The organism is Cupriavidus numazuensis, assembly GCF_905397435.1.
GTDB lineage: Bacteria > Pseudomonadota > Gammaproteobacteria > Burkholderiales > Burkholderiaceae > Cupriavidus > Cupriavidus numazuensis.
The window spans coordinates 1-57,671 of sequence record NZ_CAJPVI010000021.1; the positions used below are offsets into that span (position 1 = coordinate 1).

The window sequence follows — 57,671 nt, forward strand, 5'->3', positions numbered from 1 at the left end:
AATTCGCCCCTTTGGGGCAACCAAAACGCGTTTTTGGTTACTTTTGTCGCTCGGACAAAAGTGACTCGCCGGCTACGCCGGCGAAACAGCCGCGCCTGCCAAGAGCGATAACCCAGCCCGAACAACAAGCCCCCGCCGGCTACGCCGGCGAAACAGCAACGCATGCCAAGAGCGATAACCCCCGCAATTCAGCGATGACCCTAAAAAAAGCGCCCGACGCCGCCACAGCGGAGTCGGGCTTCCGGATCGTGGATGTCTTCCGGACAAGGGGGGAATGTTGCTACTGGCCATCGCGCCTGCCCGCGCACGGCCGCAGCGTGCTACTCCCGGTGATTGCGAGTGGCGAGCAACAGCCCGATCAGCGCACCGATCGCGGCAGCGAGTCCCACTGCCTTGAGCGGGGATTCGGCCACGCGCTGCTGGGCGTGCACGACGGCACCGTCCATGCGCTCGCGCACCTGGGTTACGCCCTCACCGGCCTGCGCCCTCAGGCGCTCCGTCATTTCACTGGCCCGCGCGCGCAAGCGGCGGCCGGCGTTCAGGCTTTGCTCCGATCCTTCGCTCGCCAGCACTTCGATGGTGTGCTGAAGCTGCGAGATCAGCGACTTCACCTCGTCCGAGATGGGCCCTGCCGCGTCGCGCGTATCGCGTGCGGCGTGCCGGATCCGGCGAATGGTGCTGTCGGCGCTATCGGCGAGGTGGGTGATTTCCTTCCGGACTTTCGGATTCTGCGTCAGCATGGGCTCTCCTCAGGACGTGGGGGCACAGGTCAGGGCGGCGTCACCGTCTGCGGACCAGACCCATCACGGCGGTAACCAGAGCCACGATCAGGAAGATGAAGAACAGGATCTTGGCGATCTCGACGGCGCCGGCAGCAATACCGCCAAAGCCGAAGACCGCGGCGATCAGCGCGATAACGAAAAAGACGAGTGCATATTGCAGCATGACTGGACTCCCGATGGGGGCGAAGCCTGCCCGCCTGGCGGACCGGATCGCCGGTTAGGGCTTGCGCGGTGACGAACAAGCTCATAGCCTCATCGTAGGAAGCCCGCCCCGGCGCAGACACCGACAGCGGGCCGATTCCGCTGTCAGCCAAGTCCTACAGTGCCGGCCCGGAGCGCCGCGTGCAGCGTCGAATCGGGCATGCCGAAAGTGGCCGCGGCCACCTTAAATGGTTGACCTCGCCGTGAGGATGTGATCCCATGGCCGCACCCCGGCGGCAAGCGCCCCACCGAGGAATTGCCTCATGTTCAAGCAGTCTTTCCTTCCGCATACCCTGCTGCTCGCTGGCGGCATCCTGCTGACCCTGGCCGTGCTGGTCGCTTCCGAGACCGGCAACGTGCGCCTGCGCGAGAGCTACAACGAAGTCATCCGCTCGCAGCGCGTGCAGACGCAACTGGCCGCGCTCAACGGCGAACTGGTCAATGCCGAAGCTGGCCAGCGCGGCTTCCTGCTGACCGGCAAGGACAGCTACCTGGATCCCTATTACGAGGCCCTGCCGCGCATCAACGAGCTGATGGCGCACATCCGCGCCGACTACGCGACCGATCCCGAAGCGCTGCAGATGTTCGGCGAGACCTCCAAGCAGATCAGCAGCAAGCTCAACGAGATGGCGCTGACGCTGCTGTACGGCAAGCGCGACCTGGCGGTGGCGCTGGACCTGGTACGCACCGACTACGGCAAGCAGACCATGGACAACGCGCGCCGCGGCCTGGACCGGCTGCAGGCGCGCGAAGCCGATACCGTCGCGCACCGGCTGGAGGGCGCCGAGCGCGACGTGCAGCTTTCGCGCTATGGCATCGCCTTGCTGACCGCCATCAACATCGTGCTGCTGATCGCCGTCGGACTCGGCCATGCCAAGCGCCTGACCATGTCGGAGGGGGCGCGCGCGCAAGCCGAGGAGGAAGGCCTGCGGCTCGATCGCAAGGTGCGCGCGCGCACACGCCAGCTATCGGCGCTCGCGGGCCACCTGCAGCGTGTGACGGAGGACGAGAAGACCCGGCTCGCGCGCGAACTGCACGACGAACTCGGCGCGATCCTGACGGCCATCAAGCTGGACTTGCACTGGGTGCGCCGGCGCGTACAGGAAAGCCAGCCCGAAGCCGCCGACAAGCTGTCGCGCGTGATGCTGCACGTGGATCAGGGCATCCAGATCAAGCGCCGCCTGATCGAGGATTTGCGGCCGACCGTACTGCTCAACCTCGGCCTGCGTGCCGCCCTGCTCCAGCTGGTCGAGGACGTCGCCGCGCGCAATCACTGGGAATCCGAAATCAGCGTGCCGGAAGAACTGCCACGCCTGCGCGACGACGCGGCGATCGCGCTCTACCGCATCGCGCAGGAATCGCTCACCAATGCCAGCAAATATTCGCAGGCCACGCATATCCGGCTGTCGGTCGGCTACACCGACGAACAGCTGACGCTGACCGTTCACGACGACGGCAAGGGCCTGCCGCCCGATTTCGATGCCGGCAGCACCGCGGGACACCATGGCCTGCTCGGCATGGAGCAACGCGTGACAGCGCTGGGCGGCAGCATGGACATCGTGTCGTCGCCCAATACCGGCGTAAGCATCTGTGTAGAAGTACCGCTCACCGCATCGGTGCTGGCCCCGGCGGAAGAACCGATCGGCGAGACGCAGCCGGAATAGCGGGAAATACGGAATAGCGGGAAATACGGCAAGTACGGGAAATGCGGGGAGTCTGGAGAGGCAGACGCGCCTCAGGCACCTGCGGCCGCGCGCTCCTCGATTACGCGGAACACCTGCTCGAGCTCCAGCGACTTGTCGAAGAAGTAATCCGCCCCGGCTTCGGCGCACTGGTTCCGGTACACGGACACCTGCGCGTGGTTCGTATAGACGATGCGCAGGCCGGGAAGATGTTCGCGCTGCATGACGCGCAGCACGTTGATGCCGTTGCCCTGCCGTAGCTGCAGGTCGACGATGACCACGTCATACGGCTTGTCGCCGGCGATCATGCGCACCGCCATGGCCTCGGTATCGGCCCAGTCGACGCTTTGCACATACGGAAAGTCGTTCAGGTATTCGAGGAGCATGCCCCGCAGGACTGCCGAATCCTCGATCAGCAGTACGCGCAGTGCCCGGTATGGGGAGTTCGAAGCCTGCTCCGACATTCTTCAAAAACGTTCAGTGGGACGGTTCACCCGGCGCGTGATGCAGCGTTCGCGCCGGGATCTCCTGGCCGTCATTCGACCAGGCCGTTCTTGATGGCGTAGTAGGTCAGGTCCGCGTTGGTTTTCATGCCCATTTTCTCCAGGATGCGCGATCGGTAAGTGCTGACGGTCTTCACGCTCAGGAAGAGTTCGTCCGCGATGACCGATACCGACTGGCCGCGTGACAGCTTGCAGAAGATCTGGAACTCGCGCTCGGACAGCATCTGGTGCACCGGCTGTTCGGTCGGCTTGTCGAGGCCGCCGATCAGCAGGTCCGCCACAGCCGCGCTGACATAGCGGCGGCCCTGGGCCACGGTGCGAATGGCCTTGACCAGGTCATCCGGCGCGCTTTCCTTGGTGAGGTAACCCGAAGCGCCCGCGCGGATCAGGTTGATCGCGTACTGGTCTTCGGGATAGGTCGACAGGATCAGCACAGGCAGGTCAGGCTTGCGCTGGCGGATCAGTTTGAGCACATCGATGCCGTTGCGCTCGGGCATCGAGATGTCGAGCACCAGCACGTCGAATTCGCCGTCGCGCAATTTCGCCATGACTTCGTCGCCGCTGCCGGCCTCGCCGGTGACCTGGATATCGGGTTCGTCAGCAAGAAACTGGCGCAGCCCTGCGCGAACAATCTCGTGATCATCGGCGATCAGGACGCGGATCATCATGGGCTCCACTGGTGGGGCTTTCGCCTAATAAATTCGGGTGCAGGCGGAACCGCTTGCCGTGTAAGCATTGTAGTGCCGCCAGGCGCCGCGGACTGTCGGTGTCAGGCTGACATGGAGTGCGTTACCGCAGTGCCGCAGAAAGGGACGGGGAATCAGGGATCGGAAAAGCGGCACAGGCACCGCTCCGCCTGCACACATGCGCAATCGGCCGCACAAAAGCAAAGCGGGACGGCTGGAGGTCCGTCCCGCTTTGCTGGGGTGCTGCGGTGCACTGCGGTGCATGAAACCGCTTGGGGCCAGTCCGGGCCCGAGGCGGCTGAGGCCGGCCGCGCCGGCCCCGGCTTACTGGACCTTGGCGCCCGCGTCGGCGCCCGCGCTTGCGCCCAGGGTCGCGTCAGTCTTGTCCTTCTTGTGCGACTTTGCGCTGTGCTTGCTCTTGGCCTTTCCGGCGTCGGCCTTCGCAGGCTCTGCCGGGGTGGCAGGAGTGGCCGGCGTTGCCGCCGCGCTCTTGTCCAGCGAAGTCGATGCGCCTACGCCCGCGCTGGTGCCCCCGACCGGAGCCGGCGCATTCACGGCGGCGCCGACATCGGCCTTGACACCCGCGTTGCCGGCGGTAGTGCCCGTACCTTGCGCCATGGCCAGCGACGAAGCAGCAGCGATCGACAGGGCGGACAGGGAGATCAGCAGTTTCTTCATGGAAAGGCTCCTTTCAGGGTGATCCGCTGCGAAATATTCGCTGCGGCATCCACGCTGTTGTTCACGTGAACTTGGAGCCAGTCTAGGGGTGCGACCGCTTCCGGTCTGTGAGCGATTGCAATGCAGTGTAAGGAGTTGTGAAGCGGCGCGAACGCCGCTCAGGGCACGGAGATGCTGCGATGCAAGGCGAATTTCCCTGCCGCATCAAGGACCTGCGCCAGAGCAGGCGCCGCGCGATAGCGGCGCCCCGGCGACGCATGCGGTTACAGGTTGGGGGCCAGCGCCCGCGCCACGGCGTTGCGGTCTTCATGGCGGCGCGCCGCCATGTCGTCAACCTGGTCCTGGCCGATCTTGCCGATCGTGAAGTAGGTCGAGTCCGGATGCGACAGGTAGAAGCCGCTCACCGACGCGGCCGGCGTCATCGCCAGCGCTTCGGTAATGCCCATGCCGATGTCGGCGCAGTCGAGGAACTCGAACATCGGACCCTTGACGGTGTGCTCGGGGCACGCCGGATAGCCCGGAGCCGGGCGGATGCCGCGGTACTTTTCGGCGATCAGCTCGTCGTTGCTCAGGTGCTCGGCGGCGTCGTAGCCCCACAGGTCGGTCCGCACGCGATGATGCAGGCATTCGGCGAAGGCCTCGGCGAAGCGGTCCGCCAGCGCCTTCAGCATGATCGCGCTGTAGTCGTCGTGATCGGCCTCGAACTGCGCTTCCTTCTTGTCCACGCCGATACCGGCCGTGACCGCGAACAGGCCGATGTAGTCGGCCACGCCCGACGACTTCGGCGCGATGAAGTCCGACAGGCAGCGGTTCGGGCGACGCACGCCGTCGACCACCGGGCGTTCGCTCTGCTGGCGCACGTTGTGCCAGGTCAGCGCGACCTTGCTGCGCGTCTCGTCGGTGTAGATCTCGATGTCGTCATCGTTGACCGTATTGGCCGGCAGCAGCGCCATCACCCCGTTTGCGGTCAGCCAGCGGCCCTGGATCAGCCGCGACAGCATGGCCTTGCCATCGGAGAACACGCGGCGCGCGGACTCGCCGACGATCTCGTCGTTGAGGATGTCCGGGAATTTGCCGGCCAGGTCCCACGTCTGGAAGAACGGGCCCCAGTCGATGTAGTTGGCCAGTTCCGCGAGGTCATAGTTGCGGAACACGCGCCGGCCGATGAACTTCGGCTTCGGCGGCACGTAGCCGCTCCAGTCGATCGGCGTCTTGTTGGCGCGCGCCTCGGCCAGCGTCACCATTGGCGTGGCCTTCTTGCCCGCGTGCTGGACCCGGATGCGCTCGTAGTCGGTCTTCAGGTCATCCAGGTACTTCGCGGCGCCTTCGTCCGACAACAGGCTCGACGCCACGCTGACCGAGCGCGAAGCGTCAGGCACGTACACCACCGGGCCTTCGTAGTTCGGCGCGATCTTCACCGCCGTATGCACGCGCGAGGTGGTCGCGCCGCCGATCAGCAGCGGAATCTTCTTCACGCGGAAGTAGTCGTCGCGCTGCATCTCGGAGGCCACGTAGGCCATTTCCTCGAGTGACGGCGTGATCAGACCCGACAGGCCGACCATATCCGCGCCCTCGACCTTGGCCTTGGCCAGGATCTCGTTGCACGGGACCATCACGCCCATGTTGACGACTTCGAAGTTGTTGCACTGGAGCACCACCGACACGATGTTCTTGCCGATGTCGTGCACGTCGCCCTTCACCGTGGCGATCACGATCTTGCCGCGCGAACGCACATCGCCGCCGGCCTCGGCCAGCAGGCGCTTCTCTTCCTCGATGAACGGCAGCAGGTGTGCCACCGCCTGCTTCATCACGCGCGCGCTCTTGACCACCTGCGGCAGGAACATCTTGCCGGCGCCGAACAGGTCACCGACGACGTTCATGCCGTCCATCAGCGGGCCTTCGATCACCTCGATCGGACGGCCGCCGCGCGCGGCGATCTGCTGGCGGGCTTCTTCCGTGTCTTCGACGATGAAGTTGGTGATGCCGTGCACCAGCGCATGCGCCAGGCGCTCGCCCACCGTCACCGGCGCCTCCGGCGTGCCACGCCAGGCCAGGTTCTCTTCCTTCTTCGCGCCGCCGCCCTTGAACTTGTCGGCGATCTCCAGCAGGCGATCGGTGGCGTCGTCGCGGCGGTTCAGCACCACGTCTTCCACGCGCTCGCGCAGTTCGGGATCAAGCTGGTCGTACACGCCGAGCTGGCCCGCGTTGACGATGCCCATGTCCATGCCCGCCTCGATGGCGTGGAACAGGAACACGGTGTGGATCGCCTCGCGCACCAGGTCATTGCCGCGGAACGAGAACGACACGTTCGACACGCCGCCGCTCACCTTCGCATACGGCAGGTTCTGCTTGATCCAGCGCGTGGCTTCGATGAAGTCCACCGCATAGTTGTTGTGTTCCTCGATGCCCGTCGCCACCGCGAAGATGTTCGGGTCGAAGATGATGTCCTCGGGCGGGAAGCCGACTTCATTCACGAGGAAGTCATAGCTGCGCTTGCAGATCTCGGTCTTGCGCGCGAAGGTATCGGCCTGGCCCTTTTCGTCGAACGCCATCACCACGCTGGCGGCGCCGTAGCGGCGGATCAGCTCGGCGTGGTGGCGGAACTGTTCCTCGCCTTCCTTCAGCGAGATCGAGTTCACCACTGGCTTGCCCTGCACGCACTGCAGGCCGGCCTCGATCACTTCCCATTTCGAGGAGTCGATCATGATCGGCACGCGCGCGATGTCCGGCTCGGAGGCAATCAGATTCAGGAAGCGGACCATTGCCGCTTTCGAATCGAGCATTGCCTCGTCCATGTTGATGTCGATGATCTGCGCGCCGTTCTCGACCTGCTGGCGCGCGACCGCCAGTGCTTCATCGAACTGGCCGTTCAGGATCATGCGGGCGAAGGCCTTCGAGCCCGTGACGTTGGTGCGTTCGCCGACGTTGACGAACAGCGTGTTGTCGTCGATCGTGAACGGCTCCAGGCCGGACAGGCGCATCGGGCGCGGGGGCAGTTGGTTCGTGCTCATGTGTTCTTGTCTCGCTGGCTCAGGCGGCTTCGCTGTACTGGCCCGGCCACGTGCGCGGGTTCCGCTTCGCCATGCGCTCGGCGATGGCGGCAATGTGTTCAGGCGTGGTGCCGCAGCAGCCGCCCACCAGGTTCACCAGCCCGGAGGCGGCAAATTCATCGACCAGCGACGAAGTGACTTCCGGCGTCTCGTCGAAGCCGGTTTCGCTCATCGGGTTCGGCAGGCCCGCGTTCGGGTAGCACGAAATCGCCACGTCGCAGACCTTCGCCAGTTCGGCGATGTACGGACGCATCAGCGTCGCGCCCAGCGCGCAGTTCAGGCCGAACGTGACGGGCTTCACATGGCGCAGGCTGTTCCAGAAGGCTTCGACGGTCTGGCCCGACAGAATGCGGCCCGAGGCATCGGTCACGGTGCCGGAGATCATCACGGGCAGGCGCTCGCCGGTGTCCTCGAACAGCTGGTCGATCGCGAACAGGCAAGCCTTGGCGTTCAGCGTATCGAAGATCGTCTCCACGAGGAACACATCGGCGCCGCCATCGAGCAAACCCTTGCCTTGCTCGTAGTAGGACTCGCGCAGTTCTTCGAACGTGATATTGCGCGCGCCCGGATCGTTCACGTCGGGCGAGATGCTGGCGGTCTTCGGCGTCGGGCCGAACGCGCCGGCAACGAAGCGCGGCTTGTCGGGCGTGCTGTACTTGTCGCAAGCCGCGCGCGCGAGCTTCGCGGCTTCGACATTCATCTCGTACGCGAGCTCGGCCATCTTGTAGTCCTCCTGCGCCACACTCGTGGCACCGAAGGTATTGGTCTCGATGATGTCCGCGCCGGCGGCGAGGTACTGCTCGTGAATTTCGCTGATGACCTGCGGGCGCGTCAGCAGCAGCAATTCGTTGTTGCCCTTCACGTCCACCTTGTGTTCCGCGAACCGCTCGCCGCGATAGTCGGCCTCGGTCAGTTTGTAGCGCTGGATCATGGTGCCCATGGCGCCGTCCAGGATCAGGATGCGCTCGCGCAGCAGCCGGGGCAGATTGGCAGCCCGTGTATAGGGACGCACGGAGGGTTGTTCAGGGGCACTCATGGCGGGGACTGTTAGAAGGCGGGACGGATCGTCAAGACGACGATTTTATCAGGTGCATCAAGGCCTTGCGGGCATGGCAGGTTGCCTGTGCGGGGGCTGCGGGCCTACACTGAGAGACGTAACGATCACCAATTGCCGGCGGTTGCGCTGGCTATCCCCGCACTGCCATGGAACACCTCAGCCCCGCCGACGCCCAGGCCCTGTTGCAGCAATCGCCTGATGCCCTGTTCATCGACTGCCGCAGCGAGATGGAATACCTGTTCGTCGGGCATCCCAAAGGGGCCCATAACGTGCCTTGGAACGACGGGCCGGACTGGGAAGTGAATCCGCATTTCGTCCAGGTCGTGAAGAAGCTTGCAGGGCAGGCGTCGGCGCGGCCGGTGCTGTTGATTTGCCGCAGCGGCAATCGCTCGACCGCCGCGGCGCGTGCGCTGGAAGGGGCTGGGTTTTCGAATGTTTATAACGTTCTGCATGGATTTGAAGGGGATCTCGATGCCGAGCGACACCGGAATACGGTGAATGGGTGGAGGTTTGAGGGGTTGGAGTGGGAGCAGTATTGAGTTTGAGGGGGTTGGGCTTTCGTTCTTGGCAGGCGCCGCTGTTTCGCCGGCGTAGCCGGCGGGGGGTTTTGTGGTTGGGGCCGGGTTATCGCTCTTGGCAGGCGCTGCTGTTTCGCCGGCGTAGCCGGCGAGTCACTTTTGTCCGAGCGACAAAAGTAACCAAAAACGCGTTTTGGTTGCCCCAAAGGGGCGAATTTTTATCGTAGTGTGCTGAGGGTGTTGTACGGGTATGGGCTTCAGAGTGAATTACGCTGCCTGCCGCGTGGGGCACCACCGTGGCCAGAATTACAGCGCTGATTGAACGAGCCCTGCAAGCGTCTGTGGCCCCTGCTGCGAGCGATATCGTGTGATCGCCTTCGGCTGCGCTGCGCGCAGAGCCCTAGTCTGAGCACGCAGGCCCAGGGCAAACCAGGCCCGGGTGAAGATGCCGCGCTTGCATGCGCGCAGAGATAGGAAATTGGGACTCGGGCGCCGGCGACGCTGATGAGCTTGCACCCAGACGACGACGTGCGCGCAGCGCAGCCGAAGGCGTCCCACCACTGACCTGGTTGGAACGCTGTACCCGAGTCCGTCTTGGGGATCGTCCAAAAGTCGTGCCGCGTGAGGCACAGGTTCTGACTCACATGGCGTAGCAGGGTCGAACGGCCGACCACCATCGCAGGCGTCCAAAGCCGTTTGAACCGCTGCCGCCGTAGAATTGATGGCCAGCGGCAACGACGCGCTTTTTGGTTACTTTTTGTCGCTCGGACAAAAAGTGACTCGCCGGCTACGCCGGCGAAACAGCCGCGCCCGCCAAGCACCCCCAACTCTTCAAACCCAAAAGCAAAACGCCCGCTAACTAGCGGGCGTCCAAATCACATCCCAAAACCTTAATGCATCACCAACGGATGCGTCATCACCGTATCGAACTTCCCAAGAAAGTCATCAACCTCCTCGACTGACGGCTCGCTTTCAATCAATCTCTGGACGTCGGCGCGGAAATTCTCGGCCAGCTTCCCGCCAAGAAAAATCTCCCGCTTCATATTCTTGTCGACGATTTCATAACCACCGAATTCGAGAGGCGCTTGCTCGACATCTGCGCCAAACTCAACGATGCAGTAGTTGTCGCTGTTGTAGATCATTTGCATGGCACACCTCCTTGCGTCATGGTTGGGGCGGCCGGCCTTTTTCATTGTTGCCGTTGAGCGGGGCGCGGCGTCGTTACCTCCAAGCTAGGGGCGGCCACGGCAATTTCAAGTTTTGCGTGCGGGCCGCCGTACGGATACAGCGTTTTCTGCCTTTATAAGTTGGGCAACGGCAACACCAACAAGTTTCTTGAGGTTTGGACACCAGTGTGTTGTGCCTTACGGAACGTCGCACTGGCCGCCGCAAGCAGCGTGGCCGAGAAAGGTATCCAGCACGGCATGGAAGCGATCCGCCTGTTCGACCGCCACCAGATGCGCCGCCGGCAATACTTCCAGCCGCGAACCGGGAATCGCCGAGGCGATGGACTGCGCCATGGCGACTGTCGCACCCTGGTCGTGTTCGCCCGCCACGACGAGCGTCGGACAATGGATGCGCCCCAGGGCACTTGCCATGTCGAACGCCATGATGGCCTGCCCTACGCCGACATAGCCGCGTACCGGCGTGGCCAGCAGCATCGCGCGGATGCGCGCGACTTCGTCGGGATGCGCGTTGCGGAAGGGCTCGGTCAGCCAGCGTTCCAGCGTGGCATCCGCAAGGCCCGACATACCATGCGCCTCGACTTGGCCGATGCGGTTGTGCCACATCGGATGCGCTTCGAGTGGCGTGTGGCTGATCGTGGCCGCGAGTGTCAGCGATAGCAGCCGTTCGGCATGGCGTATGCCCAGCGTCTCGCCGATCATGCCGCCCACCGAGATGCCGCAGAAATGGGCCTGCGGTATCTGCAGTGCGTCCATGATGGCGGCTACATCGTCGGCCAGCCGCATCATCGTGTAGGGCCCGACCGGGGCATCGCTGTTGCCATGGCCGCGCATATCCGGGCGCACGACGCGATAGCGTGAGGAAAGATGGCGCGCCGTGGCGTCCCACAGTGTGTGGTTGGCGCCGAGCGCGTGCGCAAGGATCACCCACGGGCCGTCGGTGCCATCCACGCGAACGTGCAGGTCGGCGCCATCGGCGTGGATGCGATGCGTCTCTCCGGATGTGTTGGCTGCGGTGCTGGCGGTCATGGCGGAGCTCCTTGAATGGCTGACGGTTCGGCGCGGGGTGGCGCCGCGCGCCCTACTGGCCTTCGGTGCTGCGATAGACGAGGTCGATCTGCGTGCCATCCGGCTCGGTCTGGCGCAGACGCACCGGCATCCAGCCGAGCGACTGCGCGAGCCAGATCTCGACGCGGCGCTTGTCGCCCGCGTGCCGCTGCAGCCGCACGAAGTGCTTGGCGCGCACCATGCCGCGGCCGGTATCGATCTCTTCCTCTCCAACATACTGCACTTGCATCGGTTGCATGTCCCGCGTGTCGGCGACCTGGAACGTTTCAGTGACGCCAGGCGCCGCATAGCGCTGCGGATTGCCGCGGACGCGACCCACCAGTTGCAGGAACACGCTGAACCGGTCCTGCGCGCCCGGCGACAACGGCGACTGCGTGCCCGGCGCGAACGCGACCGTGCCGGCGGCCTGGTCGAAGCGTGCGGCTTCGGATTTGCCGCGCCGGTTTTCCTCGTAGCGCTCGGGCACGAGGCCCGTCTCGGTCATGACACCGCTGCTCTGGAAGGCGAAGCGGAACCACAGCACGCGCGTCTCGACCGCCAGGCGATAGTGCTTGCCGTCCTGCTCCCAGCGGATCAGACCGTCCGGGTTCTGCACGCCGTTGACGAAGCTCGCGTAGTGCATGGTGGCCGAAGGCGGCGCCACGTATTTTTCGCCTTCCTGTGCGGGCGGACCGGCCGGTCCCGCCGGAGCCGGTGCCGGCCCAGCGGCCGCGCCGGCGCCGCTGCCGCCGGGACCGGTGACGGTTTCGGTGGTGCCGCCTTCGGACGTCGCCACAGGCGGCGCAGGCGGCTCGGGCGGTGTTTCCGCGGCCTTGGGGGCGGGCTGAGGCGCGGCAGGACGCGGCTTTGGCGTGGGATGAGGCACCGCGGGCGGCGGGCGCGCCGGCCGCGGCGGCGGTAACAGCACCGCTTCGAGCGCTGGCGTTTCACTGACATCGAGCGGGATCAGCGGACCGGGCATGCGCAGGAAGCCGATCACGGCCAGCATGTGCACGAGCAGCACCAGCAGGATGACGATGATCCAGCGCCGCCGCCGCCATACGCGCGGATCGGCGCCGGTTCTGGCGCGGGAATCAGAGGTGGCCGGTCCGTCCGGCCGTTTGGGCGGCGCCAAGATAGCCGAGTTCCGATGAAAGCTGTTGGGCAATCTCTCGCACGCGGCGATCGACCGTACCATTCCATTCTGCATCGAATATGCTTTGCGCGCCGAGCACGATCAACCCCATCGCCAGATGGCCGTTGGCATCGAACACCGGCATCGAGAACGCATTGATGCCCGGCAGCACGCCGCCGCGCGTGCGCGCCGCGCCGTGGGTCCGCACGTCGTCGCAGATGGCATCGTATTCGGACAGGCTGGCCGGGATATCCGGCACCTCGTCCTGCCCGCGCGCGGCCAGCTCGCGCTCGATCAGCGGCAGCGTCTGCTTGCGCGACAGGTACGCGCCGTACAGGCGGCCGGTGGCGGAGTTGAGCATCGGCATCACGTCGCCCAGCCGCAGGCTGACCGTAACCGGGTGGCTCGATTCCTCCCAGTGCACGATGGTCGGCCCGTGGTTGCCCCACACCGCGATGCCCGCGGTCAGGTCGATCTCGTCACGCAACTGCGACAGGATCGGCCGCGCCTTCTTGACCGGATCGAGCCGGTTCAGGCCGGCGAGCCCGAGCTGCAGCGCGAACGGCCCCAGGTCATAGCGCCCGCTTACCGGATCCTGCGCAACCGCGCCCAGGCGCAGGAAGCTGACCAGGTAGCGATGGGCCTTGGCCGGGTTCATCTCGGCCGCGGCGGCAAGGTCGCGCAGCATCATCGCGCGCGGCGAGGCCGCCAGCGCCTGCAGCAGCTTGAACCCTACCTCGATGGACTGGATACCGGAGCGCAGCTTGGCGTCGTCTTCGTCAAGTTCGGTCATGCGCAGCGAGCATTGGGGCTGTGAATGAAAAAAAATCGGGGGATACAGCAGAATTGTGGGGTATTCGGCGCCGGCAGCACAGGGGATCCGGCAAAAACCTTACGTAAATTTACTATAGCGAAATCGATTTACCAATTTTTAAACGGTGAGTAGACTTTGCCGACAGACCCGGGGCGCCAACTGGTCAGCATGGACCGCGGCGCCGCATGACAAGGCCGGGCTGCGAATACCAGACGGAGACAACCGATGATGCCCTTCCGCCCCGCGCGCGCCACGCTGCGCGCCGCCTCACGTTCCCTGGCCGTCCTTGCCGCTACCGCCACGCTGGCCGTGGGCGCCGCCGCACCTGCGCGCGCGGCTGACGCGTGGCCGTCGCAGCCGATCCGCTGGGTGGTGCCCTATCCGGCAGGCGGCGGTACCGATGTGGTCGCGCGTACGCTGGGCCAGGCGATTACCCCTGCGCTCGGCAAGCAGGTGGTGATCGACAACCGCCCGGGGGCGGCGACCATCGTCGGCGCCGACGCGGTCGCGCACGCCAAGCCCGACGGCTACACCGTGCTGACCGCCGACACGGCCACGCTGGCCGCCAATCCGTCGCTGTACAAGAAGCTGCCGTACAACGCCGACAAGGATTTCGTTCATGTCGGCATGATCGCGCGGTTTCCGCTGGTGCTGGTGGCCACGCCGAACTTCCCCGCGAAAACGCTCAAGGAAGTCATCGAGTACGCACAGAAGAACCCCGGCAAGGTCAACTTTGCGTCGCCGGGCCCGGGCAGCCCTCACCACTTGGCCATGGAACTGTTCATGGACCAGACCCACATCAAGATGACGCACGTGCCCTACAAGGGCGCCGCGCCGGCCGTGCAGGACCTGCTCGCCGGCCAGGTCGACCTGATGTTCGTGGACCTGGCATCGGGCCAGCAGAACGTGACCGCCGGCAAGCTGCGCGCGCTCGGCGTGGCAACGCCTAAGCGCCTGGCCATGCTGCCGAATGTGCCGACCGTCGCCGAGGGTGGCGTCGCGGGCTTCGAGGCTTTCGCGTGGCAAGGCGTGGTGGCGCCGGCCGGCACGCCGAAGCCGATCGTAACGCGGCTCAACGCCGAACTCGTCAAGGCCCTCAAGAGCCCGGACGTGCAGAAGCGCATGGAAGGCGTCGGCGTGGAGCCGGTGTCGAGCACGCCTGAGGAGTTCGCGCAGTACGCGCATGCTGAAGCCGAGCGCTGGGGCAAGCTCATCAAGGCGAAAGGCATCACGGTAGACTAACGGCCGCCACGTGTGGCGCGCCGGGCAGTCCGGCACCGCACGCATCGACCTGATCAAGCCTTTACCCATTATGAAACTCGCCACCCTCAAGGATGGCTCGCGCGACGGCCAGCTGGTGGTCGTCTCGCGCGACCTGAAGACCGCCCATTACGCCGCCGAGATCGCCGGCAGGCTGCAGACCGTGCTGGACGACTGGGCCTTCTATGCGCCCCAGCTCCAGGACCTGTATGACGCCCTCAACGCCGGCCGCGCGCGGCACCCGTTCGCGTTCGATCCGAAACACTGCATGGCGCCGCTGCCGCGCGCGTACCAGTGGGCTGACGGCTCGGCCTACGTCAACCACGTCGAGCTCGTGCGCAAGGCGCGCGGGGCCGAGATGCCGCCCGAATTCTGGACCGACCCGCTGATGTACCAGGGCGGCTCCGACGATTTCCTCGGACCCTACGACGACATCGTGTGCGCGAGCGAAACCTTCGGCATCGACTTCGAGGCCGAGGTCGCCGTCATTACCGGCGACGTGAAGATGGGCGCCACGCCCGAGCACGCCGCCGATGGCATCCGGCTGGTGATGCTGGCCAACGACGTGTCGCTGCGCAACCTGATTCCGGCCGAACTCGGCAAGGGCTTCGGCTTCTTCCAGAGCAAGCCGGCCACGGCGTTCTCGCCGGTCGCCGTCACGCCCGACGAACTCGGCGACGCCTGGCGCGAGCGCAAGGTGCACCTGCCGATGACCGTGCACTGGAACAGCAAGAAAGTGGGCCAGCCCGATTGCGGCACCGACATGGTGTTCGACTTCGGCCAGCTCATCGCGCATATCTGCAAGACGCGCAATGTGCGCGCGGGCAGCATCGTCGGCTCGGGCACGATCTCCAATGTCGACCGCAAGAAGGGCTACGCCTGCATCGCCGAGAAGCGCATGATCGAGACCATCGAAGACGGCAAGCCGTCGACCGAGTTCATGAAGTTCGGCGATGCGGTGAAGATCGAGATGTTCGACGCGCAGGGCCACTCGGTGTTCGGCGCGATCGACCAACTCGTCGCGCAACCCTGACACAAGCGCGGGCCGGACAGGGCCGTGCCGGATGTGCATATAATTTACCGACCGGCCGGCTGGTGAAAGGATCCATGCACCCGGCACGGCCCTTTTTCCATTCCACAGGCCTGCCATGACCACACCGACTCCTGCCCCCACGCCACTGTCTTCCCGCTACGAACGCTATCGCGCACTCACGCTGCGCCAGCATGGTCCGATCCTGGAAATCGTCATGGGCGCGGCGCAGTCCGCCAACCAGAAGCTGGCTACCGCGGATGCCAATATGCACCGCGAGCTCGCCGAAATCTGGCGCGATGTATCGGCCGACCCCGATGTACGCGTGGCGCTGATCCGTGGCGAGGGCAAGGGTTTCTCGGCCGGCGGCGACCTGTCGCTCGTGGAAGACATGGCCAATGATTTCGAGACGCGCACGCGCGTCTGGCACGAAGCGAGGGACCTCGTCTACAACGTGATCAACTGCGACAAGCCGGTGGTCTCGGCCATGCACGGCCCTGCTGTCGGCGCGGGCCTCGTGGCCGGGCTGCTTGCCGATATCTCGATCGCGGCGAAGACTGCGCGCATCGTCGACGGGCACACGCGCCTGGGCGTGGCTGCGGGCGACCATGCGGCGATCGTGTGGCCCCTGCTGTGCGGAATGGCCAAGGCCAAGTACTATCTGATGCTGTGCGAGTCGGTCAGCGGCGAGGAAGCCGAGCGGATCGGCCTGGTCTCGCTGGCGGTGGAAGAGGACGAACTGGTCGGGCGCGCGTTCGAGGTAGCCAACCGGCTGGCGGCTGGTTCGCAGACGGCGATCCGCTGGACCAAGTACGCCCTCAACAACTGGCTGCGCATGGCCGGTCCGGCTTTCGATTCCTCGCTGGCGCTCGAATTCATGGGCTTTGCCGGCCCCGACGTGCACGAAGGCATGGCGAGCCTGCGACAGAAGCGGCCGCCTCAGTTCAAGTAATCCAACCAGATCGGACGGAGACAGACCGCGGCGCCCCTGCTTGCCCGGCTGGCTCCACCACGGAGCGCGCGACATGTTCGGACAGATTCCCGATTTCACCAACGGCTTCGAGCTCATGAGCAAGCTGTGGGGCACCGGCGCGGGCTTGCCCGGCAGCCTGATGCCCGGCCTGCAGGCGGCCATGACGCCGCCCATGAACCTGGAAGACCTCGACAAGCGCATCCATGACCTGAAGGCGGTGGAAGGCTGGCTGCAACTGAACACCAATCTGCTGCATACCACCATCCAGGGCCTGGAGGTACAGCGCGCCACGCTGGTCGCGCTGCAGACCTTCGGCAATGCGCTCTCGCCCGAAGCCATGCAAAGCGCCATGGAAAACGTGGCCCGCACCGCCAACGCGCCGAGCGCCTCGCCGCCGCCGCCACGCCCTGCCGCCGACGAGAAGCCGGCACAACAGGCCGCGCCCGCGGAAGACGCGCCGGCACCTGGTGCGCAGGCGGAAGCTGCCGGCCAGGCCGCGGAGTCCGCCTTGCCGCCCAATGCGTCGCTATGGTGGGACATGCTGCAGCAACAGTTCAACCAGATCGCGAGCGGCGCCGCGGCGGCCAGCATGGCACCGTTCAGCATGGGCGGCTTTGGTGCCGCCAAGCCAAACGCATCTGCCGCGGCAGCAAAGCCCGCGGCCAAGACGGCCACCTCCGGCAAGACCGCGGGCGAGCCAGCGCGCAAAAACGGCGCCGCCGCCAAGGGTGCCACGAAGTCCGCGCCCAAGAGCACTGCCGCCCGCAAGAAGCCGGCGGACACCGCCAAGGCAGCCAAGTCCAACGGCGCTTCCGGCACTCCGGACGGCGGCGAGGAATAAGTCCACCTGCATCGCGTCGCTCGCCCCCTGGCAAACCGCATGCACAGAGACAGTTTTCCCGGCCACGAAACTGCGCAGGTCCATGCGCGCCACGGCAGCGTGACGCGCAACGCCACCGCGCTGATCATGATGGGCGGTGGCGCGCGTGCGGCCTACCAGGCCGGCGTGCTGAGCGGCGTGGCGCGCATTGCGGCACAGCACGGGCGCAGCCATGAGCCGATCCCGTTCGGCATCATCGCCGGTACGTCGGCGGGTGCGATCAATGGCGCGGGACTGGCTATCCAGGCGGCGAACTTCCAGGCCGCCGCCGACAGCCTGTCCGCACTCTGGCATGGCATCCACACCGACGACGTCTACCGCACCGATGTGCTGCGCGCGGGCGTGTCAGGAGCGCGCTGGCTGTCGGCGCTGGCGTTCGGCTGGGTCACCCACCGGCGCGCGCCGCGCGCGCTGCTCGACAACGCACCGCTGGGCAGCATGCTGGGCGAGTTGTTCGAAGGCCATCGCATACAGGCGAGCCTCGATGCCGGCGTGCTGCAGGCCTTCGCGGTCACGGCGCTGTCGTACAGCACCGGCCGGCATGTGACGTTCTACCAGTCGCACCGGCGCATCCATCCATGGCATCGCAGCCAGCGCATCGCCGTACCCGCGCAGATCACGGTGGACCACCTGCTGGCCTCGGCCTCCATCCCGTTCCTGTTCCCGGCCATGGCGCTGGAACTCGACGGCCACCACGAGTGGTTCGGCGACGGCACCATGCGCCAGATGTCGCCGCTGTCGCCGGCGATCCACCTCGGGGCTTCGCGCATCCTGGCCATCGGCTCGGCGTCGCGGCAGCGCCCGGGCTGGTTCGACACCGTGCCCGCCGGCGGCTATCCGTCGCTGGCACAGGTGGGCGGACAGGCGCTGGCCAGTATCTTCCTGGACGGGCTTTACGCCGACCTCGAGCGCCTGTTGCATATCAACCGGCTGCTCGCGCGCATGCCGGAACTGGCGGGCGACGCCGAAGGCTGGCGGCCCGTGCAGGTCATGACGATTTCGCCGAGCGAGCCGATCGAGGCCATTGCCGCCGATCACCTGCAGCAATTACCGCGCACCGTGCGCGCGCTGCTGGCCCCGCTGGGCGGCACAGAGGCACGCGGCGCCGCTTTCGCGAGCTACCTGCTGTTCGAGCCCGAGTTCACGCAGTCCCTGATTGCGCTGGGTGAACGCGATGCCGCCGCGCAGGCCGACGAGCTCGCGGCCTTTCTCTACGGCATCATTCCCGGCACTTCCACGCCCCGCGATCCGGGTCACGGACCCGCCGCGATTACCACGGAGGCCCCGGTTCTGTAATCCGGCGAAGAGCTGCCAAGCGCCGCTGCTGACACATTGTTGTATGTCACCGCCGTTAATCGCCCAAAAATGACTTGGAATCCGCTCGAACCGTAGCGATAGTCGTTGCATTTGCGGCGATCCGCCCTAAAAAAGGGAATAGAGAATAATTCGCATCTGGTAGAATCCGCCCGTAATTTCAAAGGCTTACCATGCTCTACCCCGAACTGTTCAAATCGTTGGAAGCGGTCCGCTGGCACATGGACAAGGACATCCCCTGGGACACCTTCGACGCCAGCCTGCTCACGGACGACCAGGCCAAGACCATCCGCATGAACGCCATCACGGAATGGTCGGCCCTGCCGGCAACGGAGATGTTCCTGCGCGACAACCGCCACGACTCCGACTTTTCGGCCTTCATGAGCATCTGGTTCTTTGAAGAGCAGAAGCATTCGCTGGTGCTGATGGAGTACCTGCGCCGCTTCCGCCCGGACCTGGTGCCGACCGAGGAAGAACTGCACGCCGTGCGCTTCGAGTTCGACCCCGCTCCGCCACTGGAAACGCTGATGCTGCACTTCTGCGGCGAAATCCGCCTGAACCACTGGTACCGCCGTGCCGCCGAATGGCACTCGGAACCGGTCATCAAGCATATCTACCGCACGCTGTCGCAGGACGAAGCCCGCCATGGTGGCGCCTACCTGCGCTACATGAAGAAGTATCTGGCGCAGTTCGGCGACAACGCGCGCTCCGCGTTTGCCAAGATCGGCGTGCTGATGGCGTCGGCGCGCCGCACCGAGAAGCCGCTGCACCCGACCAATCTGCACGTGAACAAGGCGCTCTTCCCGAACGACACCGTGCAGTCGCGCCTGCCGGATCCGGACTGGCTCGAGAAGTGGCTGGACGAACAGATCCGCTTCGACGAAGGCTGGGAAAAGAAGGTCATCGAACGGATCCTGCACAATATGTCGCTGCTGTTCGAACGCACCTTCGAGACGGTTCAGGACCTGAACCGCTACCGCAAGGAACTGAATGCGCGCCTGCAAGCGGGCGGCGAGCAGCCGGCATAAACGGCGAGACCTTCCTGGCTGGCCCGAAAAGCCCCATCGAATCGATGGGGCTTTTTCATTGGTGCTCGCCATTTTCGCGGACCATGCGCGCGCACAGCTTAATCTGTCAGGAAAACCCGCTGACACAATTTTCGTGTAGCCGCGCCGCGCGCCGGCAGTAATACCTGCCCGCAATCCCCCGCCCCTGGCCCGCGAGCGCAGGATGCTACAGCGAATACCGGTTGGAACGGTAGTAACGGGTTACTACAGATGCCTCGATCTGCCGGCTCATGATCTCCGCATCGCCGCCTGCAGCATGGGAAAGCGGCATTCCAACGAAACTTTTGAAATCACAAAAAAGAAAAACTAAATCACCTCCATTCTTCGATGTGGTAATTGGCACCGATTATTAATGTTCGTCCTTGCAAACATTAGATGATTTAATCTAGTCATTTTGTAAGGCTTTGAAATATACGATAAGATAATCACGCCTCCCGTCCTGGCGAGGCACTTACCGCAGTGCTCATACCCCGAAAGGGTGAGTCACCCCTGTTTGTCGAAGGGATCCCAATTCGCATATCGGTGCTTCCGCAAAGTATGGAAGCCGCCAGATATGGCCCGCTTCAGGCCGGGCGGCAATTTAATTCGGGCACGCGGCCACAAAATCGTTGGGGGGTTCGATATTGCGTCACATTGATTTCAAGGCGCTCGACGTTTTTCTCCACGTCATGCGCCATGGCAGCATCGGCAACGCCGCTACGGCGCTCGGCATGCGTGCGCCCACGGTCGTGTATGCGATCCGCAAGCTGCGCGAAGTCACCGGCGACGAGTTGTTCCTGGAGCGCCGGGGCAACCTGGTCCCCACGGCGCGCGGGCTGAAACTGGAGAAGGCCGCATCCGGCATGCTGCAAAGCTGGCACGGCCTGATCGAGCACAACCGGCAGGTGCCACGGCTGGCAGGGCCGCGGCAGACCCTGCGCATCGGGTTGTCGATGGCGCTTGGCGATCCGGCCCTGACGCAGATCCTGGCGCGGCTGTCGGCGGCGCTGCCCGAGCGGCAGATCGTCTCGAGCGTGCTCGACAACGGCCGGCAGGTGGGACAGGCCCTGCGCAAGGGGCTGATCGATTGCGCGGTAACGGTCGACGGCGTGGTATCGCTGGACGGCATCGCGGCCGAGCACATGCTGATGGCGCAGCGCTGCCTGATCGGGCTGCCGCTGGCGGAAACCGGAAACGAGGACCACGATCCCCGCGAGCACTGGACGCTGCTCAGCGACGACGCCGATCCCGACAGCGCCGTGCGGCGCTACCTGGCGAACACCACGGACGGCGTGCGGCTGACCGTGGCGCCGTCCTGGAACGGGCAGCTGGCGCTGTGGCGCTCGCGCGGCGGACTGACTCCGGTGCTGAAGTTCAACGTCCCGTGGATCGACGGTGCCAGTGCGGCGTATATCACCGAGGTGCCGCCCGGCTTTCCGGCCTGGGGCAACGTGAGCCTGTTCTACCTGGCCGGCTGCGCCGAGGCACCTTGGCTGGCCACGGTGCGTCGGGAACTGCTGGCGGTGTTGCGCGGCATTGCCGCGGCCACGATGCCGCTGCCGGCCAATGACGAGGTGCTTCCGCTGCTACGCGCAGGCTGATCCGGCCGCAGCACCGTCAAGCCGGGGTACCATTCCGGGGATGAAAAACCTGGCCCCAGATATGTCCGTACCCGCCTTCGAAACCAAACTGACCCCGCCCGACGACGTCACCACGCTGGCCGCGCGCATTGCCACGCTGCCGCGGCCGCTGGTATTCACCAACGGCGTCTTCGACATCCTGCATCGCGGCCACGCCACCTACCTGGCCCAGGCGCGCGAGCTTGGCGCCAGCCTGGTCGTGGGCGTCAACAGCGACGCCTCGGTCAGGATGCTCGGCAAGGGCGACGACCGCCCGCTGAACCATGAATCCGACCGCATGGCGCTGCTGGCCGCGCTGGCGTCAGTCGATCTGGTGGCGATGTTCCGCGAACAGACCCCGGTGGAGCTGATCCGCCAGGTGCGTCCCGATATCTATGTGAAGGGCGGCGACTACGACATCGACACGCTCGAAGAAACGCGCCTGGTGCGCAGCTGGGGCGGGAAGGCGATTGCCATCCCGTTCCTGCACGACCGCTCGACCACCAAGCTGCTGACCAAGGTCAGGCAGCATGGCTGAGCGCCTTCAGGCTGCCCCGCAGGCCAGCAGCGTTTCGGCGCCGTAGCGCTGGCGCATGTCATCGAGTCGGACGCGCGCCGCCTCGTCGGCGCCGCGCACGCGCAGCCACTGGCGCGTGAACGGGTGCGGGGCGTCGGCCAGCACCGCGGTGCGCACACCCTGCCCGCGCAGCGTTTCCATGTAGTGCTCGGCGCGCTCGCGTTCGCGGAACAGGCCAAGGGACACGGTGAAGGACTCCGCCTCGGGCGAGCCGCTGGTCACCACCGCATAGTCCGTCACGTTGCGGCGGCGCAGTTCGGCCAGCTTGCGTTCGAGGTTCTCGCGCGTCGGCTGGGCAGGCAGGTGGATCCACCAGCGCACCTGTTCGCGGCGCTCGAACTGCTCGACCTGCCAGGATCCGCCGGACAGGTCCTCCGCCGCGCGGCGTACCGCCTGCGCGCTGAATCCGCCGATTTCCACGCACTGGCCCTCGCTGGCCGCAATCGCCACGCGCTTTGTCGCCGCCGCGAGCACCTTGCCGGCCGGCCCGGCACGGCGCGCCTCCGGCTCAGGCACCACGCCGGAGGCGGGTTGCGCGGGCTGAAGCTCCATGCGTTCGGTGCGCACCTGCTGCCGCAGCCGCGCCGGTTCGCGCGGCGTACCGAACCAGCCTGAAAGCGGATCCGCGCCGAACACGCCCAGCACCGCCGCAAGCAGGATGACGTTGGCGAGCAGCAGCAGCGGCAGCGAGATCGACAGCCATCGCGGCTGGTCGGGCGGACCTAGGCGGAACATGGGGGCGGCGCGTTGTGAAAGGGTAGGCGCGTTGACGATTGCGGAATCACCGTGATGCGGCGCGAGCGCTGCGCTCAGGCCGTTGCCATCGCATGCAGGCCGAGCAGCACGAGATTATCGTGCATCTCGAACGGCACAGCGAGCGCCCCGGCCAGTGCGTGCCGTGCGCCGCCCGACAGCAGGCAGCGCGTCGGGCCGCGTTCGCTCAGCGTGCGCCACGTCCGCTCGATGGCACCGGCCTGCGCGGCCAGGCAGCCAGCGGCAATGGCGTCGTGCGTGTTGTCGGCCCACGGCAGGCGCGAGGCGGCCGCAGTGCCGGCATCTTCCACATCGAGCGCTGGTAGTTGCGCGGTATTGCGCGCGAGTGTGCCCAGCATCAGCGCCAGGCCCGGCAGGATCAGCCCGCCTTCGAAGCGGCCCTGTCCACCAGGCTGCGCCGTGACGATATCGAGCGTCGTCGCCGTGCCCGCTGTGACGATCAGCAGCGTCTCGCCGGGCAGCCAGCGGTGCGCGCCGATGCTGCCGACCCAACGGTCCACGCCGAGCTGCGTGGGCTCGCGATAGCCGCTGACGAGACTGCCATGGGCGGCGGCGCTGCGCACCCAGTGCACCGATGCGCAATCCCCAAACGCCGCGACGAGCGCGGCATCGACCTGGCCGGCAATCACCGGCCCGGCCACGTTGGTGATCCATACCGCAGGGATCGGACCGTCGCCGCGCAGATTGCGCAACGCGCCGGCCAGCGTGTTCATGGCGCCCTCGTCGGTATGCGTGACCGCGCCGCTGTGCTGCCATGGCGTCGGCAGCCGGCCCGGTTCAGGCGCGGATGCCTGGCCGGCATCGCACCAGGCCCATTTGAGGCGTGTATTGCCGATGTCGATCAGCAGCACGGGTGCGCTCATGCCGCGCCTCCGGCCGGCCGCAGCGACAGCTCGCCGCTGGTAATGCGCTCCAGACCGGCGGGGGTTTCCAGCAGCAGGTGACCCTCGCCGTCGACGCCGCGTGCCATGCCTTCGGCCAGTACCTGGCCGTCGTGCAACAACCGCACGGGCTGGTCGCGATAGGCATCGCGTGCCGACCACTCGGCCGCCATGGGCGCGAAACCATGCGCGAGGAACGCATCGCGCATGGCGCCGAGCCGCGTGAGCACGGCGGCCAGCAGCCGGATCGCGTCGCGCTGCGCGTCGAAACCGGGCATCGCTTCGGCCACGCCCGCCAGTTCGCGTCCCAGCGCAACTTCCATCTGCGCGTCGCGCACCAGGTTCAGGCCGATGCCGATCACCGCCCACACGCGCTGGGGCCCGGCCGGCACGGCCTCGATCAGGATGCCGGCGAGCTTGCGCCCGTCGATCTGCAGGTCGTTCGGCCACTTCAGGCCGACGCGCGCGCCCAGCCCCGCCTCGACATCGCCCAGCGCCTGCGCCAGCGCGAGACCGACGCCCAGGCTAAGGCCGCTCAGTTGGGACGGCGCCAGCGCCAGCGGCAGCGCCACCGAGAACGTCAGGCCCGCCTGCCCTTGCCACGGGCGGCCCTGCCGGCCGCGGCCAGCGGTCTGGCGATAGGCCAGGCGCAGGGTGCCGGCGTCCGACCATGGCGCCTGCCGGCAGGCCTGCGTCAGGTCGGCGTTGGTGGAGCCGGTCTCTTCGACCAGATCGAGCGTCCACGCCTGCAGCGCCTGCGGCAACGCGGCACGCAGGGTGTCGGCGTCGATGCGCCAGGGTTGCAGGCTGGCGGGTTGCGATTCGGGGGCGTTGGTCATGGCGAGCGTGGAAAAGACGTAGAGACGTGGGAGCGTGGCGTAGACGTCGCAAACCTGTCGGACAGCGCCGGTCTGGCCGGCCCCGGATCCGCCGCGATGCGCGCGCCGGCTCCAAGGCCGCATTGTAGCCGCGGGTGCCCTTTCCTCGCGCCACCCCGGCCTGTGGCTTAGAATCGGGACTAAGCCATCACATTGCCCAGCCCTTGGAAAGCCAGACGACGCCTGCCTTCAACATCACGCGCCAGGACGGAACCGTCAGTGTGCAGCTATGTGGCGACTGGACCGCGCTCGGCCTGGCTGGATGCCACCAGGCCCGCGCCATGCGCTCGCGCCTGCACGAGCTCTGCCAGACGCCGGACGATGCGCACTGGTCGCTGGCCGGCGTGGACAAGCTCGACCATATCGGCGGGCAACTGCTGTGGCAGGCGTGGAACGGCAAGCTGCCGCAGCGGCTCGACGCCAGCGAAGGCCAGCGCCGCGTGTTCGAACGCATCGCCGACCTGCATGCCGAGGGCTGGAAGAAGCATATCGTCGAGCGCTTCAACCCGATCACGGTGTTCGGCGCCTCGGTCCTGTCTTTTTTCGCGCAGGCCGCCAACGGCGTCAGCATGCTCGGGCAGCTCACGTTCGACCTGATCCGCTTCGCGCGCATGCCGCAGCGCGGCCCGTGGCGCGAGATCTCGGCCAATATCTACAACATCGGGTACAAGGCGCTTGGCATCACGGCGCTGGTCGGCTTCCTGATCGGCATCGTGCTGTCGTACCTGTCGGCCAACCAGCTGCGCACGTTCGGCGCGAGTACCTTCATCGTCAACATCCTGGGCATGGCCGTGATCCGCGAGCTGGGCCCGGTGCTGGCCGCCATCCTCGTCGCCGGGCGTTCGGGCTCGGCCATCACGGCGCAGATCGGCGTGATGCGCGTGACAGAGGAGCTCGACGCCATGCGCGTGATGGGCATCTCGCACGGCTTCCGCCTGATCATGCCGCGCGTGATCGCACTGGCCGTGTGCATGCCGCTGCTGGTGGCGTGGACGGACGTACTGGCACTGGCCGGGGGCATCATCGCCGCGCGCATACAGCTCGGCATCAGCCCGACGTTCTTCCTGCGCGCGCTGCCTGACGCCGTGCCCGTGGCCAACCTGTGGCTGGGCCTGGGCAAGGGCGTGGCCTTTGGCGTCCTGATCGGGCTCGCGGCGTGCCACTTCGGCCTGCGCATCAAACCCAATACGCAAAGCCTCGGTGAAGGCACGACGGCGTCGGTCGTGGTGTCGATCACCATCGTGATCGTGGCCGATGCCATCTTTGCCGTGATGTTCAAGGACGTCGGCCTGTGAACGCGCCTACGACAACCTCCGAACTGGCGCAGCGGGCCGAACCGATCATCGAGGTCCGCAACCTCGTCAAGCGCTACGGCAAGGCCGTGGTGCACGACGGCGTGAACCTCGACGTGTACCGCGGCGAAGTGCTGTCGATCGTCGGTGGCTCGGGCAGCGGCAAGACCGTGCTGGTGCGGCAGATCGTCGGACTGGAGCGGCCGACCTCGGGGACGGTCCGCGTCTTCGGCGAAGACCCGACGCGCCTGAAGCCCGCGCAGCTGCAGGCGCTGCGCAACCGCTGGGGACTGCAATTCCAGGGAGGCGCGCTGTTCTCGGCGCTGTCGGTCATCGACAACATTGCGCTGCCGCTGCGTGAACTCCGCGCCCTTCCCGACAATCTCATCTGTCAGGCAGCGTTGCTCAAACTGCAGATGGTGGGCCTGTCGGCACGGGACGCCGACAAGATGCCCGCTGATCTCTCGGGCGGCATGACCAAGCGCGTGGCGCTGGCACGCGCGCTGTCGCTGGAGCCCGAGCTGGTGTTCCTGGACGAGCCCACCGCCGGCCTGGACCCGATGGCGTCCGACGACTACGTGGCGCTGATCCGAGAGCTGCGCCGCGAGCTGGGGCTGACCGTGGTGATGATCACGCACGACCTGGACACGCTGGTGGCACTGTCCGACCGCGTGGCCGTGCTGGCCGACCACAAGGTGCTTGCCGCGGCGCCGATCGAGGAAGTCGTCAAGGTGGACCACCCGTTCATCCGCGAATACTTCCTCGGAGAACGGGCGCAGCGCGCGATGCAGGCCCTGCACCAGGCCCGCGGCGACGCGCAATCTGGAGAAGCATGATGGAAAACAAGTCACACGCGTTCTTTGCCGGCGTGTTCACGATCGGCCTGGCCGTGCTGGTGCTGTTCGCGATTTTCTGGTTCAGCAGCGACCACGCGGTGCGCGTGCCGTATGACCTCGTCACGCGCTCGACGGTCAACGGCCTGGGTCCGCAGGCAGACGTGAAGTACCGCGGCCTGGAGGTAGGCAAGGTGGTGTCGATCCGCTTCGACCCGCAGGTGCCCGGCCAGATCATCGTACGCGTCAACGTGAACCAGGACACGCCGATCACGCGCACCACGTATGCCACGCTCGGGTTCCAGGGCGTAACCGGCATTGCCTACGTGCAGCTCGACGACACCGCCGCGGAGGCAGGCAACGGTGCCTCGCCGCCGCTGCGTACCTCGCCCAAGGCCGTGGCACGCATCGCCATGCGTCCGGGATTCTTCGAGGAACTGGAAAAGCGCGGCGATTCGCTGCTGACGCAGGTCGAAACCATGATGACTTCGCTCAACGACATGTTCCAGTCCGGCAACCGCGCCGAGCTGATGGCAGCCATCCGCTCGATCCACAAGACGGCCGAAGATTACTCGCAACTTTCCGCCTCGCTGGCGCCCGCTGCGGCGCGCCTGCCGAAGGTCGCAGAAAACCTCAACGCGACGCTGGAATCGACACGCAAGCTCACGCAGGAATTGTCCAACCCGAACGGCACGGTCCTGCGCACCGTCGATACGGTCGGGCGCGACCTTCAAGGCGCGGCCGCGTCGATCCAGTCCGCGGCCGGCACGCTGAGCCAGGAAACGCTGCCGCAGATCAACGGCCTGGCGCGCGACGCGCGGCAGACCATGCGCACCTTCGACCGTGCGGCCGGACAGTTCAGTGACAGCCCCAATAGCCTGCTGTTCGGCTCGCCGACGCCCGTGGCGGGCCCGGGCGAGCCCGGCTTCAGCGCACCGTGACCGCCATGCCCGCCCTGACCCACCGAGGCCAACCGTGACATCGACACCAGACCTGCCCACCGCCCACCGCGCCGCCAGGACGCTGCTCGCCGCGCTGGCCATCGTGTCCGCGCTGCCGGGCTGCTCGCTCACGCGCCCCTCCGCGCCGGTCACCACGTATGACCTGGGCCCGCCGCTGTCGACGCAAACGGCAGCTGGTACGCTGCCCAGGCTCCGCATCGCGCAGACCGATGGTCCTACGTGGATGGAAAGCAATGCCCTGTTCTACCGCCTGCAGTATTCGCAGGCCCAGCGGATGCAGTCCTATGCGACGCAGCGCTGGGTGATCCCACCCACGCAGCTGTTCGACGGCCGCCTGCGCGAAGCCGTGGCCGCGCGTGGCGCGCTGACTTGGTTTGGCGACACCTCGGTCCCCGCGCTCAAGGTCGACATGCTCGAGTTCGAGCAGGTGTTCGACAGCGCGACGGACAGCCGCGGCGTGGTGCGCGTGCGCGCCACCGTGTACCAGCACGGCATGATCGGCCAGCAGACCTTCACCGCGCGCGAGCCGGCCCCGAGCGCCGACGGCGCGGGCGGCGTGAAGGCACTGGCGGATGCGACCGACAAGGTCATTGCCGACATGCTCGCGTGGGCGGCCGGGCTGCCCTTGCAGGGCAAGTAAGGAAGCAACGCCATGGTGCCGGCCCCCACGCCGCCCGCCATGCCGCCGCAGGCGCCACTGCCTGAGGCGGTCGAGCCCAAGTACTCGCCGCTCGCGCGCGTGGGTGTGGTGTGCTTCACGCTGCTGGTGGTCTACGCCAGCCTGTACCCGTTCACCGGCTGGGTCGACAACGGCGTCTCGCCGTTTGCGTTCCTGACCGCGCCCAAGCCGCGCTACATCACCGAGTTCGATCTGCTGACCAATGTGCTCGGCTACTGTCCGTTCGGCGCGCTCGTGGTGCTCGCGCTGCATCCGCGCATATCGGGCGCGCGCGCCACGCTGATCGCACTGGTCGCGGGCGCCCTGCTCTCCGGCTGCATGGAGGCGCTGCAGACCTGGCTGCCGAGCCGCATCTCGTCGAACATCGACCTCATCACCAATGCACTGGGTGCGCTGCTCGGCGGCGCCGTGGTCGCGCCGTTCACGTCCGCGCTGATCGACCGCGGCACGCTCACGCAGCTGCGCACCGCGTGGTTCGAGCCACACGCGAGCTTCGCGATCATCCTGCTGCTGCTGTGGCCATTCGCGCAGATCTTTCCGCAAGAACACCTGTTCGGCATGGGCGGCATCGTGCGCGAATGGCTGACCGATCCGGACTCATGGCCCATGCAGGTGCTGCAGATGCTGGTGCCGGATCTGCCGGCGTGGCAGGAAAGCATCGGCCTGCGGCCGGACGATATGCAGAGCCAGCAGTTGCTCGAAACGCTGGTCACAGCAAGCAGTTGGCTCGGCACGGGACTGTTTGCTTCGATCTCGATGCGGCGGCACGCGCCAATGCTGCGCATCCTCGCCGGCTTGCTTGCCGCAGCGCTGCTGCTGAAGGCCGCGGTAGCGGAGCTGCAGTTTCCCGATGGCAACGCTTTCATCTGGCTGTCCGAAGGCGGCCGCTTCGCGCTGCTGACAAGCTCGCTGGCGCTGGCGCTGCTGCTATACGTGCCGCGCTGGCTGCGCGCGGTACTGGCCATGGCAGCGCTGATCACGCTGGTCGTGTTGACCAATGTGCTGCCGTCGAATCCGTATGCTTGGATCTCCGAACAAGGCTGGCGCATGGGGCGGTTTGTACATTTCAACAGCCTGGCGCAATGGCTCGGGTGGTTGTGGCCGTTTCTGGCGTTCTGCTATGTGATGTGGCGGTTTGAACAGGTAAGTCTGAAGCGGCATGAGCGGCGCAAGGCGGCTGCGGCGCGGAGGGAGGCGGGGAAGAGGGAGAAGGAGGTGGTGTGAGGGCGGGCCGGCAGCGCGCATCGGCACTCCGCCCGTCCTGTACGAGCAGGCAGAAGACTGCCTGCGCCGAATATCAGACGTTGAGTGACTGCCCCTCATCGCGCCCCAGCGCCCTGCGCAGAGCTACCGCACCTGCAACCCCACCGGCAAGCGATATGGCCCAGATCCAAAGCGGCGTGCCGGACGTCGCCTCGACGCCGTACACTGCGAATACCATGATCAGCGAATTGATACCCGCATGCAGCAGGATTCCGGGCCATAGTGATCGAGTACGGCGGTACAGGGCCGCGGCAATGAGGCCAACAGCAAAAGCGATCACGAACTGGTAGACGTTCATATGCGCCATGCCGAAGACGAACGCCGAGTAGACCATCGCGTCGGCGGGTGCATAGCGCCCGAGCAGACCGCGGAGCAAGATGCCGCGAAAAAACATCTCTTCGACAAACGGCGCGATACCGCACACCAGTACCCAAACACCCAGATCGGCATCAGCCACCGAGGCGAACATGGTTGCTTCGCCGGCGGACATGGGTAGCAGCTTCTGAAGCCACTCCATCGCCAGTCCGTCCACCAATACAATCAGCGGCACCACGAGCAGGATCGGCAATCCGAGCCCGGTCATCGTTGCCGCAACGTTGGCGGTGCTGTCGTGAAACAGCTCGCGGTACGTCATTGCGCGCTGCTGCAAGAGCACGCTGAACACGCCGCCATAGGCCAGCACCCGAACTAGCGCCGACGCCGCCATCGGTTGCAGTCCGTGGCTTGTCAGCGTGCTGTGAAGCAGCATTGAGAGGATAACCTCGGTGAACCACGCGACAAACGTCAGCGCCAGCGCCCACTGGAAGGACATCGGCGCCGGATTGTGAGGATGGACAGGTTGCATCAGAACTCCAATCCCATCTGCGCGGCGATGTTGGTGCCGTGCGTACGGAAGTTGTCCGGCTTCCTGACCGGGGTGCCAAGCGTCACCTCATATGACAGCGCAGCCAGGCTTCCCAAACGCCACCGCCCACGCGCTCCAATCACTGCACCCATCAGCGTCTGCCCAACCAAGAATGCTGCGGACGGGCCGCTGACATGGCCCATGTCGAAGCCGACGAATGCCTCCTGCCCCGTGCCACCGATCTGCCAGGCCAAGTCATTGCGCATCGTGACGCCGTTCTCGGCGGCCAGCGTCAGTTGCTCGTCGAACCCGCGCACCGAATAGCGGTTGCCGATCACGAAGTAGTCGGACGGCAGGATGCGCGAAGGGGCGTATTGCATGCGCACCGTGCCTTGATAACGCAGGCGCTGGCCATTGAGCTGAATCGGCACCATGAGGCCCAGATTGCCCAGCAGAATCTCGGATTTGCCATCCCAGTCCGGATCGCCCAACACGAAGCCCGTCGCGCTGGAGTGATTCGGCAGCGACTGCCGCCACGCTGTGCCGATGTCGAAGACGCTGTTGCCGAAGTACTGGCGGTGCGAGGCGCCGACCTCGACGCCGACAAAGTCCCGGTGCTGGACCGTCAGGTCCTGACCGTTGATGCTGCTGCTGGCCGACTTGCGGAATACCTTGCCGTAGAGACTGGTCTTGCCCGAGGCGTTGCGGAACGGCACGTAGCCAAGCCCCGCCTCGATCTGCGTATTCCGTCCGCCATAGACGATGTCCTCTTCGAAGCCTGCCACCGTCTGCTTGTAGCGCGACTGGTTGGCGTTGAAGAAGGCGCTCCAGTAGCCGAACGGGATGCTGTAATTGATCGCCGACGAGCGCGTGCCGGCCGAGCCGTTGCCGATATTGGCGTTGGTATTGCCCGAGATGGTGAGGCTGTCGTAGAGGAAGAGCGGCGAATCCACGGTCAGCGTGCCACCCATCTGGTACTTGCCGGTGTTCGCCAGGCCGGCATTGTCCGCCGTGACGAGGCCATGCCAGCGCTTGCCGGTGCCGGGCTTGACCACCAGATCGGCCTCGCCGGGTTCGTCGCCGGGCACCAGGTCAATGGTCGCGTCGGCCTGGCCCTGCAGGCGCCGGACGTTCTCCATGCCTTGGTCTAGGTCACGCTGGTTCACGAGCCCGCCGGGGCCGGTCGGCAAGGCCGTGCGCCACCAGCCGGCGGTACCTTCCGACTTCACCTGGTCGATGCGGCCGGCGATGACCTGCAGGCGCAGAGTGCCGGTGCCCAGGTTCTGTCCAGGGATCATCACGCGCGTGGTGATGAAGCCCTCGGTGACGAGTCGGGTGGCGAAGTAGTCGCGGATGGCCTGCAGTCCCTTGGCGCCCGCGCATTGGCCGACGAGGATCTCGGACTCGGGCGTGAGCCAGCCGAAGCCCTCGGCACCGTCCCATACCACGGCCTTGATCGGGAAGCAGGGCGACTCGGTCGGCAGGATCAGCGGCCCGGTGGTGAGAGCGCTCGGGGTAGGGGACAGTACGTCGGGACGTGCCATGGCCCGCTGCTTGGCCGCGTCCTGCTGTTGTTCCTGGCGCTGCTCAATGGCATCGTTGGGTGTGACGTTCGGAAAGAACGGCAGGGATTGGGCAAATACCGAGCGACTGAGTAGCAAAGCACCGGCAATAGACGGCCACAGCCTTGTGGCCCTAATTTTCTTCTTGTTCATTGAAAACGTAACGAACTGACGCAGAGGCAGACTTCAAGCCCAGGACAGTCACCTTGTTTGGTAGGCCTCTTTCAGATAGGAGATCAATGGCGCATTTTCACCACCATTGATCGCTTCCCAGTTCAGCAGACTGAGCTTCGCCAAGACTCCTTTCAGCTTCTCGGTCCCGGTGAAGTAGAGAACATCCCACACTATCTGCGCGTCCAATCCACGGTTCTCATCCCCGTCCGTGAGAATCCCAAGAATCTCGCTGGGACTTAGCGTTTCCGGCTTGCCTGGGTAATTGACAACGTCAAGCAGCCCACACTTGATATTCGTGCAAATGAATTCAATTACTGCGCTCCGCCACAGACTCGAATGCTCCCCATATTGACCACCACAAAGATTCGGTAGAGCAGCATTCGCAGAGAAATCCTCCAGGCCTGCGAATATCAACTGCCTCTGATAGTCGATTACAAAAAAATGGCTAGGTTTCATTTTTGAAACTCATACGACAGCGCAAGCGAGCGATGTCAATTACGGCGAAATCGCCTGTATAGATTCAAGCAAGCGTGGATTCCTGTTGCCCTTGCCCAAGTCTCCGACCGCTGAAGCTCTGACTCGATTCGCGCAAGAGCTTCTGGCGACCACAGACTACGTTGATGCCGACGTGGAAGGCTATCGGTCTCCGACTGTACAAGGGAGAACACACGGAAGTCTGGGTCGCTTGCTGGGATGCCTCCCAATTCCTCCAGCATGGCAAGAACTTGATCCGTGCCATCAATGAAGGAGGCCTGACCGTCGATCATCGCGAGAAGAAATTGGACAAGCTCCTTCTCATCCGTACCAACAACTGCCATGCGAAAGGCCAATTTCACTTCCCAGATATCGTAGCAAGCGTCGGAACATCATAGCGATTGATCACATAGACATCGTCCACCAGGCAATCCGGCCACACCCATTTTTTCCAGTTCTCAGTGATCCAATTTCTCGAAACCCCACTCCCTTTTGCGTTATCACAGCCAGCCTCCTCTGGAAGCATTACCGCTAGCAAGCCAGCTTTGTGGCCTGTGGCAACAACCAGAGCACTCTCTCGCTCGCAAACAGGGAGATAGGTCAAAAGAAAATCGACCGTATCTTCGTATGGCCAACCACCAGGGAATCGGAAGACAGTTCCATAGCGAATTACGTCAAAATCCACATCAACTAGCCTTTTGATTTCCAATATTTCACCTTTAGATCGTGTCCACCGAACTTATCCATGCCTCTGCAACCAAACGGCTCGTATCTCTCTGGGGGACGTTCGTACCACTTCCAGCAATCGGGGTCCCGCCCGGCTTCTGTCAATTCCAACGGCTAGCTAACAGCAGTAAAACGAATTCCCGTCACGCCGAGCTCGATCAATAGATCACGAATGCGCTCAGAACATACGAGACCAACCAGCCAACCTTTGACGCGAAAGAGGTCGTGACCAGCGGCCCTTGCAGGGTCGATGCGCAAGGTATCGATACGATAGTCGCCTACTTTGTCCGGCCGCCCGTCCTCTTCGGTCCAGCGTGGAAACATGGAAAAACCAGTTCGAGCCTCATCCACGCAATCAACAATGTCCAGTACATTGAGGATTTCATAGGGCTCTTCAATGCCATCGATGGCTACGGGCACAGCCTGCACGGTCCCAGCAGGCAGCGAACCAATGAGCATGTCCATCATGGTCTTTTTTACGAAGTAGTCCCCTAAGCCACCGAGCGAAAAGGCTACAGGCCGGCCCGGATTGCGAATCCAACTGCGTAGTCGGTTGCTGGCGTCCCATTGGCGGCCGAGGCTGAATCTTCCCGCGACAACTTCCTGTCCGGATTCATCTACTGGTTGATCCAGAAACCACCTATCTGAATTGCCAAATTCAATACCGATCTTGTAGAAGTTCATCGCGTCATTCACTTTTTGGTCACCCAGCTGTTCAAGTTCGTGCCGGGCGTTGCAATTTCGATCTTGATCTTTTCCAGTGCTGAGCGCAGTGCGTTTTCATACTCGGGGGTGCCTCTCCGGATTCCTTGCACAGCACCGTCCAATCGCTCATATACAGCCTCATGGTACTCCTGCGGGTGGGGTCCCTTATGCCCCTCCACCATTACCTTGTTGGCCTGGTCCTGCAGAGACATACCCGCGCCATCAAAAAGCTTCTCGAACTCTGGCGTCCAGGGTCCGCCATTCGCGGCGCTGACACAGTTCTTGTCCGTGCAGACATGGTGCAACTGCTCAGCCAGCAGGGGATCGCTCGTCTGCGGACCATTATTGGGCGTACCAATGACAGTGCCACCCTGCGGGCCATTGTTCGGTGTGCCGACAACCGTACCGCCCTGTGGACCGGAATTGGGCGTTCCAGTGACAGTTCCACGCTGGGGACCGTTGTTTGGTGTCGCCGTAGTCGAGCCACCCTCCGGCCCGTTGTTAGGTGTTCCGGTCACACCGGTCCACTTCTCAGGCTGCGATGAAGTCATCTGGGCGCCAAGCCAGGCAGCAAATGTCACTCCGGCGAGTTTCGCGGCATCAAGACCACGCTGGCAGAGCGACTGTCGGGTCGCGCAGAACGTGGCGCCGCCAGCAATAGCCTCTCCGGCAGCCACCGCGATTGGCGCCAAGGCAAGAAAGTTGTTCTCAGCTTCGAACGTTGCGCCATTCACCGCCGTAACTGGATTGCCACCCACGGCACCGGCCACGCCAGCCACCAAGCTCTGCACCATGTTCTCGCGAGCCTGCTTTTGGCCTGGCGTCAGCCCATCCGTCGAACTGAGTAGGCTCCCGATGACTGAGCTTGCTGCGGCGCCCATCGCGCCCGCGCCGCATGCCTGGTTGGCGGCTGCCGCACCGGCACAACCCACGATGGCATGCAGCGCCGCGCGCGCCGTGTCGCTGTCCAGGTAATCGGCCATCTGCTTGACCTGGTTTGCCGCCAGACCCTGGAAGTAGCCGACTGCCGCGTTTTCCACGAACTGCGCGGTCGAGCCGGTTACGTTGCCGGTGGCGGCGGCCGTCAGCGCTGTCATGACCTGGCGATAGGTGCCGCCCTGACCCCAGGGCGCCAAAGCGTCAGCCTGTTGCTGAAGGGCATCGCGTTGTGCTTGCGTGGCGTTGGGGTCCTTGGCTGCTGCGGCGGCTGCCTTCTGGGCCGCGTCCGCCTCGCTGGCGCGGTTGTTCAGGAAGATGCCGCTCTCGCGTTGCAGCGCGCCCACGATCTGGAAGTCCGCCTTGATTTCCGATTCGTTAAAGATCGGCTTGAGCGGGTTGCCCGTGTTCGTGGTGTCGCGATTCAGGCCGGCAATGGTCTCGGCGGCGCTCTTGCCGGTGAGCGCCTGCTGCTGAGCGTCATTGCGGATCGTGATCGTGCCGGCACTGATGCCGCTCGCCGTCGTGCTGTCGGCGCTGCCTGACGCTGCCGCCACCATCGGCGGTGCGAACGAATAGCCGCCCTGGCCGCTACCACCTGAGGTCGGCAGTTCGGTACCGGGTACCGCAGTGCCGCCGGTGGTGGCTTGGCCCGCCTGATTCACGCCGACCGCGCTGCCGTCAGCAGCCGACTTGCTGCCTCCGCCCCCTGACGAGAAGCCACCGCCGATGCCGATGCTGCTGGCGCTGTAGTGGGCGTGGTTCTGGATGTTGCTCACCGTCAGGGTGTCGGTCACGAGGCTGTTCTTGTCCGCCGTGCCGCCGGCAATCGTGCCGCCCTTGAGGTCGGTGTTGCCCTTCACGTCGATCTGGTAGCCACCACTGCCGGCGCGGATGCCGGACTGCTCGCCCACGCTGGCGAAATCGCTGTCCATCTTCTGCTGGCTGACGCTGGCGCTGCCCGAGAAGCCATAGCCGACCGTCACGCTGCCGCTGGCCGACTGTTCCTTGCTGTGATACGTGCTTGTATCCTGCAGGCTCTCGACATTGAGGTTGCCACCGATGTCGGCTACGACCTGCTTGCCCGAAACCACGGCGCCCTTGATGTTGGTATCGCCGCCGGATTCAATGGCCACTACGTTGCCGGCCGTGGCGTGGCTGTTCGTCCAGGTCACGTCCTTGCCGTCGGCCTTGCCGCGCGACGCCGCTGCGTTGGCGGTGACGCCAAAGGCCGCGCCGTTGGAGCCGTAGCTCACGGCGATGCCCACGCCACCCGATACGCTCTGGCTGCTGCTGTGCTGGTCGGCGGTGCTGGCGGCCGCCTGCAGGTTGACCTGGTTGTCGGCCTTGAGGATCAGGTTGTTGCCGGCCTGGAGGTCGCTGCCCACCACGTTGATGTTGCTGTCCTGGCCGCCACCTTCGGCACGGACGCGCACATTGCCGCCAGCGCTCACCGTGCTGCCGACCGCAGTCGTGGCAGTCTGCGTCTTCTGGCTGTCGCTCTTGGCCCCGCCCACGGTAATACTGACGCTCACGCCCCCGGCGGCCTGGGGATTCTGGCTGACTGCATCAAAGGCGTTCTTCGCAGCCAGGCCCGTCGCCGCTCCTGCGAGCGCCTTCATGCGCGGGTCGCTGGTCTTGCTCTGGGCTTCGGCCATCTGCCCCGCTGTCATCGCGGCGGCGATGACCGGGTTGGATACGGACACGCTCAGGCCGCTCTGCTTGAAGTGCGTCTCCTGATCCATGCGGTAGGTGTCGGTCGCCGCATTGATATCGACGCGCTTGGCCTGGATATCCACGTCGCCCTGCAGCGCCTTCACCGTGCTGCCAGTCTGGGTGTAGGCTTCGCCCGCGCTGAGGCTGACGTTGCCGTCGAGGCTGCCGATCACCGACCCGGTGTGGGTCGTCGCCAGTACCTTCTGCGTTTGGTCGTTCTGCCGCTGGCCGATGGTGAAACCCGCGCCACCGCCCGAGAACATGCCGGACGTGCTCTTTTCGCTCACCGTGTTGCTGGACGCGGTATTTTCGGACGCGACGAGAGTCAGGTTGCGGTCCGCGTGCATGGACACATCGTGGGTGGCCACGATCCCCGAGCCCTCCACAGTCATGTCGCGCTTGGCCTGCAGGTTGACCGTATCACCGGAAAGGGTGCTGCCAATGGCATCGGTGTGGGCGCGCTGGTCGATGGTGTGCGTGGACGTAGACGAGAGGAAGCCGCCGCTGGTGCTGCTCTGTTCGTCACGGATTGCCACCGACGACTTGCCAGCGCTGATGTTGATGTCACGCTGCGCGCCGATCCCGATGGTGCCTTCGGCGCTCACATACGCCGCCTTCGCGTTCACGTCCTGGCCCGCGATGACTGTCGCATCACCGCCGCTAGTGATCTGCGTCCCGATCTCGGTGCTACGTGCGACGCTCGTGCGGTTCTTGTCATCGGCCACCGAGTCACGACGCTCGGCGATCTCGACCGTGCCAAGATTGACATTGCGCCCGGCGCCCAGTCCGAGGTCACCGGTGGTCGCAATGCTGGCGGCCGTGGCAGTGAGGTCGCGCCCGGCAAGCAGCGTCGCGTTGGCCGCGTTGAGTTCCGAGACACCCGAGATGACGGTGCGACTGTGGACCGCTTCACCCGCCACGCCCGTTGCCGTGGTCGTGGTGGTCGTGAAATTGATGTCGCGGCCGGCCTGGGCCGCTACGTTGCCTCCGGTGATCTTGCCCGCCAGGTTGTTGATGTCTTGCTGGGCGTTCAGGACCAGCGTGCCACCGTTGAGCGTGCCGCCGATGTTATTGATGTTCTGCGCATCGATGACGGCCAGCTTGCGCCCGGAGATGGTGCCGGTGTTGTTGACATCGCCATCTGTCTGGATGCCGACGGTGTTGCCCGACATGATCGTGCCGTCGGCCTTCAGTTGGCCCACGCGCGACATCAGGTAGACCTGCGGCACCAGCACCTGCTGGGTGCTTCCATCCGGCAGGGTCACGGTCTTCTCGACCAGCCACACCATGTCCGAGGTCAGCTGCGCCATCTGGTCCGGGGTCAGCTCGGTACCCACGGTCAGATGGAACTGCTGCGCGAAGGCGACACCGGCCTTCATCAGGCCGATGTACTGGGCCTCATTGTCGGTATAGTCGCCAGTGAAGCGCTGGCCGGTGCCCAGCATCACGGCATCCGCGACGAGGCGTGCTTCGTAGAAGCCATCGCCCAGGCGCTTCAGGACATTGTTCGGGTCCTGACCGAGTTGAGACAGCATGAAGTCGCTGGACAGCCACTGGCGTTGGTCGGTGAAGCGCGGATCGGTCTCGATCAGGTAGTGCGCGCCCGGCGCCGTGTTGACGTGAAACAGCGCGTTCTGCGGCATGGCCAGCGCAGGCGTGACCTGGCGGATCGTGGCGCCGCCCAGGCGGGCACCGGGGCCATTGGACGCGAGCCCGTTCCCCGAGGTTGGCAGCACCAGTTCCTTCAGCACCGGCTGGGTGGCAAGCGGTGCCAGACCCGTGCCCGCGCCCTGTGCCCCAGCCATCGTGCCCAAGCCAGCACCTTGGCCTGGCGCACTGCCGTCGTGGCCGATGGTGCCCTGGTTGGCAAGCGAAGTGCCCGTTGCCAACACCAGCGGCAGGTTGACATTGATCGGTGGCAGCGGTCCGGGCGTGGTACGCCGGTCCGGGTCGTTGACGCCGTAGTTGATGTAGTTCCAGTCCTGGGAACCGGACACCGTTTCGATGCGCGTGCCGGTGTAACCCCGGTTGTCCACGGGCGCCGGCACGATCAGGTCGCCGCCGACGAGAATCTGGCTCTTGTCGTTGACCACGGCCCCGTTGAGCGTGGCATTGCCACCGACCAGCAACCGTGCCGGGTCGGTCGTCTTGACGGTTTCGTCTCGCGTGCGCGTCTGCTCGTTGACCGAGTAGAAGTCCCTCACCACGCGGGAATGAAAGTCCTGGTTGAACGCCTTGATCTTGTCGTTGAGCGCCTGGTACTGGGCGAAGTTGGCCTGTCGCCAGGTCTGGTACGTCTGGTACGCAACCTCACACGACGCGGGCGCGTCATTGGCGCAAGCCGCCTGGAATGGCGGCGGCGCGGAAGTCGGACGGGTCACGCCAAGCTTGTCCCAGATGGCGTCGCCCGGTTGATAGTAGAAGTGCTCGTCGGTTACCGCGACAACATTGCCGACGTTGTCCGTCTGCGAGAACTGGGCCAGCGCCAGGTTCACCGGCGTCCATTGCTCGGCGGGCAGGAAACTGTTGTCGCCTTCCACGGCGTCATAGTAGCCCCGGTTGGGGCCGGTAGTGCCATCGGGCAGGCGCGACCAATCAAAGGGCGGGCCAAACTGCGAGAACGGGTACTGCGTCGAGGGCAGGATCAGCCACCGAAAAGCGCCGCGCTCGTTGCCGTCCTGATACAGCCACCCCAGGTCGGTGGCGGGGTGCGCCGCATCGGGAGAGCCGCGCTTCCAGTCCCAGAAGATGGCCGTGGTCGGATCGATGTCCTGGTCGGAACCTTTCAGCCGGTACGTGATGGTATTCACCACGCCGGTATCGGTAACCTGCGTCTCGAAGTGGTTGTTCAGGTTGTTGATGCTGGCCGCATTGACGTTCGCGTCGCGCGCCACATCAATCGTCGCCGAGGCATTGGTGAGCGAGTTGGCCTGGCCGGTGGCCTTGCCATTCGCATCCAGGGCGCCACCGACGTTCAGGTCTTGCGAGGAATAGATCAGCGCGTGTTCACGGTTGATGATGTCCGGGGCACCCAGGTTAATGTCGCCCACGCGCGAGGCGATCACACCGCCTTGGCCGGTGGCCGGATTCACGTCGTTCAGGATTTGCTGGCCGGCGCCGATGGATACCGAGTCGCCAAAGATACGGTCCACGTTGGTGACCGTGGTGCCAGCGTCGATGCGCACCGCGCCGCCGTCGATCAGCCCGGCGTTGGTGACCGACTGGTCGGCGCGCAAGTGGTTCGACACCGCGCCGTACAGCTCGCCCGTGTTGTTGAGGTTGCGCCCATGCACGTCCAGCCCATTGCCAGCGCGCATGGTGCCGCTGTTTTTCACATCGCCGGTCGTGTCCAGTGCCAGGTTGTTGGCCGCCTTGACCTCGCCGGAGTTGTGGAAATCGCTCTTGAGGCTCAGGGCTACATCACCCTGCGAGGACTGGACCTTGCCGTCACCAGAGAGGCTCGTGCCGGTCACGCCCAGCTTCTGGTTGGCGGCCAGCAGACCCTGGGTGTTGGTGGTGGCGTCCACATTGAGTTGCGCGGTGCCGCCCGAGGTCACTTCCCCCTGAGTATTGTTCAGCGTCGCTGCTGTCGCCGTCAGTGCGGTGTCGGCGCGCAGTGCGCCGAGGGTATTGTCGATAGCGCTGGCGACGAGCTGGACGGTGCTGCCTTCCATGCCGAGCGGATTGGCATCGCTGCCACCCAGCGTGTTCGCGTTCAGGATCGTGGCAGCCTGTGCGTCCAGCGTGCCGCCCGCGTGGGTAAAGCCTGCGGTGTTATCCAGCGTATTGGCAATGCGCAGCGTGACGTCGCCATTCGCGGCGACCTGCCCCCCGGCATTGGCCAGGCTGTCGCCGGTGACCGCCAGCGGCCCGCCCGCGATAATCTGGCCCTGCTGGTTGGCCATGGCCGCGCCGTTGACGGTCACCGCCTGCTGGCCGGAGACGACGCCATTCGCGTTGTTGAGCGCGCCCGTGGTCAGCGTCATGGCGCCGCCCGCGATGGTCTGGCCGCCCTGGCTGTTATCGTAGGCCTGGACGTGGGTATTGGCCTGCAAGGTGCCCTTGGCCAGCACCAGGCCGCCCTGATTGTTGACCGTGCCGGTATCGGCCTGGATATCCTGGGCTGACATCGTGCCGGCCGTGTTCACCAGCGCCTGACCCTGGGTGTCGATCTTCAGCGTCTGGCCGGCGGAGAGCTGGCCGTGGTCGTTCACAATGGCGCCGCCCTGAATCGTCAGGTTCGTGCCGGCGGTGGCGCTGCCATTGGTGTTGTCCAGCGGCGCGTTGACGGTCAATGCATCCTTGACCGAGCCGAGCGTACCCGCCTGGCTGTTGATCTGGCTGGCGCTGAGCGTCGCGGCGCCGGTGGCGCCCAGCGTGCCGCCCGCGTTCTCGATCACGCCCGGCGTCTGCACGGCGAGCGTCCCGCCGCTGGCGATACTGCCCTGCTGGTTCTGTAGGCTGGCCGCCACAATCGTGGTGGCACCAATGCCACCAGCGATGGAACCCTGGGCATTGCTCACGGCCTGCCCTGCGGCGTCAAGCGAGACCGACTGCCCGGCGATCTGGCCCTGGTCGTTGGTAATCGCGCCGCCCGACATGGAGACGTCGGTGCCGGCCAGCGCCTTGCCGCCCGTGTTATCCAGTGGTCCGTTCACAGTCAGGCCGCTGCTGACCGAGCCGATGGTGCCGGCCTGGTTGTTCACCTTGGCGGCGGTAAGCGTCGTGGCTCCATTGGAGGCCATCGTGCCGCCAGCATTCTCGATACTGCCCGGGGTGCGTACGTCGAGCGTGCCGGTACTGGTGACCGCGCCACCCTGGTTCTGCACGCTGCTGGCCGTGACCGTGGTCGTGCCAGCCCCGTTGACGGTACCCTGGACGTTGCTGAACGCCAGCGCACCCGCATCAAGGCGCACATTCTGGCCGGCTATCTGGCCCTGGTCATTCGTGATCGCCCCGCCCGAAACCGAGAGATCGCCACCCGCCAGGGTCTTGCCGCCGGTGTTATCCAGGGCACCGGTCACCTGGACCGCGCCCTGCGTCGAGCCAAGGCTGCCGCCTCGGTTGATGGTATTCGCCGCCTGGAGGGTGGTGGCGCCTGCGCCCGCCACGGTCCCGGCAGTATTGTCCAACGTCTGTTGTGCGCTCACGCCCAGCGTGCCGCCGCTGCTGAGACTGCCGTTCCGGTTCAGGATGCTGGCGGCCTGGATCATTGCCCCGTTGACACCCCCGACCACCGAGCCGGCGGTGTTATCGAAGGTGCCGCCGGCGGCGATCTGCACCGCATGGCCTTCCAGGTGTGCGCCCTGGTGACTGATATCGCCCGTGGCCGACAGGTTGGCGGTGTTGTGCGCAATCAGCGTACCGCCGTTCAGGTTCAGGCTCGGCGCCGACAGGTTGGCGTCGCCCCCCGCGAGGATACTGCCGCTGGACTGGATGGCGGCGCTGGCGGCAATGTTGGCCGTGCCGGCCTGCGTCACGTTGCCGTTGGCGTCGGTGCCGGCGCCAATGGTGCCGTTGTTGGTGATCTGGCTAGCTTGGGCCAGCACGTCGCCGCCAGCGGACAGCACGCCGCTGTTGGACAGCGTGCCAGGTGTTGTAGCAGTGATCCCGCCCCGCGTGGTCACCGTGCCGGCATTGTCGAGGTTGGTGCCGGAGACGGTTGCCGCGCCCTGGGCCTGCAGGCGGGCGCTCGGCAGGATGCGTACATCGCCGTTGGCGTCGAGCACGATATCGCCCGTGCTGGCGGCGATGTTGTTGCCGATATTGAAGCCGATACCCTTCTCGGTGCCCACGAGCCGCACCGCCCCCGCGTACATCGACCCGAGCGCGGAGGCGTCAATGGCGAACTGCGGGGCCGGGCCCGCGCCGGCCTGCGGCGTGGCGGTCAGCGTCTGGGCATCGATCTGGTTGGCCCCGGCGATCGCGTTCAGGTATTTCGACCACACTTCGCCATTGACCTGGATCGAGCGCGCGAGCAGGTCCACTTGCGCTTGCGGGCTGGACAGGCCTTGTGCGCCAATGGCCAGATTGCCCTGGCTCACGTTGAAGCCGGCCAGGCTGCCATCGGGGCCATACAATGCACGGCCCGTGGACAGCGTGAAGCGATCAGCCCCGATGGTTCCGCAACCCGAACAGTAAATCCCTGCAGGATTGACCAAGACGAGTGCTGCGGGATTACCGGCGATCTCCTGCATGCCGAGCACTTGCGAGGCATTCGGCGCAGTCACCTGCTGCACGATGGTGCCCGCATGGTTGTTGCCCAGTTGCATATTCCCCTGCACCCAACCCGCGATCTGCGTCTGGCTGTTCTGGCCGGAGTTGTTCACAACTACGCCGGACGGGCCGACGTTGTACTGGATGAAGTTGTTCACGCTGGTGCCACCGGGGCGGTTCGGCGGTGCGATATTCACGACCGGGGTGCCATTTGCGGCTGTGCTGACGTACGGCTGCGCACCGGGGGCACCCTTGTCGACCTGGATCGGCAGTGTCTGTGCCTGAGCGTGGTGTGCGAGCGGCAATCCCATCATCGCTGCGGTCAGCGCAGTGAACCAGAGCATCGGCACGAAAACACCTGAACCGGAGCTCGCGCGCGTGCCAGTGTGGCGCCCCTTGCCACGCCCTTTCGTGCATTCCTGCACGGCGACCAGCATGCCGCGCGCAACATTGAAGACCAGACGATAGAGCCCTGTGTTCATGACGCTCGTTATTGGTATTTCAGGCGCAAAGAAGTCGGGCGACTTCACTGACTGGCGATGTTCATCGCGATGAGGAATGCGATGTCAACCCGGTCTGCCAACTGTCAGAAAAAGACCCGGCCTGCGCGTTGCAGCCGGGCATCATGAAACTGGATTCAGAAACTGGAACCTCAGACGTTCACCGGAACAATGGGCCCGAAACGCGCTGATGTCGGAGGAATTTGAATGTTTTCATTCAAAGACCGGACAGGTCTATAGGACAATTCCGAAAAACAGTCGAATGTTGCAATTGTTTAAAGTTCGACTGACATGACTATGGATTTGCGATTCCATTACGAAAAAGAATCGGCAAATCAATGCAGTTATTTCGGACTTGAAAACAGCGCGAATGAGATACGAGCGCGCAAGGGACGTGATGGCAAGTGCCATCGCATTGGGAAGGGATGGGTGTTAAGCCAGTAGTGGCTTGAGGGAGAAAGCGGTCGTGTGACCGCCTGCGGGGGACTTCGTGGACACGCCGGCCCTCACCCCCGGCCCCTCTCCCGCAAGCGGGAGAGGGGAGAAACCCGGCGGTGTCGGAGTACTTCGCTTAGTGCAACTGGCCGCCCTGCTCGCGCACATCAACCTCCGTTGCCAGCGTAGTGGCAACTGCCTGCCGAATGGCGCGGATCATCGACTCCAGCGACATGCTGGGCTCCCCCGGATGGCGGGCGGCCTGCTCTGGCAGATAGGGAATGTGGATGAAGCCGCCGCGCACGCCCTCGCCTGCCGGCGTGGCCAGCGCGTGCATCAGGCCGTAGAACACGTGGTTGCAGACGAACGTCCCCGCCGTCTGCGACACAGCAGCAGGAACACCCGCTGCACGCATATCGCGCACGATTGCCTTGATCGGCAGCGTGGAGAAGTACGCGGCCGGGCCGTTCGCGGCGATCACGGTATCGATGGGCTGCGCGCCGGCGTTGTCAGCGATACGCGCATCATCGACATTGATCGCGACGCGCTCGACCGACATCTCGGTGCGGCCGCCCGCCTGCCCTACCGCAATGGCGATGGCGGGCTTCAGTTCGCGCAGCAGCGCGCCCATCGCATCGATCGCCGCACCAAACACACACGGCAACTGGCGCGCGACGACGACGGCATCGCCGATGCGTTCGCCATCGAGCGCGCGCACCGCCTCCCACGACGGATTGATCGGCTCGTTCTCGAACGGTTCGAAACCGGTGAGCAATACGGTGCGCATGGCAATGCTCCTCGCTTACATCAGGAAATACAGCAGCGCGATATTCGCGACGAGGATCGCCAATGCCGTCGGCACCTGCGCGCGAATCACGGCATTCTTGTCTTCCAGTTCCAGCAGCGCCGCAGGCACGATGTTGAAGTTCGCCGCCATGGGCGTCATCAGCGTACCGCAGTAGCCCGAGAACATGCCGATTGCCGCCATCACCGCCGGGTTGCCGTGGAACATGCCGACCAGGATCGGCACGCCGACACCGCCGGTCATGACCGGGAATGCAGCGAAGCCATTGCCCATGATTACCGTGAACAACGCCATGCCGACGCAGTACACCGTCACGGCGACCAGCTTGTAATCCATGTTGATGTAGGCGGTGGTCAGGTGCGCCACGGCCTTGCCTACGCCGGCGTCGGCGAACACCAGGCCCAGCATGGCCAGCATCTGCGGCAGCACCAGCGCCCAGCCAAGCGATTCCGTCAAACGGCGCGATTCGCGCACGCCCTGCGCGACCGTGTCACGCGTGAGCCAGCACACCACGCCGAGCGAGATCAGGCAGCCGATGCCGAGCGAGACGAAGGTCACGTTCTTGGGATCGAGCAGCGGAATGCCGGCGATCTTCACGTCCTTGAACAGCACGGTGCCGATCACGGTCACCAGCGGAATCAGCAGTGCCGGCACAAACAGCTTGTTGCCGAGACGGCGTGCGCTGGCGCGGCGCTCTTCTTCGGGCAGCGTGTCGTGCTTGCCATGGCCGACGCCACCGAAGCCGGCGATCAGCGCCATCACCACCGCGCCGATGCCCACTGCCGCCGGCGGCAGGCGGTCACCGATCAGGAAGACGATGGCGTACAGCAGCCAGAACAGGCCTGTGCTGAAGCGGCGCGGATGCTCGCGATCGGCAAAGGTCAGCAGTGCGGTGATGGCAAGGACCAGGCCCGCCAGCCAATACAGGTACTCGATGGAAACGATCATGGCTTACTCCCCGCTCTTGGTGGCCGCGACATTGGCAGCGGCGGCCTTGCCGCCGAGCTCGCGTTCGAGCCAGCCGTCCAGGCGCCTCAGGCGCACCGCATGGATCAGGAACGCACAGATCGCGGTCGGGATGCCCCACACGGCGATATGCAGCGGCTCCACGTCGATGTTCGACGACAGCAGGAACGTGTGCATCAGCGCGATGGCGCCAAACGCGACGAAGATGTCCTCGCCGAAGAACAGGCCGACGTTGTCGGTGGCCGCGCAGAATGCCAGCACGCGCTGCCGGATCGGTTCCGGCAGGTGGCCGAAGCGGTTCTCCGCCGCGCCTTCCGCCATTGGCGCCAGCAACGGTCGCACCATCTGCGGATGACCGCCGAGGCTGGTCAGGCCGACCGCAGCAGTCAGCTCGCGCACGCCGAGGTAGACGATCAGCAAGCGGCCGACCGTGGCCGACGCGATGCGCGCGATCCACGCCTGCGCGTGCTCGCGCAGGCCATGCCGCTCGAGCAGGCCGATGACCGCCAGCGGCAGCAGGATGATCAGCGGCAGGTTGCGCGCCTTGACGAAGGCATTGCCGATCGCGGTGAAGATCTGCATCACCGGCATCGGTGCGGCCAGGCCCGTGGCGATGGCGGCCAACGCCACCACCAGCATGGGATTGAAGCGCAGCACGAAGCCGATGATGATGACGCCGACCCCGATGAGGGGCCAGAGGTTGACTGCCTGTTCCATAAGAGACACCAGATAGAGTGTGATGGAGGCGAGCGGCCTTCCGCCGTCAGCCGTCAGACGGCGGAAGGCCGCGGGACATGCCGCGCACAGGGCTGGTGGCCCTACGCGCCGGCGCGGACTGCAATGCCTTCGGCGCCGAGCCGCTCGCGGATGCGGCGCGCAAAGGCAAGCGCATGGGCGCCGTCGCCGTGCAGGCACACGGTTTCGGCGCGGATCGGTACCCAGCTGCCGTCGATGGCGCGCACGCGCTGCTCGCGCACCATGGTCAGCGTCTGGTTCAGGGCGACTTCCTCGTCTTCATGCAGCGCGCCCGGCGTGCCGCGTTTGACGAGCGAGCCATCGGCGTTGTAGCCGCGGTCGGCGAAGACTTCTTCCTTGACGCGCAGGCCCGCCTGCCGCGCCACGTCGATCATCTTGCTGCCCGCCAGGCCGAAGAAGACCAGGTCGGAATCGAAATCGCGCACGGCGCGCACGATGGCCTCCGCCAGCGCCGGGTCGCGCGCGGCCTGGTTGTACAGCGCGCCATGCGGCTTCACGTGGTGGAGCTGCCCACCGAGCGCGCGCACCATGGAAGCCAGCGCGCCGATCTGGTACAGCACGTCGGCGTACACGGCTTCGGGGTCGCGCTGCATCTCGGTACGGCCGAAATTCTCGCGGTCCGGGAAGCTCGGGTGCGCGCCGATCGCTACGCCCTTCTCGATCGCCCACTTCACGGTCCGCAGCATGGTGGCGGCATCGCCCGCGTGCCAGCCGCACGCCACGTTGGCGGAACTGATCAGCGCGAGCAGCGCCTCGTCATTGCCGCAGCCTTCACCAAGGTCGGCGTTCAAATCGATCTGCATTGCGTTACTCCTTCAGGCTGCGGCGCGCGAGCCGGTGCGGCGGCGCGCGGCAATGGTCATGCCGTCGCCCTGCCATTGCAGGGCCTGGTCAATCTGGCGCAGGTAGCGGTCCACGGCCGCCTGCGCGTTGGCGGCTTCTTCCAGCGTGACGCGCACGAAACGCACCGGCGCGCCGAGCGGCACCTGCGCCAGGCGCCACAGATCGGCGCCGATCACCACGCCGATCTTCGGGTAGCCGCCAGTGGTCTGCGCATCGGCCATCAGCGCGATCGGCTGGCCGGCCGGCGGCACCTGGATCACGCCCGGTACCACGCCATGCGAAAGCAGGTCTGCGCTGCGATCGGCCTTTCGAGCAAGCGCCGGGCCCTGCAGGCGCAGGCCCATGCGGTTGCTGTTCGGCGTGATGGTCCACTCGGACTCCCACAGCGCTGCCTGCGCGGCCGGTTCGAAATCGTCGTACTCGGGGCCGGGCAGCAAGCGGATAGGGACAGGATTGCCAGCATCGGCGCACGGCAGCGCCCACGCTGGGGCCTGCACGCCGAGCCAGTCCGAGCCCTCCACCACGCCCGGTCTCCCGGCGGCAAGGCGGTCGCCGTCGTGCAGCGCACGTCCGGCAAACCCGCCAAAGCCTGCTTTCAGGTCGGTGCTGCGCGAGCCCATCACGGGCTCCACGTCGATGCCGCCAGCGACGCACAGGTAGACGCGCGTGCCGCCGCGCGTCGGGGGCAGCGTCAGCGTCTCGCCACGGCGGACGTCGAAGGCATGCCACGACCACACCGGCACGCCGTCGAGGTTGGCATTGCACTCGGCGCCGGTCAGCGCCACGCGCAGATCTTCGTGAAAGCGCACGGCCGCGCGGCCGAGCGTGAATTCGATGGCGGCACTGCCCGGCGCATTGCCGAGCAGCCGGTTGCCGAGGGTCAGCGCCAGCGGGTCCATGGCGCCGGAGCGTCCGACGCCGAAGCGGCGAAAGCCGGTGCGGCCAAGATCCTGTACGGAGGCCAGCGCACCGGGTCGGATGATCTCGATCACGCGATGACCTCCTCGGCAACAAATCGGACGGTATCGCCGGGGGCGAACAGGGAAGGCGGGTCGCGGTCGGCCACGAACAGCGCGGCGTCGGTACGACCGATCAGTTGCCAGCCGCCCGGCGCACTGGCCGGATAGATGCCGGTCTGCTCGCCGCCAATGCCGACCGAACCGGCCGGCACCGCGAGCCTTGGCTCGCGCCGGCGCGGCGTGGCGAGCTCGGGCGCAAGGCCGCCCATGTAGGCAAAGCCCGGTTGGAAACCAAGGAAATACACGACGTATTCCCCAGCGCTGTGACGGCGCACGACTTCCTGTGCGCTCAGGCCTGTATGCGCGGCCACATCGGCCAGATCGGGCCCATGCTCGCCGCCGTAGCGCACCGGGATCTCCACGAGCCGCCCTGTCGCGTTACGCGCCTCGCCAGAAGCCCAGGCGAGCTTCAGGTTGCGCTCCAGCACCGCGACATCGGCCGTGTCGTCGAAGATCACCGTCAGGTTGTTCATGCCGGGCACGACGTCCACCACGCCGCGCCAGTCTGCGGCACGCGCCGCCATGGCCCAGATACGGCGCTGGACCTCGAGCGAGGCCGGCGGCGGCGCGCTATAAAGCAGCGCCTGTTCGGCAAGACGGTGGACGGTACAGGAGGTCATGAGGCAACACCGGCTGGAACACTGCTGATCAGTGTAGGCCGGTATGGCTCTAGATGTGACTCATCAGCTTTTCATCGACAATTTATCGATGAATCATCATAACGAAACAAATGTTGCCTCGGCACTCAGGATTGACCCTAATAGAGAGGTTCTTTGGGGAATTGGGCTTGTCTGGTTCTTGGCAGGCGCCGCTGTTTCGCCGGCGTAGCCGGCGAGTCACTTTTGTCCGAGCGACAAAAGAGGTTCTTTGGGGAATTGGGCTTGTCTGGTTCTTGGCAGGCGCCACTGTTTCGCCGGCGTAGCCGGCGAGTCACTTTTGTCCGAGCGACAAAAGTAACCAAAAACGCGTTTTGGTTGCCCCAAAGGGGCGAATTTTTATCGTAGTGGGCCAGGGGTGTTGTACGGGTATGGGCTTCAGAGGGGATTTACGCTGCCTGCCGCGTGGGGCACCACCGTGAGTGGGAATACAGCGCTGATTGAACGAGCCCTGCAAGCGTCTGTGGACCCTGCTGCGAGCGATATCGTGTAATCGCCTTCGGCTGCGCTGCGCGCAGAGCCCTAGTCTGAGCACGCAGGCCCAGGGCGAACCAGGCCCGGGTGAAGATGCCGCGCATGCGCGCAGAAAAAGGAAATTTGGACTCGGGCGCCGGCGACGCTGATGAGCTCGCATCCAGACTACGACGTGCGCGCAGCGCAGCCGAAGGCGTCCCACCACTGACCTGGATGGAACGCTGTACCCGAGTCCGTCTTGGGGATCGTCCAAAAGCCGTGCCGCGCGAGGCACAGGTTCTGACTCACATGGCGTAGCAGGGTCGAACGACCGACCACCATCGCAGGCGTCCAAAGCCGTTTGAACCCCTGTCGCCGTGGAATTGATGGCCAGCGGCAACGACGCGCTTTTTGGTTACTTTTTGTCGCTCGGACAAAAAGTGACTCGCCGGCTACGCCGGCGAAACAGCGGCGCGGGCCAAGAACGACACCTCAACCCCAACCCAAAACCCCCCTCCCAAAAACAAAACAGCCGGGTTTCCCCGGCCGTCCTTCCTCACCTCAACAGCATCCAATCAGGCAAACCCAGCCTGATGCGCCTGCTGGTCGGCGTGGTACGAGCTGCGCACCATCGCACCCACGGCAGCGTGGGTGAAGCCCATCTTGTAGGCCTCTTCCTCGAACATCTTGAACGTATCGGGATGCACGTAGCGCAGCACCGGCAGGTGGTGGTTCGACGGCGCGAGGTACTGGCCGATGGTCAGCATGTCGATATCGTGCGCGCGCATGTCGCGCATGACTTCGAGGATTTCCTCGTCGGTCTCGCCCAGGCCGACCATCAGGCCGGACTTGGTCGGCACGTTCGGGTTGCGGCGCTTGAATTCCTGCAGCAGCTTGAGCGAGTGCGCATAGTCGGCACCCGGGCGGGCCTGCTTGTACAGGCGCGGCACGGTTTCCATATTGTGGTTCATGACGTCCGGCGGGGAGACCTGCAGGATGTCCAGCGCCTTGTCCAGGCGGCCGCGGAAGTCGGGCACCAGCACTTCGATGCGGGTGGCGGGCGACAGCTCGCGCGTTTGGCTGATGCAGTCCACGTAGTGCTGGGCACCGCCGTCGCGCAGGTCGTCACGGTCGACGCTGGTGATCACCACGTAGTTGAGCTTGAGCTGGGCGATGGTGCGGGCCAGGTTGCCGGGCTCGTTCACATCCAGCGGATCCGGGCGGCCATGGCCGACGTCGCAGAACGGGCAGCGGCGCGTGCACTTGTCGCCCATGATCATGAACGTGGCCGTGCCCTTGCCGAAGCACTCGCCGATGTTCGGGCAGCTTGCTTCTTCGCACACCGTGACGAGGTTGTTGGCGCGCAGGATGTCCTTGATCTCATAGAAGCGCGAGTTGCCCGTGGCAGCCTTCACGCGGATCCAGTCCGGCTTCTTGAGCTTTTCGGCCGGCACGATCTTGATGGGGATGCGCGCGGTCTTGTCGGCCGACTTCTGCTTGCGGGTCGGATCGTACTGCTCCGCGGGGGATTGGGGGGCTTCGCTGGAGGAGGCGATCAGGGCGTCGCTCATAAATTTCTCCGCACGCGCAATGGCGTGCAATTCGCTTGTCAGCTTGTCACTAAGAGGCCAGGGCCGGCGTGGCGGCAGTTTTGTCTGCCGCCAGCGCACGGGCCTCGCGCGCTGCCAGCACCTCGCACAATGCCGCCGCCAGGCGCCGCGCGATGTCAGTTTGTTGTGCGGCGGTCACAGGCTGGTCTTGCCAGCGTCCACCAGCAGTGGCCATGTCGACCGTTTCCAGTCCGGCATAGCCACAGGGATTGATGCGCAGGAACGGCGCCAGATCCATCTGCACGTTCAGGCTGACGCCGTGGTAGCTGCAGCCGTTGCGGATCTTGAGGCCGAGCGCCGCAATCTTGGCACCCCGGTGCGCTCCGTCCGACAGGTAGATGCCGGGGGCGCCGGGCTTGCGCTCAGCCGCGAGATTATACGCCGCGAGCGTGTCAAGAACGGCCTGCTCGATATCGTTCACGAGCTCGCGCACCATCAGTTTGCGGCGCTTGAGATCGAGCAGCAGATAGGCCACCACCTGGCCGGGACCGTGATAGGTGATCTGTCCGCCACGGTCGATCTGCACCATCGGGATGTGCGCGTCCGGCGCCAGCAGGTGTGCGGGATCGCCCGCCTGGCCCAGCGTGTAGACCGGCGGATGCTCGACCAGCCAGACCTGGTCAGGCGTTTCAGGCGTGCGCGCGGCAGTGAAGGCGCGCATCGCCTCGAAGCAGGGCTGGTAGTCTTCGCGGCCCCGTTCGATGACTTGAATCGGATGCATGGCGAGAGTGTAACGAAAAGGGCCGGCTTTCGCCGGCCCCTGCCACGGTCATGGAGCATCCTTCAGCTTGCGCGGCGCGTCCTGGCGGCCTTCTTCATCACGTGGCCTCGACCAGACCAGCCGCAGTCGTGATGCATGCGGCGCAGGCGCTCCATCTCCGGGTTCAGGCTGCCTTGGCCTGGTCGTCAGCCGGCGTCCATTCCGTGCCTCGAACCAGGCGCCGCAGTCCGCGATACACGAGGTGCGGCAGGTCCGCCAGCGTCAACACCGGGCGCCGCGCCTCGGCGATCAGCGCGAGGCGCACCGCGCGTTCGGCGCGCGGGTCGATGCTCAGTACCACTTCATCGCCACGCCGCAGCAGCAGATTCCCGCCACAACGCAGCCAGTAGTCCTCGGAATCGCCTTCGCGTGTGATCCACAGGTCGGTGCCGCCGGCATCTTCCACATGGAGGCGCTGTGCCGAATGCATGGACAGCGCGGTGACTTCGCCGGGACTCAGGGTGAAAACTGTCGTTGTGAGCAGGGCTTGCATGGTGGATCTCCTATCTGCCGGCCTCGGCGGTCTTGCCGAGAGCATGCCACTTGACCGGTACTGGCCTGGTTTTCCCGCCAGGCCAGTTCAAATCGCAGTGGCATTGGGGCGCCGGTGAATGAATTCTAGTGATTGCCCACGCACTGGCAAAACGATATATTTTGGAGGTTCTTGTTAAAGAATCTCACAAAGCGGAGGCCGACATGGCGTGGAAAGGCGCATGGGAAAGGGACATGCCGCGCGGCTGGCATCGTGAATTGCCGCGTCTGCCGGCACTGACAGCGCTGCGCGCATTCGAGGCGGCGGCCCGTCACGAGAGCTTCTCGCGCGCGGCCACCGAACTGTTCGTCACACACGGCGCGGTCAGCCATCAGATCCGCGCGCTCGAAGAAGAACTGGGCATGCCGCTGTTCGAGCGCCACGGCAAGCGTGTCGCGCTGACTCCGCCCGGTCGCCTCTACGCCGAGCGGATCCGCGATGCGCTACTGCAGATTGCCGACGCCACGCGCGTGCTGCAGTCCGGCAACCGCGACAAGCGGCTGACCATCAGCACCATGCCGTCGTTCGCCGCGCGCTGGCTAATGCCGCGCATCGGCAGCTTCATCGAACGGCACCCGGAACTCGACGTCGAGCTGCTGTCGTCGAACACACTCGTGGACTTCGGCCAGGAAGAGGTCGACATTGCACTGCGCATGGGCACCGGCGACTACCCGGGCCTGTATGTGGAAAAGCTGCTCGACGATGTGTTCTTTCCGGTTTGCAGCCCGGGGTTCAACGGCGGGCGCCTGCCGGAGAAGCCGAGCGACCTGGCCGGGCTGAACCTGCTGCGCGGCGAAGGCGACCCATGGAAGCCCTGGTTCGAAGCCGCCGGGCTGGACTGGCCGGAGCCGCGCAAGGGACTGTTGCTCGAAGATTCCTCACTGCTGCTGCAGGCGGCGGCGGAAGGCCAGGGCATCACGCTGATCCGCTCTTCGCTGGCCTACAACGACCTGCTGTCGGGCCGGGTGGTGCGACTGTTCGATGTCAGCATTGCCTGCCCGTGGCTACTGTACTTCGTATGCGCGCCGGGGGCGCTGGAATCGGCCAAGGTTCAGGCGTTTCGCGGTTGGCTGCTGCCGGAGATCGACCGGTTCCGCGAAGTGCTCGCGCAGTGGGCGGATTGAGGGCTCAGTCGCCCTTCGTCTCGTCATCGTCGGCATCGTCTTTCGATGGCGCCGCGCGCCCTGCCCTCGGATGCGCCTTGTCATAAACCTTCGCCAGATGCTGAAAGTCGAGCGAGGTGTAGATCTGCGTCGTGGCGATGCTCGCATGCCCGAGCAGCTCCTGCACCGCGCGCAGGTCGCCTGACGATTGCAGCATGTGCGTGGCAAACGAATGCCGCAGCATATGCGGATGCACGTCCGCGGGCACACCAGCGCGGATCGCCTGCTGCTTGAGCCGCAGCTGCACCACGCGCATCGACAGCCGATGCCCGCGCGCGCCAAGGAACAGCGCGCTGGCGTCTTCCGGCGCGGCGCCGGGGCGCAGCAACTGCTCGCGTACGCCGAGCCACGCGCGCAGGGCGTCCATCGCCTTGCTTCCGACGGGGACGGTCCGACGGCGCGAGCCCTTGCCCGTCACGGTCAGTTCGGCACCGGACATGTCGAGCCAGCCGGCCGATTCGTAGCCATCGAGCCTTTCATAGCGCACATCGAGCTGCACCAGTTCGGCCAGGCGCAATCCGCTCGAATAGAACAGCTCCCACACGGCCTGGTCGCGCAGCGCGGCGGCGTCGGTGCCGGCCGGATGGGACACGAGCGCCACGGCATGCTCGACGGAAAGTGCCTTGGGCAGCCGATGACCGGAGCGCGGCGCACGCACGCCGTCCACGGGATTGGCCTGGACGCCCAGTCCGTGCTGCGCCGCCCACAGATAGAAGCCGCGCCAGGCCGACAAGGTGCGGGCAATGCTGGTGCCGGCCAGTCCTTCGCCATGCATGCGCGCAGCAAAGGCGCGGATATGGCGGGTCTGCAGCGCCAGCAGCGCAAACCCCGGCGCATGCTTTGCCGCATGCGCCTGCAGCACGGTCAGGTCGCGCCGATAGCTGCGCAGCGTGTGGTCGGCCAGCTTGCGGCTGCCTTCCAGCCACGCGAGGTAACGTTGGACGATCGGGTCGGCCGCCGGAGCCTCCGTGTCGGAGGCAGTGCCGTTCGTCGGTTCGGCAGTCATGGCGGCAAAGACTGGATGAGATCGGGAAGAAGAACTCAGTCGCGCAGGCGGTTCAGCGCGGCGCCGGCGACTTCACCGATCTGGGTCAGGTAAGCCGTGCCCATGCCTTCGTGGAAACGGCGCGCATCGGCCGAGCCCAGTACAAGCAAACCGAAGGCGGCGCCCGGCACCTCGCCGGCGGTGCGGACGGGCGGGCGCAGCGCGACCATGGCGATCGACGCGACTTCTTCGAGCTCCAGCAGACTGGCCGCTTCGAAGCCCGCATTGGCGCCGCAGTAAGGTGCGCGCAGCCCCTCGGCAAACAAGCGCAGGTCATCGCTGGCGCCCTGCACCACTTCCATATGGGCGAACTGCTCGGCCACGCTCCACAGCTTGAGCGCCACGGCGGGCACGTCGAACACCTGCTGCAGGCCGTCCTGCACGGCGTAGGGCAGCGCGTGGGAATCCGGCTCGGCCAGCAGGCGCAGTTGCCACGCGTGCATGCGCTGCTGGGTGCGGTCGTTGTCGTGCCCGTGGCGCATCAGGTCGGCCAGGCGCAGTTCGAGTCCCTTGTTCTTTTCGCGCAGGATTTCCATCTGCCGCTCCTGCAGCGACACTGCGCGGTGGCTATGCGGGCTCGTGAGCTGCACGGTAGCGAGCAACTCGGCATGGTCTTCGAAGAACTGGGGATTGCTCTGCAGGTAGGCGGCGACGTCTTGGGCGTTCATGGGCTTCGAACCGAGAGAAATTTGGATGGCAGTGTAGCAAAGCGGGGTATTCACCCCGCCCCTTGTCCATCTGTATTACGTCTGGATCAGCCGTTTCTGTCGGGATATCGCCATCAGAATGCCGATACCCGCGCCCAGCGTCACCAGCGCCGTGCCACCGTAGCTCATCAGCGGCAACGGGACGCCGACCACGGGCAGGATGCCGCTCACCATGCCCATATTGACGAAGGCGTAGGTGAAGAAGATCAGCGTGATCGAGCCCGCCAGCAGCCGCGAGAACAGCGTTGGCGCGTTGGCCGCGATAAACAGTCCGCGAAAGATCAGCAGCAGGTACAGCACCAGCAGGATGGCATTGCCGATCAGGCCGAACTCCTCCGAATACACCGCGAAGATGAAGTCGGTGTGCTTTTCCGGGATGAACTCCAGGTGGGTCTGGGTGCCCTTGAGCCAGCCCTTGCCGTCGACGCCGCCCGAGCCGATCGCGATGATCGACTGGATCGTGTGGAAGCCCTTGCCGAGCGGGTCGGTGGTCGGGTCTAGCAGCGTGCATACGCGGTGCTGCTGGTAGTCGTGCAGCACCGGCCAGTTCACGCCCGGCGCGCAGATGTCGTTCTGGTACGTGATCAGCAGCGTCACCGCGACCACCAGGATGCCCAGCAGCGGCAGGATGATGCGCCACGACAGCCCCGCGAAGTAGATCACGTAGACGCCGGCCGCCATCACCAGCAGCGCGGTGCCCAGGTCGGGCTGCTTGGCGATCAGGCCGACCGGGATCAGCAGCAGCACCAGCGCCACCACGAAGTCATACCATCGGACCACGCCCTCGCGCTTCTGGAAGTACCACGCGAGCATCAACGGCATGGAAATCTTCATGATCTCGGACGGCTGGATCACCATGCCGACATTGAGCCAGCGCCGCGCGCCCTTGCGGATCAGGCCGAACATGGCCACTGCGATCAGCAGCGCCACCCCGACCGTGTAGATCGGCACGGCCACGCGCATCAGCGTCTGCGTGGGCAGGTAAGCGATCACCAGCATCACCACGTACGACAGCAGGATGTTGCGAAGCTGGTCCTCGACGCGGCCCGGCATGTCGATGGCGGCCGAATACAGCGCCACGATGCCGGTGGCGAACAACAGGAACACGATCAGCGCGAGCGGCTTGTCGAAGCCGGTGAACGCCGTTTTAATGAGCGACAGGACGCGACGCTTGTCCATGCGCGTCTCCTTCAGCGGGTGACGTCAGCGCCAGTCGCCGGGGTGGCAGCAACGGGCTTGACGCGGGGTTTCGGTGCAGGCGCCTTGGCGGCAGCCGGGGCAGACGCCGGTCCCGGCGCAACGGGCTTCGGCTTGCTGTGGCCCAGCGCCTGCAGCATGCGTTCGTCCAGCGTCTGCACGGCAGAGGCCGGTGCAATCGCGGCTGGATCCAGCGCCGCGGCCATGGAGGCGCCCGCCCCCGCCGCCGATGCCGCCGCCACGACGGAAGACGCGCCCACCGCGCTGGCCGCCACGGCGCTTGCGCCGCCGGACATGACCGTCGCGCTGGCGATGCTCGCGGTCTGGCCCGTGGTGAACACGCTGGCCGTATCGACCGGCGAACGTTCGGCCGGCGGCGGTGCCGAGGCTTCGAGTTCGGCGGGCCACTTGCCCAGCAGGTAATAGTCCATCACCTTGCGCGCGATCGGCGCGGCCACCGCAGCGCCGAAGCCCGCGTTCTCGACGATCAGCGCGAGCGCGATCTTCGGGTTGTCGGCGGGCGCGAAGGCTGTGTAGAGCGAGTGGTCGCGCTTGCGCTCGTCGATCGCGTGGTGGTTGTACTTCTCGTTTTTGCCAAGCGTGTAGGTCTGGGCCGTACCGGTCTTGCCCGCCGACTCGTAGGCGGCGCCGGCGAACACACGCGCGGCAGTACCAGAATGCGTCACCGCCACCATCGCGCGCTTGATCACGTCGATGTCGGCCTGCTTGAAGTTCAGACGGTAGCTTTCCTTGGGCACGGTCAGCGTGCGCTTGCGCGTGACGGAGTCCTCCACGGCCTTGACCAGGTGAGGCTTCATCGCCGCGCCGTTGTTGACGATGATCGAGATCGCGTTGGCAAGCTGCAGGATCGTGAAGCTGTTGTAGCCCTGGCCGATGCCCAGCGAAATCGTTTCGCCGTCATACCACTTCTGCTGCTCCGGCTTGCGGTAGGCCTTGCGCTTCCATTCCGTGGACGGCAGGATGCCGCGGCTTTCGCCCTCGATGTCGATGCCGGTGATCTGCCCGAAGCCCAGCGGCTTCATGAAGTCATGGATCGCGTTGACGCCCATGTCGCGCGCGAGCGCGTAGTAGTACGTGTCGCACGACTGCACGATCGACGTCTGCATGTCGACCCAGCCGTGGCCGCCCGGCTTGTCGTCGCGGAAGGTGTGGTTGCCCAGCGTGAACGAACCCGGGTCATGCATGCCCCACGCGGCCGTGCGCTTGCCCGTGGTCAGCGCCGCCAGCGCCATGAATGGCTTGTAGGTCGAGC

General features: G+C 65.3%; 49 protein-coding genes (1 of these 49 running past the window's edge). 16 read left to right on the plus strand and 33 right to left on the minus strand.

Annotation, left to right across the window (positions count from 1 at the left end; genetic code table 11):
* Window positions 1-320: 320 nt before the first annotated feature.
* The gene (locus KHO41_RS17680) at window positions 321-740 is read right to left on the minus strand and encodes a DUF883 family protein (protein ID WP_211954580.1); all 420 of its coding nucleotides are present in this window, start codon (window positions 738-740) and stop codon (window positions 321-323) included.
* Between the two features lie 40 nt (window positions 741-780).
* Complete coding sequence (locus KHO41_RS17685; RefSeq protein ID WP_011296314.1) at window positions 781-945, minus strand: DUF1328 domain-containing protein; 165 nt, start codon at window positions 943-945, stop codon at window positions 781-783.
* A gap of 301 nt (window positions 946-1,246) precedes the next feature.
* Here KHO41_RS17685 and KHO41_RS17690 point away from each other — a divergent pair, with 301 nt between their 5' ends.
* Entirely contained in the window at window positions 1,247-2,647 is a 1,401-nt protein-coding gene (locus KHO41_RS17690) for a sensor histidine kinase (protein ID WP_211954581.1), read from the plus strand.
* 71 nt (window positions 2,648-2,718) lie between these two features.
* Here KHO41_RS17690 and KHO41_RS17695 read toward each other — a convergent pair whose 3' ends face one another.
* The 5 genes from KHO41_RS17695 to KHO41_RS17715 all read right to left on the minus strand — a co-directional run bounded on the left by KHO41_RS17695 (window position 2,719) and on the right by KHO41_RS17715 (window position 8,618).
* Window positions 2,719-3,129, minus strand: a complete 411-nt coding sequence (locus KHO41_RS17695) for a response regulator (protein WP_211954582.1) — start codon at window positions 3,127-3,129, stop codon at window positions 2,719-2,721.
* A 71-nt stretch (window positions 3,130-3,200) separates the two neighbouring features.
* Complete coding sequence (locus KHO41_RS17700) at window positions 3,201-3,833, minus strand: response regulator (RefSeq protein WP_211954675.1); 633 nt, start codon at window positions 3,831-3,833, stop codon at window positions 3,201-3,203.
* Window positions 3,834-4,178: 345 nt separating this feature from the next.
* Window positions 4,179-4,532 (minus strand): hypothetical protein, encoded by a 354-nt coding sequence (locus tag KHO41_RS17705; protein WP_211954583.1) that lies wholly within the window; start codon window positions 4,530-4,532, stop codon window positions 4,179-4,181.
* 263 nt (window positions 4,533-4,795) lie between these two features.
* Window positions 4,796-7,543: a methionine synthase gene (gene metH / locus KHO41_RS17710; RefSeq protein WP_211954584.1), complete on the minus strand. Its 2,748-nt coding sequence runs from the start codon at window positions 7,541-7,543 to the stop codon at window positions 4,796-4,798.
* A gap of 19 nt (window positions 7,544-7,562) precedes the next feature.
* Entirely contained in the window at window positions 7,563-8,618 is a 1,056-nt protein-coding gene (locus KHO41_RS17715; protein ID WP_011296308.1) for a homocysteine S-methyltransferase family protein, read from the minus strand.
* A 167-nt stretch (window positions 8,619-8,785) separates the two neighbouring features.
* Here KHO41_RS17715 and KHO41_RS17720 point away from each other — a divergent pair, with 167 nt between their 5' ends.
* Entirely contained in the window at window positions 8,786-9,178 is a 393-nt protein-coding gene (locus KHO41_RS17720; RefSeq protein ID WP_211954585.1) for a rhodanese-like domain-containing protein, read from the plus strand.
* Between the two features lie 869 nt (window positions 9,179-10,047).
* Here the strand turns inward: KHO41_RS17720 and KHO41_RS17725 are convergent.
* The 4 genes from KHO41_RS17725 to KHO41_RS17740 all read right to left on the minus strand — a co-directional run bounded on the left by KHO41_RS17725 (window position 10,048) and on the right by KHO41_RS17740 (window position 13,316).
* Window positions 10,048-10,305, minus strand: coding sequence for a BTH_I0359 family protein (locus KHO41_RS17725; protein ID WP_011296306.1), 258 nt, complete (start codon window positions 10,303-10,305; stop codon window positions 10,048-10,050).
* Window positions 10,306-10,521: 216 nt separating this feature from the next.
* The gene (locus tag KHO41_RS17730) at window positions 10,522-11,370 is read right to left on the minus strand and encodes an alpha/beta fold hydrolase (protein ID WP_211954586.1); all 849 of its coding nucleotides are present in this window, start codon (window positions 11,368-11,370) and stop codon (window positions 10,522-10,524) included.
* 52 nt (window positions 11,371-11,422) lie between these two features.
* Entirely contained in the window at window positions 11,423-12,397 is a 975-nt protein-coding gene (locus KHO41_RS17735; RefSeq protein WP_211954676.1) for a DUF3108 domain-containing protein, read from the minus strand.
* A gap of 85 nt (window positions 12,398-12,482) precedes the next feature.
* Window positions 12,483-13,316 carry an IclR family transcriptional regulator gene (locus KHO41_RS17740; protein WP_211954587.1) on the minus strand — a complete coding sequence of 278 codons (834 nt, stop codon included), beginning with the start codon at window positions 13,314-13,316 and terminating at the stop codon, window positions 12,483-12,485.
* A gap of 246 nt (window positions 13,317-13,562) precedes the next feature.
* On the opposite strand from KHO41_RS17740, the gene KHO41_RS17745 reads away from it, so the two are divergent.
* From KHO41_RS17745 to rfaE2, 8 genes are all read left to right on the plus strand, one after another.
* Complete coding sequence (locus tag KHO41_RS17745) at window positions 13,563-14,579, plus strand: Bug family tripartite tricarboxylate transporter substrate binding protein (RefSeq protein WP_211954588.1); 1,017 nt, start codon at window positions 13,563-13,565, stop codon at window positions 14,577-14,579.
* 70 nt (window positions 14,580-14,649) lie between these two features.
* Complete coding sequence (locus KHO41_RS17750; protein WP_211954589.1) at window positions 14,650-15,630, plus strand: fumarylacetoacetate hydrolase family protein; 981 nt, start codon at window positions 14,650-14,652, stop codon at window positions 15,628-15,630.
* Between the two features lie 115 nt (window positions 15,631-15,745).
* A complete protein-coding gene (locus KHO41_RS17755; protein WP_211954590.1) occupies window positions 15,746-16,579 on the plus strand; it encodes an enoyl-CoA hydratase/isomerase family protein in 834 nt (277 codons plus the stop codon).
* A 73-nt stretch (window positions 16,580-16,652) separates the two neighbouring features.
* A complete protein-coding gene (locus KHO41_RS17760) occupies window positions 16,653-17,441 on the plus strand; it encodes a PhaM family polyhydroxyalkanoate granule multifunctional regulatory protein (protein WP_211954591.1) in 789 nt (262 codons plus the stop codon).
* Window positions 17,442-17,480: 39 nt separating this feature from the next.
* Window positions 17,481-18,776: a patatin-like phospholipase family protein gene (locus KHO41_RS17765; protein ID WP_376989649.1), complete on the plus strand. Its 1,296-nt coding sequence runs from the start codon at window positions 17,481-17,483 to the stop codon at window positions 18,774-18,776.
* Between the two features lie 191 nt (window positions 18,777-18,967).
* Window positions 18,968-19,822 (plus strand): ferritin family protein, encoded by an 855-nt coding sequence (locus KHO41_RS17770; RefSeq protein ID WP_211954592.1) that lies wholly within the window; start codon window positions 18,968-18,970, stop codon window positions 19,820-19,822.
* Window positions 19,823-20,484: 662 nt separating this feature from the next.
* Complete coding sequence (locus KHO41_RS17775; RefSeq protein ID WP_211954593.1) at window positions 20,485-21,441, plus strand: LysR family transcriptional regulator; 957 nt, start codon at window positions 20,485-20,487, stop codon at window positions 21,439-21,441.
* 61 nt (window positions 21,442-21,502) lie between these two features.
* Entirely contained in the window at window positions 21,503-21,997 is a 495-nt protein-coding gene (gene rfaE2 / locus KHO41_RS17780; protein ID WP_211954594.1) for a D-glycero-beta-D-manno-heptose 1-phosphate adenylyltransferase, read from the plus strand.
* A gap of 6 nt (window positions 21,998-22,003) precedes the next feature.
* On the opposite strand, the gene KHO41_RS17785 is transcribed toward rfaE2, so the two are convergent.
* The 3 genes from KHO41_RS17785 to KHO41_RS17795 form a co-directional block, all read right to left on the minus strand.
* Complete coding sequence (locus KHO41_RS17785) at window positions 22,004-22,771, minus strand: SPOR domain-containing protein (protein WP_211954595.1); 768 nt, start codon at window positions 22,769-22,771, stop codon at window positions 22,004-22,006.
* Between the two features lie 74 nt (window positions 22,772-22,845).
* The gene (locus tag KHO41_RS17790; protein ID WP_211954596.1) at window positions 22,846-23,673 is read right to left on the minus strand and encodes a type III pantothenate kinase; all 828 of its coding nucleotides are present in this window, start codon (window positions 23,671-23,673) and stop codon (window positions 22,846-22,848) included.
* Entirely contained in the window at window positions 23,670-24,530 is an 861-nt protein-coding gene (locus tag KHO41_RS17795; protein WP_211954597.1) for a biotin--[acetyl-CoA-carboxylase] ligase, read from the minus strand. Before KHO41_RS17795 ends, KHO41_RS17790 begins: the two co-directional genes overlap by 4 nt.
* Window positions 24,531-24,733: 203 nt before the next feature.
* Between KHO41_RS17795 and KHO41_RS17800 the strand changes: the two genes are divergently transcribed.
* The 5 genes from KHO41_RS17800 to KHO41_RS17820 are packed head-to-tail and all read left to right on the plus strand — an operon-like array spanning window position 24,734 to window position 29,559.
* Complete coding sequence (locus KHO41_RS17800) at window positions 24,734-25,864, plus strand: MlaE family ABC transporter permease (RefSeq protein WP_211954598.1); 1,131 nt, start codon at window positions 24,734-24,736, stop codon at window positions 25,862-25,864.
* On the plus strand, window positions 25,861-26,697 hold the full coding sequence (locus KHO41_RS17805) for an ABC transporter ATP-binding protein (RefSeq protein ID WP_211954599.1): 837 nt from the start codon (window positions 25,861-25,863) through the stop codon (window positions 26,695-26,697). Before KHO41_RS17800 ends, KHO41_RS17805 begins: the two co-directional genes overlap by 4 nt.
* Window positions 26,694-27,635, plus strand: a complete 942-nt coding sequence (locus KHO41_RS17810) for an MlaD family protein (protein WP_211954600.1) — start codon at window positions 26,694-26,696, stop codon at window positions 27,633-27,635. Before KHO41_RS17805 ends, KHO41_RS17810 begins: the two co-directional genes overlap by 4 nt.
* A 34-nt stretch (window positions 27,636-27,669) precedes the next feature.
* Window positions 27,670-28,296, plus strand: a complete 627-nt coding sequence (locus KHO41_RS17815; RefSeq protein WP_211954601.1) for an ABC-type transport auxiliary lipoprotein family protein — start codon at window positions 27,670-27,672, stop codon at window positions 28,294-28,296.
* Between the two features lie 12 nt (window positions 28,297-28,308).
* Complete coding sequence (locus KHO41_RS17820; protein WP_211954602.1) at window positions 28,309-29,559, plus strand: VanZ family protein; 1,251 nt, start codon at window positions 28,309-28,311, stop codon at window positions 29,557-29,559.
* A 73-nt stretch (window positions 29,560-29,632) separates the two neighbouring features.
* On the opposite strand, the gene KHO41_RS17825 is transcribed toward KHO41_RS17820, so the two are convergent.
* The 15 genes from KHO41_RS17825 to KHO41_RS17895 form a co-directional block, all read right to left on the minus strand.
* Window positions 29,633-30,442, minus strand: a complete 810-nt coding sequence (locus KHO41_RS17825; protein ID WP_211954603.1) for a CPBP family intramembrane glutamic endopeptidase — start codon at window positions 30,440-30,442, stop codon at window positions 29,633-29,635.
* Window positions 30,442-31,986, minus strand: coding sequence for a ShlB/FhaC/HecB family hemolysin secretion/activation protein (locus tag KHO41_RS17830; RefSeq protein ID WP_244873877.1), 1,545 nt, complete (start codon window positions 31,984-31,986; stop codon window positions 30,442-30,444). The genes KHO41_RS17825 and KHO41_RS17830 overlap by 1 nt, the downstream gene beginning before the upstream one ends.
* Before the next feature lie 219 nt (window positions 31,987-32,205).
* Window positions 32,206-32,634 carry a hypothetical protein gene (locus KHO41_RS17835; protein WP_211954605.1) on the minus strand — a complete coding sequence of 143 codons (429 nt, stop codon included), beginning with the start codon at window positions 32,632-32,634 and terminating at the stop codon, window positions 32,206-32,208.
* 376 nt (window positions 32,635-33,010) lie between these two features.
* On the minus strand, window positions 33,011-33,361 hold the full coding sequence (imm45, locus tag KHO41_RS17840) for an Imm45 family immunity protein (RefSeq protein ID WP_211954606.1): 351 nt from the start codon (window positions 33,359-33,361) through the stop codon (window positions 33,011-33,013).
* A gap of 131 nt (window positions 33,362-33,492) precedes the next feature.
* Window positions 33,493-34,062, minus strand: coding sequence for an imm11 family protein (locus KHO41_RS17845; RefSeq protein ID WP_211954607.1), 570 nt, complete (start codon window positions 34,060-34,062; stop codon window positions 33,493-33,495).
* A gap of 8 nt (window positions 34,063-34,070) precedes the next feature.
* Window positions 34,071-43,433, minus strand: coding sequence for a hemagglutinin repeat-containing protein (locus KHO41_RS17850; protein ID WP_211954608.1), 9,363 nt, complete (start codon window positions 43,431-43,433; stop codon window positions 34,071-34,073).
* Window positions 43,434-44,022: 589 nt separating this feature from the next.
* Window positions 44,023-44,673 carry a pyroglutamyl-peptidase I gene (gene pcp, locus KHO41_RS17855; protein ID WP_211954609.1) on the minus strand — a complete coding sequence of 217 codons (651 nt, stop codon included), beginning with the start codon at window positions 44,671-44,673 and terminating at the stop codon, window positions 44,023-44,025.
* A 15-nt stretch (window positions 44,674-44,688) separates the two neighbouring features.
* A complete protein-coding gene (locus KHO41_RS17860; RefSeq protein ID WP_211954610.1) occupies window positions 44,689-45,639 on the minus strand; it encodes a DUF979 domain-containing protein in 951 nt (316 codons plus the stop codon).
* 3 nt (window positions 45,640-45,642) lie between these two features.
* On the minus strand, window positions 45,643-46,374 hold the full coding sequence (locus KHO41_RS17865; RefSeq protein WP_211954611.1) for a DUF969 domain-containing protein: 732 nt from the start codon (window positions 46,372-46,374) through the stop codon (window positions 45,643-45,645).
* Between the two features lie 101 nt (window positions 46,375-46,475).
* Entirely contained in the window at window positions 46,476-47,216 is a 741-nt protein-coding gene (pxpA, locus tag KHO41_RS17870) for a 5-oxoprolinase subunit PxpA (protein WP_211954612.1), read from the minus strand.
* A gap of 12 nt (window positions 47,217-47,228) precedes the next feature.
* Window positions 47,229-48,248, minus strand: coding sequence for a 5-oxoprolinase subunit C family protein (locus tag KHO41_RS17875; protein WP_211954613.1), 1,020 nt, complete (start codon window positions 48,246-48,248; stop codon window positions 47,229-47,231).
* On the minus strand, window positions 48,245-48,895 hold the full coding sequence (gene pxpB / locus KHO41_RS17880; protein WP_211954614.1) for a 5-oxoprolinase subunit PxpB: 651 nt from the start codon (window positions 48,893-48,895) through the stop codon (window positions 48,245-48,247). The genes KHO41_RS17875 and pxpB overlap by 4 nt, the downstream gene beginning before the upstream one ends.
* A gap of 1,064 nt (window positions 48,896-49,959) precedes the next feature.
* Window positions 49,960-50,955, minus strand: a complete 996-nt coding sequence (lipA, locus tag KHO41_RS17885) for a lipoyl synthase (protein WP_211954615.1) — start codon at window positions 50,953-50,955, stop codon at window positions 49,960-49,962.
* Window positions 50,956-51,004: 49 nt separating this feature from the next.
* Entirely contained in the window at window positions 51,005-51,715 is a 711-nt protein-coding gene (gene lipB, locus KHO41_RS17890; protein WP_211954616.1) for a lipoyl(octanoyl) transferase LipB, read from the minus strand.
* Window positions 51,716-51,878: 163 nt separating this feature from the next.
* Complete coding sequence (locus tag KHO41_RS17895; protein ID WP_211954617.1) at window positions 51,879-52,247, minus strand: DUF2917 domain-containing protein; 369 nt, start codon at window positions 52,245-52,247, stop codon at window positions 51,879-51,881.
* A gap of 203 nt (window positions 52,248-52,450) precedes the next feature.
* On the opposite strand from KHO41_RS17895, the gene KHO41_RS17900 reads away from it, so the two are divergent.
* Window positions 52,451-53,410: a transcriptional regulator GcvA gene (locus KHO41_RS17900; protein WP_211954618.1), complete on the plus strand. Its 960-nt coding sequence runs from the start codon at window positions 52,451-52,453 to the stop codon at window positions 53,408-53,410.
* 4 nt (window positions 53,411-53,414) lie between these two features.
* Here KHO41_RS17900 and xerC read toward each other — a convergent pair whose 3' ends face one another.
* The 4 genes from xerC to mrdA form a co-directional block, all read right to left on the minus strand.
* A complete protein-coding gene (gene xerC / locus KHO41_RS17905) occupies window positions 53,415-54,455 on the minus strand; it encodes a tyrosine recombinase XerC (protein ID WP_211954619.1) in 1,041 nt (346 codons plus the stop codon).
* Between the two features lie 35 nt (window positions 54,456-54,490).
* A complete protein-coding gene (locus KHO41_RS17910; RefSeq protein ID WP_211954620.1) occupies window positions 54,491-55,162 on the minus strand; it encodes a DUF484 family protein in 672 nt (223 codons plus the stop codon).
* A 75-nt stretch (window positions 55,163-55,237) separates the two neighbouring features.
* The gene (rodA, locus tag KHO41_RS17915) at window positions 55,238-56,380 is read right to left on the minus strand and encodes a rod shape-determining protein RodA (protein ID WP_211954621.1); all 1,143 of its coding nucleotides are present in this window, start codon (window positions 56,378-56,380) and stop codon (window positions 55,238-55,240) included.
* An 11-nt stretch (window positions 56,381-56,391) separates the two neighbouring features.
* Window positions 56,392-57,671, minus strand: partial view of a penicillin-binding protein 2 gene (gene mrdA / locus KHO41_RS17920; RefSeq protein ID WP_211954622.1) — the 3' portion only. It continues 1,021 nt past the right edge of the window; 1,280 of the gene's 2,301 nt are visible here — the last part of the coding sequence; the start codon falls outside the window, past its right edge — the gene reads right to left on this strand; its stop codon occupies window positions 56,392-56,394.

Coding starts and splice junctions, on each gene's coding strand:
- KHO41_RS17680 (WP_211954580.1), bottom strand. CDS start 740: ATGCTGACGCAGAATCCGAAAGTCCGGAAGGAAATCACCCACCTCGCC.
- KHO41_RS17685 (WP_011296314.1), bottom strand. CDS start 945: ATGCTGCAATATGCACTCGTCTTTTTCGTTATCGCGCTGATCGCCGCG.
- KHO41_RS17690 (WP_211954581.1), top strand. CDS start 1,247: ATGTTCAAGCAGTCTTTCCTTCCGCATACCCTGCTGCTCGCTGGCGGC.
- KHO41_RS17695 (WP_211954582.1), bottom strand. CDS start 3,129: ATGTCGGAGCAGGCTTCGAACTCCCCATACCGGGCACTGCGCGTACTG.
- KHO41_RS17700 (WP_211954675.1), bottom strand. CDS start 3,833: ATGATCCGCGTCCTGATCGCCGATGATCACGAGATTGTTCGCGCAGGG.
- KHO41_RS17705 (WP_211954583.1), bottom strand. CDS start 4,532: ATGAAGAAACTGCTGATCTCCCTGTCCGCCCTGTCGATCGCTGCTGCT.
- metH (WP_211954584.1), bottom strand. CDS start 7,543: ATGAGCACGAACCAACTGCCCCCGCGCCCGATGCGCCTGTCCGGCCTG.
- KHO41_RS17715 (WP_011296308.1), bottom strand. CDS start 8,618: ATGAGTGCCCCTGAACAACCCTCCGTGCGTCCCTATACACGGGCTGCC.
- KHO41_RS17720 (WP_211954585.1), top strand. CDS start 8,786: ATGGAACACCTCAGCCCCGCCGACGCCCAGGCCCTGTTGCAGCAATCG.
- KHO41_RS17725 (WP_011296306.1), bottom strand. CDS start 10,305: ATGCAAATGATCTACAACAGCGACAACTACTGCATCGTTGAGTTTGGC.
- KHO41_RS17730 (WP_211954586.1), bottom strand. CDS start 11,370: ATGACCGCCAGCACCGCAGCCAACACATCCGGAGAGACGCATCGCATC.
- KHO41_RS17735 (WP_211954676.1), bottom strand. CDS start 12,397: ATGCTGGCCGTGATCGGCTTCCTGCGCATGCCCGGTCCGCTGATCCCG.
- KHO41_RS17740 (WP_211954587.1), bottom strand. CDS start 13,316: ATGACCGAACTTGACGAAGACGACGCCAAGCTGCGCTCCGGTATCCAG.
- KHO41_RS17745 (WP_211954588.1), top strand. CDS start 13,563: ATGATGCCCTTCCGCCCCGCGCGCGCCACGCTGCGCGCCGCCTCACGT.
- KHO41_RS17750 (WP_211954589.1), top strand. CDS start 14,650: ATGAAACTCGCCACCCTCAAGGATGGCTCGCGCGACGGCCAGCTGGTG.
- KHO41_RS17755 (WP_211954590.1), top strand. CDS start 15,746: ATGACCACACCGACTCCTGCCCCCACGCCACTGTCTTCCCGCTACGAA.
- KHO41_RS17760 (WP_211954591.1), top strand. CDS start 16,653: ATGTTCGGACAGATTCCCGATTTCACCAACGGCTTCGAGCTCATGAGC.
- KHO41_RS17765 (WP_376989649.1), top strand. CDS start 17,481: ATGCACAGAGACAGTTTTCCCGGCCACGAAACTGCGCAGGTCCATGCG.
- KHO41_RS17770 (WP_211954592.1), top strand. CDS start 18,968: ATGCTCTACCCCGAACTGTTCAAATCGTTGGAAGCGGTCCGCTGGCAC.
- rfaE2 (WP_211954594.1), top strand. CDS start 21,503: ATGTCCGTACCCGCCTTCGAAACCAAACTGACCCCGCCCGACGACGTC.
- KHO41_RS17785 (WP_211954595.1), bottom strand. CDS start 22,771: ATGTTCCGCCTAGGTCCGCCCGACCAGCCGCGATGGCTGTCGATCTCG.
- KHO41_RS17790 (WP_211954596.1), bottom strand. CDS start 23,673: ATGAGCGCACCCGTGCTGCTGATCGACATCGGCAATACACGCCTCAAA.
- KHO41_RS17795 (WP_211954597.1), bottom strand. CDS start 24,530: ATGACCAACGCCCCCGAATCGCAACCCGCCAGCCTGCAACCCTGGCGC.
- KHO41_RS17810 (WP_211954600.1), top strand. CDS start 26,694: ATGATGGAAAACAAGTCACACGCGTTCTTTGCCGGCGTGTTCACGATC.
- KHO41_RS17820 (WP_211954602.1), top strand. CDS start 28,309: ATGGTGCCGGCCCCCACGCCGCCCGCCATGCCGCCGCAGGCGCCACTG.
- KHO41_RS17825 (WP_211954603.1), bottom strand. CDS start 30,442: ATGCAACCTGTCCATCCTCACAATCCGGCGCCGATGTCCTTCCAGTGG.
- KHO41_RS17830 (WP_244873877.1), bottom strand. CDS start 31,986: ATGGCACGTCCCGACGTACTGTCCCCTACCCCGAGCGCTCTCACCACC.
- KHO41_RS17835 (WP_211954605.1), bottom strand. CDS start 32,634: ATGAAACCTAGCCATTTTTTTGTAATCGACTATCAGAGGCAGTTGATA.
- KHO41_RS17845 (WP_211954607.1), bottom strand. CDS start 34,062: ATGAACTTCTACAAGATCGGTATTGAATTTGGCAATTCAGATAGGTGG.
- KHO41_RS17850 (WP_211954608.1), bottom strand. CDS start 43,433: ATGAACACAGGGCTCTATCGTCTGGTCTTCAATGTTGCGCGCGGCATG.
- pcp (WP_211954609.1), bottom strand. CDS start 44,673: ATGCGCACCGTATTGCTCACCGGTTTCGAACCGTTCGAGAACGAGCCG.
- KHO41_RS17860 (WP_211954610.1), bottom strand. CDS start 45,639: ATGATCGTTTCCATCGAGTACCTGTATTGGCTGGCGGGCCTGGTCCTT.
- KHO41_RS17865 (WP_211954611.1), bottom strand. CDS start 46,374: ATGGAACAGGCAGTCAACCTCTGGCCCCTCATCGGGGTCGGCGTCATC.
- pxpA (WP_211954612.1), bottom strand. CDS start 47,216: ATGCAGATCGATTTGAACGCCGACCTTGGTGAAGGCTGCGGCAATGAC.
- pxpB (WP_211954614.1), bottom strand. CDS start 48,895: ATGACCTCCTGTACCGTCCACCGTCTTGCCGAACAGGCGCTGCTTTAT.
- lipA (WP_211954615.1), bottom strand. CDS start 50,955: ATGAGCGACGCCCTGATCGCCTCCTCCAGCGAAGCCCCCCAATCCCCC.
- lipB (WP_211954616.1), bottom strand. CDS start 51,715: ATGCATCCGATTCAAGTCATCGAACGGGGCCGCGAAGACTACCAGCCC.
- KHO41_RS17895 (WP_211954617.1), bottom strand. CDS start 52,247: ATGCAAGCCCTGCTCACAACGACAGTTTTCACCCTGAGTCCCGGCGAA.
- KHO41_RS17900 (WP_211954618.1), top strand. CDS start 52,451: ATGGCGTGGAAAGGCGCATGGGAAAGGGACATGCCGCGCGGCTGGCAT.
- xerC (WP_211954619.1), bottom strand. CDS start 54,455: ATGACTGCCGAACCGACGAACGGCACTGCCTCCGACACGGAGGCTCCG.
- KHO41_RS17910 (WP_211954620.1), bottom strand. CDS start 55,162: ATGAACGCCCAAGACGTCGCCGCCTACCTGCAGAGCAATCCCCAGTTC.
- rodA (WP_211954621.1), bottom strand. CDS start 56,380: ATGGACAAGCGTCGCGTCCTGTCGCTCATTAAAACGGCGTTCACCGGC.